We start from the raw sequence: 41,828 nt of genomic DNA on the forward strand, positions 1-41,828 counted from the left end.
ATATGCAAACCGTCCTCTTCAAGACGGAACGCATATTGCCGGTCTGCTCAACAGCAACAAGGTGCGGGAGACACGCCGCTTACCCTTGGTCTGGGTGTTGCCCATCGGATCACGCGCGAAGCGATCATAGAGCTTCAAGCCGTCGCGACGCAGCTCGCGATAAACAGACTGCGTCAGGTCCTCCAGGTTGATCGCTTCGCCTTCCTTCCTCAGCACGCGGAATATCGCGGCCCGTAGAGCCTGGTCACGAGATGTCCGCTCGAAAAACGGAGCGAAGAACGCTGCATCTTGCCTGCTGTCGGAAAAGACAAGCAGGTTTCGTCCGCCCATAGGCGCGTCCTGTGCGCGGTCGTGCGGCTTGGGTAAACTCTCGAGAAGTTCCTGGGCCGCGACAGCAGCCAACGCATCGTCCCCCGGGTGAACAGAGCTGATAGGTTCGGGGTATCGGCCGGCGGGGCTTCGGCAAGATGAGCAGCGTTTGACGTACGTCCGACCCTCGTCTTCGTCATCCTGCATTTCAGCTCTTAGAAGACCGATTATTCCGGGACCACGCCCGTCGGCAAGCGCGCCAGTGCTGGGATCGAAATACTCGACATCGCCCTGCTCATCCTCAGAGGTCTCCTCATCGTCATACTCGGACGCTTGGTCTTCGGAGATCCCATTCAAGCGCAACACGAGACGCTTCGCATTGGCTTCGGGTTTGGCATTTAGCCGAACTCCGTTATCCCAAGCTTCGACATATGGCTCACCACAGTTCCTACAGACTAGAAGCGGATACCACGGGACACCGTCCTCGGATTTCACCGATTTCCCGAATGCCATACCGGTCCAGTGCTCCGGGTCATTGGCATCGAGACGCAGGCACACGCCCTCTACTCCGGATGCGGCGAGGTGGTACCGCGCAGGAAGTAGAGGGAATGCGCCGGGCGTTGATGGCTTTGCTAGGACGCCGACCGATATAAGGGACGCACAGGCCGCATGTTGATCGGCAATACTTTGTTCAGGGAACAGCAACCTTGAGAGCTCTTCGAAAGGAACTGAGCCCTTATCTTCGAGAAGTCTCGCGGCAGCCCGCACCTGCTGATTTCTCCCGAGCAGCGTGACAAGACCATCGCCCAAATCCCCAGCCGCTGGCAAAGCGAGCCGCGATAGTCCTAACTCCGCGACGAGGAGGTTCCAGGCTTCCACGAGCCGATCGCCCTCGGTCTCATCCTTCACCCGGAGTTCTGAAACTATGCGCCCCAGGTCAATCCATTCGGATGCGGTCAGGCTCCCCGGGACTACGTCAGAACCTAAGGCTGGGTGGGGTTGTCGGTTCGATACGATGACCGCCCGCTCGCCATCAGGAAAGCGGATAGATCAGGATTGCGCGAACGCCCGGCTTAGAAAGATCATCCTCATTCAAGAGGTCGTTAATGAGCGGGAAGAGGAACGCCTCTGTCTTACCTGACCCAGTTCCGGTCGCCACGAGATAGTTCTCACCGGACCGCCCCAAAGCCTCCGACTGATGCTTATGAAGCTGCCTTCGGAATATCTTATCGCTTTCCGGCGTCTCGGAAAGGATCGCCCATCTGCGATTCAGTTTTCCAGACTGTACCAAGTCGTAGAGTGAGGCCCCCTTTTCAAAGTCTGGCAGACTCTCGACGAAGGGGCCTTTGACGAGCGATACGCTGGGAGAATTCAGTGCTTCGCTCATTTGACGCGCGAGCCGCGGTGCACGGATCTGGGAAACGGGTGCCGCTGTCGAAATGAACCGCGCGAGTGTGGCGCGAAGCTGATCGCGAAAGACGACCGGGTTCAGTTCCTTCATTTCGACAACCTTTCGGACGAGAGCTCCCATAGGATCAAATAGAACGCCAGCAGTTCAGGAGCGAGCCGTATCAGGAAAGAGGCGTCGCTAACGACCGAGCGGTATGGTCGCTCAAGCCTGGTCGCCAACCGGTTCAGATACTCCAGTACGGAGTCATGCCTAGAGGCGTGAGCGAATCCGGATATGAATGATGGTGCAAACTCAAAGATGCCATGCGTCAATTCGATTCCGAGCGGCGGCGGCAACGTGTTCTCCTGAATTCTCGAAGCCGCATGGGCAAGTGAATTCGCCGTGCGGATACGCACCTCGTTCGACCCTTCTTCTTCGAGGCCAGCATCGTAAAAGCGATCGATCAGCCTTCCGAGCGCTGCCCCGTAATGGGCCGGTCCCAACAGCTCGCTCCCGGGCTGCCAAAACCACCGGGCCCCCGCGTTGGTGTCGAATGTCTGAAATAGTTGCCGATAGCGATCGAAACTGAACCTCCGTAGAGGTGTATTTCTTCTATGCGCGTCATCGAAGTTGGCGAAGGCCATAAGAAACGCAGGAGAAAGCCCAATCGCCTGATGTATCTCAGGAATTGATTTTCCAGCTGTTTCTGCAAGCAATGCCAGTAGCTCGGCCCCCTCTGCCACATTTTCTTCGGCCAAGGAGCGGAAACTCGTTGCTGGAGATGCGTACAGGGAAGGAAGAATTTGCAATGGATGGGTAAGGGGAACCCAACTCTTTGCAACTCCGACCTGCCGCGGCAAATGAGCGGATGCCAGGAGTAGGCCGCGACCGTCGGCCGTTTCCGCCACGAACTTTCCAAGAGCCGTCCATCGCTGCAACAGGAACTGGCCGGCTTGGTCCCAGCTCTCCTGAGAGAAGCACAGGGCCATCCAAGAATTAAGCGTAACAAAACGTTGCGGTGCCTCCTCAACGACGCAGCCCCGTAATGCCGATGCGAGCGCAACTACGTCGAGCGCACGAAAATCTACTGGCTCCGACCCGCCTCGGGGCGCCAGAATGAGCGCGTAACTGTCGCCTCGCGCATTTCGGAGCGGGCGAAAAGAAGCGGTGCCTGTTGGACGCACCCCTAGATGTGCCAAAGAAACATCGCCGCTGAACTCGTTGCGATTGATTGTGACGAAGGTCCGCCTCGTATTTTCAAAATCGAGTGTTGCATGCAGCCAGCTCGGAGCTGGACAAGGAACGGGCCGATGTCCGAGCGCGAAATCGTATTCGCTGCGACCACCTGTTTCGCTTTCAAGGGATAAGCGAATCGCGTTGATATCGATCGGCAGCTCAAGGCGCAGCGATAGGCTATCGCGCTTTCGTTCAATCACGAATGCGGTCGGGGCTGCGGCAGGCACAATCCGGGCAAGGACAATTGGAACTGATCCGACCGAGGGTTTCTCAACCGTGATATCGTCTCTGGCGGAGGGACTGCTGAGATCGGCCATAGAGAGGATACGCGTGGCCGAGCGCTTGAATGCGCTGGGTTCCAATCGGCCCCTTACATTGAGCTTTGCGTTGCGGTCGGGGCAACGTATCGCGAGCGCCCCCCTTTATCCTCATCCTGGATGACAAGAGATTCTCCAATTCTGATTGGAAGCGAACGCCCCTCCCCGTCGGTGAAAGTGAGCGTCAGACCGGGCCGGGGAACTTCGAACTCGACCCGCTCGTGACCGACGAGGAAGGCCAAGGTCGCCGAATCATAGGCCGCATCAGCATCGAGACAGAGGCGACCAGCGTCGTCGGCAAGGATGTGGCGGCTGTTTTCTGCCGAATAGTTTGTCGGCCGGCCATTGCTGTCAAAGATCAACCCGTCTTTCAGCTCTCGCAAGCCAGGCCACAGCCACGCCTTGTACCGAACCAGGGCGCGGCTACTGCCTCGCAGCCTCAATTCGGCCTTCACCGCTAAGAGGCCGCTGCCGGGAACTGAAAGGGAAGACAGTTCATGAATCGCTGAGCGGCTCTCGGGCGAAGCCGTCAGTTGCGAGACCTGTTCGCTCCCGTCGATGTCCAGCGCAAGGTCGAATGCCCCATCCTCCAGCTCCCCGAATTCAATGCCGAGCGACGCGTCTCGGGCGAGAAGAAAGCCTTTGGGTCCTTTTGCGACCGCGCCGTTCTGAATCCAGATTCTCGGTTTCGGTTTTGCAGTGACTCGGACTGCTCGCGACGCGATTGCGATCGCTGCGCCTCTCGGCCCAAGTTGGCAGTGACTTGCGTAGCCGTGCAGGCCGACCTCGAATGCCGGCTCGCCGTCGACCGAGAACGGAGACTTGGCAACGAGCACCACCTCGCGGGCATCAGCAACGAACGCCGTCTCCCGACCGGCGTCGACCTGGCCGGCGAGTCGGCCAAGCTCACTATCGAAAGCCAGGATGTGCCGCTCGCTCGTAAATACCGGCAGCCGTTCCACGTGATCGCCGAAGCTCCAGTCGATGTAACTGGGCCAGGGCGTCGGCAAGGACCAGTTTTGCCCCCCACGTAGCTTGCGTGTGTCGCCACCAGTCGAGATCGAGAGCCGACCCTCGACCTTGGGCAGCGCGAGAGCCAAGCCGTCTCGGCTCCAAATCAGCGATGGCCTGGGAACAGCGTAAGAATGTTGTCGCCCGCCAGAGATCGCACTTTGTGCGCTTTCGATTTCCTTGAAGAACCGAGCTTCGAACTCGTTCCGGGGCGCTTCGTTCTGGCGATACCTCGTGAACAGGAAGGCATAGTGCGCGCTTTGATCGACCTCGAGCACCATGCGGGGAATATTCACTCCGACGGGGAGAAAATGTGCCGCGTCATCCTCCCAGCTGTTGAGCGCAGCAGTGTTGTCATAAGGCGGCGAGCCGAAGGCTCGCTCGGCGAACATGAACGCCTTTGCAACATGATGAAGTTGCGAGTTAGCGATGCCCGCTTGCGCGAGGTAGTCCCGCACCAACCCAGAACCGTCGAAACACAGCCCATGTTTACGGCAGACAGATCGAAACGCTTGGTTTATCCGGTTCCGCACATTGCCAGAGAGACTAACGCTGAACGTCTTTTCGAGAACCGCATAGACTGCGTGGCCATCCTCTCCATAGCCGTGCGATAGAACCGAAGCGAGGTTCCAAGCGGAGGTCAGCGACCATCTGCGAAACGCTTCGGGTATTCTCTCGGCCTCTCCACGCACAAACGCCGCAAAGCAGGAGGCAAATCGTGCGCGATCTGTTTCACTGAGTTCGACGTGAGCAAGGAACGGCGTCGCGTCGGCCAAAGCCAATTTTCGACGAATTACTAGCTCTGCTACGTCTAGCCCGCGGACGTAGTCAGGTACTTTTGTAACTGCTTCCACCACTGAGCCTCCCCCCGGGACTCTTTCAGACTCTTGGCACGGTACTGGTCCCGCTTGGCAATGGGTTGATGTTCGGATCGTCGACGCGCTGCCTCGGTGCAAAGGGTTTTGCGGCGCACATTCTCGCCAGCGCCCCGAACCGATCGTTGTCGGGACGACCACTGGGGCGCAGCCATCGATTTTCAGAAGCCAATAGATGCCCCATGCTTTCTGCCCCGGCCTTTCCGGCACAAAGCCGTTCCTCGCAACTTCCCAGCGCTGGCCAGCTTCGATTCAAGCTCTTGCAATCTTTCTACAAGCAATAGGGCGGCAATCACAACCAAGACGTTTGCTGATATCTTTATACCTTGGTACCCTGCCCCTCCCACGCCTGGCAGCGGGTTTGCGGCGGCCGTGAATCTATTACGGATCAAAGCTCGAAATCCAGTTGCGGCTTCGCACCATTCCCGACCTGCAAGGAAGACAGTGACACCCCCGATGCCGAGCAATTTCGGCCTGAATGCCACTGCTCGTCAGCGATCGCAGCCGGGCTATTTCTCGCTTTTCCGCCACGAAGGCCCGATTGGCAATCTCTGGCAACTTGCACTCTCGCTGGCAATCCTTTTCTGCCTTTCTGCGCCTGCTTGGCGCTGTCGTTCATGGCGCAACTATTGCGCGAAAGCAGCGTTCCGCGGGCGCCGCGCTTTAACGCAGGTTGCTGCCAATTCTGTGTGGCGGATTGATCCCCGCCTGCCTGTCAGCCGGGCTATACCTCGCCGCTCACGAAGCAGCGATCGGCGCGCCACCCGCAGAGACCCTGGAGAAGATGCCGGAGTTGCGTGTACTCGTGCAGGAGCTCGGTGCGTCGAGAGCCTCTGATCGCAGCCGGAGTGATTTGCACCCTGGTCGCTGCAAGCCTCTGGGTGCCGCATCGCGCACATGGTCTGGCTGGGTCCTTCCTTGTCTTCTTTCCCGCATTTCGATACCCGGCAGTCAGTTGGTCGGAACAATCGTGATTTTCCCGCTCGCCGTCATGGGAGTCGGCTTCTCCACCCCTAAAGAAATGCATTCTGCTTCGAATGTTCGCATCTCGAACAAACAGCATGCTCGCGCGTCGAATGGCGCGCGCCTACGGTAATCCGTCACATACCGCCGCCTAGAGACCTGCGAGCAAAAGTTCGTAAGATGCTACTCGTTAGGGCGTCCCGGAGAATGCCCGGCAGCGCCATCGACCATAACAGTTTTGTTGCGCAACGTTTGACCCGCAGCAGAACTCAACTCCGCCGACACATTGGGATCCCTGAGGACAACTTCCGCTGCTTCGATTTGGCAAGATTGGTCGCTGAGGAAATTTAGAGCCAGGAAGGACGTTGAATGAGATGTATTGGCTCCCACGTCGAATGAACACGTATTCCGTGCCCTCACTATCGATTGTCTCGTAGACATCTTCCCTTCTCATTCGAATCTGGATGGTCTCATCTTCCTTCGGTACAACGTCGACCTCTTGTCCTTGACTTAGGTCGACTTTGACTTTCCCGGAGAAGATCAACCAGTCTTCGTCTCGCGTTCCTTTCGGGAAACTTACATCCACCATGAGCTGGGTCCCTTCTCGAAAAATGGAAACAACACAACAACAAGCCTGACAAGAATAGGCAGGAGCGAAAGAACGAAGGCTGCAAGGAGTCCTCCGACAAGCACAAGCCGCAAAACGGGTCGCGTGTTTTCGAATAGGACATCAGTCAGCTCTTTCAGCTGCGTATACGCGGGCGGCATTTTCTCGACTAGAGATGCAGCTGTTTCCATTGTGCCAGGATCCTTCACCGCCATTTGCTTTCGCATCTCCGTCAACTTGTCGTCGACGAATGACCAATCGTATTCTTTCCATTCGACGGTTTTGGCAGTCTCCAGCCTAAAATCTTCGAGTGTCAGGTAGAGGTCTCGCCAGGGGATCGTGTCCCCTGCTTTACGGATCGTTGCAGCAAGCGCCGCCCGCGCATCAGGGTAGTTGGCCACAAAAGACTTGGGCGCACACGCCCTTGCGACCACAAGGACCAGGAGTGCTGTAATGAATCCTACAAGCTCGAGACGAAAGATATCCACGGCCTCGAGCCTGACGCCCAAAAATTGGAATGTGAAGACCTTATCGTTCACGAAACGGGCGATCTCGCCAATTCGGTCCGGTCGGTCCTTCAGTTTCAGGAGGGTGACAGCTGCATAGAGGCTAATTGCGATTCCAGGGACTGCCCCGGTTACGGGTTTACTCCCGCGGATCCACGTGAGCAGAGCCGACCAATGAAACACATTGACGACACGCGACCGATTCTGAATTGCGAAGACTCCCCAAGCTTCCCAAACGGCGGCTGTTGCGAATGCTATGCCAGCGACCACAAGCGCGCGTCGCCGTGAGTACGATAATCCTTCAGCGGGATCGAATTGCGAAAGGCTCCAGACGAATTCTGCGCTCACACCCAAACTAGTGCCGACTGCGGCCCAGAAGAGGATCCGCTCCCGCACCTTCGACACGAATTTGCTGAACGACGACATCTCACTCCTGTACGGACTGCGCAGGTATTGCTGTCGGGCGTTCTGTCGCCTAAGCGGCCGGCCTTCGAAAGAGCAACAAGTGCGTCGAACGAGAAAGTTAACCTCGACAAGCGACTATCGTCGGCAGACCTTTTTAAAGAACGTAATGCGGTCCATTGTTTTGCCACTTGAACAGGCGGCTATGCATAGTCAGTCTAGATCTTCGTATGAAATCCTAGGGTAGGATAGCAGGAAAAAGAAGCCAATCCCTCACAAGGAGCTTCCCATTGAGCCGCTACAGCTCAAGGGAGCCGTCCGGCTTCCAGGCCGGCATCGCTAATCCATCGCGTGCGAACATTGCCTCCATAGCGCCTTTCACGGGTTCATCGGACTTGGCGCTCGAAGTGGCTCCTTCGGCTACCATTCGCTGAAGCTCGGCGGCATCGCCATCCGTATCGCCCATAGGCCACAGTGCGGACTCAGCCATCTTCCGCTTCCGCTGCATGAGGCTGTGCAGCAGGCAATCGAAAGAATGTTCACGGTACGCCGGGTGCACAGCCATAGGAATGTGCACCGTGACCGGTTTAGTTTGGCCTATGCGGTGAACCCGGTCGTTACATTGCTCTTCAACGGCTGGATTCCACCAGCGGGACAGGTGGAGAACATGGGTAGCCGCGGTCAACGTTAGCCCGGTCCCGGCTGCCTTGGGCCCAAGAACAAGCAGATCGAATCCCCGGGTGTTTTGCTGCTGTTGGAACCGATTGACGATCTCCTGTCGTTTATTGATCGGCGTATCGCCATTGATCAGCTCGATCCGCGCGAGGCCAAACTCCGCCTTCGCCAGCTCGATGAAGCGATATTGCATCCTGCGGTGCTCGATGAATACAAGCGCGCGTTCTCCTTTGTTTGCGATCGTCCTTAGCACCTCGAAAGCAGCCTGGAGCCGAGCGGACGCGGAGATGAAATCGGCGTCCGGCAGCACCTCTTCGATCAGCGGATGTACCGAGACGGTGCGGATGTGATGAAGCATCTTTAAAGCTGCGCCGGCACCGCGTTGCGCCAGCTTTAGCTTTGCATCCTCATACGCCAGTGACTGGTGCTGCGGCATCCGTCTGGGATGTATGCGCCGAGATTTTTCGGGGAGGTCGCTCACGACTACCGATTTGAGTCTGCGGATGGCAAGTGCGGGAACAGAACCGCGTGGCTTAAAGACCATCCGGTGCAAGTCCGCCATATTCTCCGTGGTCGGCGTGCCATAGCAACGTTTGAACGCCTCTAGCGAATCCAGACTGCCCGGCGCGATCTGATCCATGATGGCCCACAGATCCGTGGCGCTGTTCTCGATCGGCGTTCCTGTCAAACCAATACGAAAATCCGCCCTTACGCTCCTGGCCGCCTCCGCGCGCATGCTGAAGGGGTTTTTGAGAGCTTGAACTTCATCGAACACTGCGGCCGCAAACGGCACCCTGGCGAGGGAGTGCTGGTAGTTCACGAGTGTGGTGTAGGTCGTCAGGACCCAGAAGCGGTGCGCGCGCTTCTCCCGAACGGCTTCATGCAGGAACTCAAGATCAAGTTTTGCCTCGCCGCCATCAATGTCGCGCCCTTGTCTGCCGGACAGCTTCCTGGTGCTCGTCGCGGCCCCATACAACCTGATCAAATGACCTAGCCCGGGCTCTTTCAGATGTCGGGCGACCTCTTCTTCCCAATTCACCAGCAGTGAGGTTGGTGCAACGACAAGCAGAGGACCACTTTCATCACTCCTCCGGCCCATTTGTGCCTGCAGCCACACGAGGAAAGCTATCGTCTGCAGGGTCTTGCCTAGTCCTTGCTCGTCCGCATTGAGGACTCCCGGCAATCCAGCCATCCAAGCCGCAATCTGCCAGTCTTGACTCTCTGTTTGATGATGCTTGAGCATAGTCCGGATGGTGTCGGGACGCTCGGTTGATGCAGCTCCATCTCGCGGCTTCAAACTCGCTATCCAACGGAGCTCTGCTTCATTGGTCACGGTTTCAAGGACGATGGGGCGCGTGAGCTCATCCGGCTTATGGCCGTCTTCCGGAACCGCTTCATCGGCAGCGATCCTGAGATCGATGGTTTTGAGAGTTTCGGACCGAGCGGGAATTTCCAAGTCCTCGACCACGATGGAGGGTTCCCCGGATTCAATAGCGGCCGACACCCGATCTCGGAGGGACTGTAGCTCTTGAGGTGATTGGCCCAACAACAGCTCGGCAAAGCGTCGGCCAAAATCCTCCGGCAGCCAGGTTGTTGAACTGTCGCTTGCGGGACCCACCTCCTGCTTCTGATAAGTTCTCACGCCAATTACACGATCCGAAAACTCTTGTGTCTCAACCAACATGGGGCCGGCGATCCTCTCAACCGCATCCTCCACGCCGACCTGATCCAATCCAGCCAATTGGCCTCGATGGCGTAGCGCGTCTTCAACGGCCTGGCTGATCTTCGGTCGCGGGTTCCGGATGAACGCGGCACGTTCCTCGGTTGGAGCATGCTGCATGGAAGCCATGACCTCTAAGGCTGGCAGCGCTGCGCGGTCCACCACCACGTAGTTGCCCGGGCCGATGCGGTAGGCAGACAAGGCACCCCGCTCCCGCACACGTTGTTGAAAGACCTTCAGACCTGCGCCTTCCAGCTCCCCGTGACTCTCTCGGACGATACCATCCTCCGCCGTCAGCCCTTGGCTGGAAAGCCGCTCGGCAGAAAATGGCACCACCTCGAAGTCTGTCCCCTGCGTGTTGGGAGAGAGCGAAAACCTGTCTGCCAGACGAACCTCAAGGCCGGAGAGGAAATCAGTCATTGAGATGCGCGCGGCCGCATTCCTCAAATGCATATGCACGCCGGGCTCAAGCGCCCGCCTGAACTTGGCAAGAGCTTCCCATTGCTCCGCGTCATCTGATTCCGGCCTCAGCCGTTCCGCAATCTCGACAGCATCCAATAAGAATTCCGGCAAACGACGTGGACCGTCCGCAGTTTCAAGAATCGCACCAGTGCGACGGGGGTATTGCCGTTGCCCATTCTTGACCCACTCATGCCGAAGCTTGAATGATTTGGAGCCCAAGACCCCTTCCGCGTCCGTGCGGAACGTCAAGTCGACAACTGGCGGCAATCCAAGGACGCGCGCCGTTTCGCTGTCCAATCGCGCGGCAAGCCGATGCGACAGCCGTATCTCATCAGCCAAGATGGTCAGGGCCTCCGGGACGTCTTCACTCGCGCCTCTTAGGTCTCCGATCGCACAGAGTAGTTCCGAGTCTGCTAGGGAGAGCTTAGTGAGGTCCTTTGCTTGGTTCGACATCAAGCGACCCAAGAACCCGCTTTTGCTGCGCGGCACCTTCAGGCTGATCAGAGCGTCTGTATAGGAATAATGGAAATCCATAGGGGTCTAGATCCTCTCGAGCACCCATCCCTCCCAATAGCCGAGATGCATCTTGGCCTGGGCGCCGGATATCCTGCGAATCGCGTCGCAGTCGTAGGAATTTTGATAGAGTTTGGGAGCTCGAGAGTTTCTCTCGTCGAAGATATGGATCTTGTAGTTGCTCGATCCCTCGACGACGATCTTTGCCCCGATCTTGAGGATGAGAAGGCACGTGCCTGAGCGACTGCCGCCCGCAATTTGGCGGCCAAATGGTATCGCTCGGGTGCCAGCCCTTCTTCGCGCCAGGGCGGCGCCGGCGTCGCTGAACGCCACCCACGCAGCATCGATCCGCCTCTGGTTGTACAAGCTAAGCCAGAATTTCTCGCGGGGAGCCCACATGTGACTGTCCTCGACCGCCGACACAATCTCGAGGAAGAACCTGATATTCGCGCCGGTCAGCCAACGAAGGAGGATGGCAAGGAGTTCTTCGGATACTGAGGACCAAACGCCTGCACGCCCCCTCACGCGGGGATCACCATAATAGCCAACAATCCTTGTGATGAGATCGTGCTGCATTTGCGAAGACGGGTCTCGATCCCGCCACGGCATAAGGAGCGCCTCGATCGCCTCGCCTGCGCCTGAAGCCCGCGGTTCGCGTCCATCGGGCTTCAACCAGCGCAGCAATCTCTCAATCTCGGTCGGTTGGTTGAGCTTAGGAGCGACACGGTCGACGAAGGCACGGTGCGCGAAATCCATGATTCCAGGTGCATGCGGGCTGAGAAGGTGCAGGTCTCGCAGGCCTTGCCACGGATCATCCATCTGGACCATTAGAGAGCCGAGGGCTTCTGCTCCCTTTTTCGGATCAAGAACCTCGGGGACTTCATCGACCAACAACCGCGATCGCGCATCCAACCGCTGCCGAACCTTGGCGAGCGACCGTGCCAAAGCGACCGTATGTGTCGCGCCCGGTTCGTAGCTTCCGAGATAGACTGACATCATTGCTGCAAGAAATGACCGACTGTCGCTTGCCTCCAGCTCCGAATAGTAAAAGCGTCGCAATGGCTCGAGAGCGGGACGAGATCGCCGCTCTGCATCGAACAGAGCGCGTGCGGCCGAAGTCACAAACGACATGCGAACGCCTTTCCAATCTCCAGCCTGGAGTCTGCGGGACATCTCAGTGACCAGGCGATCGCGATCACGCTCCGGAGGATCGGCAACTACATCGGGCCAATGCGACAAGATGCGGCGCGCTGCGGCCGCCAGCCTGGTCGGAGCAGGAAGGCTGGCCGGCTGATAAAGGATGGACTGGTTCAGCTTTGCGAAAAGACTCATCGCGCTTCGATGATCAGGCCAGAGCGCAAAGCCTTCCGGATATTATCGATCTCTTCCGAACGACTGGGCGTATACATGATGATACGCAAATCGATGCGACGGTTCGTGGCCCGTCCCCCAGACGTATCGTTGCCGGCAACCGGCCGCATCTTTCCGTAACCTGCTACCGAGAGAACGGGCTGCCCCCTGAAGTTCAAGTGCGCGACCAGCCCCGGCTCCCGCGCCGTCATAGCAACGAAGGTGGAGTTGGCCCTGTCCGTCGAAAGACGAAGGTTGCTGATGTCATCACCCGTCGCGTCCGTATGCCCTTCGATCTGCACCGCCTCGATAATTGCGGCCCCATTATTGCAACCATTCGCCCACCTCGACTTGCTACCGAGCGTGTAGCAGGGCAGGATCGCCTCTAACCTGTCGGCAATAGACCCAACAATCGCTCTTCGCTCCGGGCGCAGAATACTCTGCGAGCTCTGGAATAATCCGTCGCCTTGGAAGCGAAGAGCATCATTCTCTTCGCTGATAACAACCTGGAGATCGGGAAAGTCGATCTTGAGCTGATCACGCAATCGCTGCAAGATTTGGCGGCGCTCGTTGGCCGTTTTTGTTAGGTATTCTTCGAGAGGGTTCTTCTCCTGAAGCTTCGCGAGCAGGCGCTTTATCTCCGCCTCGAGTGAGGCGATTTTTGTATTTGACGCCGTTAGTGCAGCAGACAATTGGTCTCGTTCCCGGACAACATGATCATACTGCGATTTGGGTACGCTTTCCTTCGGATTGAAGCGGCTTGCGAAAAAAGCCAACAGGATCATGACGACAAATAGAAAGCTCACCGTCATGTCGGTCATCGACACGAAGGCGGATTCCTCTTCCTCCTCCCGCTGGTGCCGCCGGAATGCCCCGCGCATCTAGCTACCTCACGGACTGCGGAGCAAATTGCTCGGCCTGATCGACGATGGTCTGCAGCGTATCCAACGCTGGAGCTAGGCTCTCCTGCAACTCCTGGACGTGATGCCGCATGCCGTCCACCGCACCCGCGACCTGCCTTGTATATGCATCGAACGCCTTGCCGAGCTTCACATCAATGTCGTCGATGCGATCGCCTTGCCCTTTAAGGCGATCGAGCAAGGCAGAGACGCCGTCCAGGGTCGCCTCGATTGCCTTTGCCTTGCTCGCTAGCACAGCCTGGGCTGCCGCAAGCGCGTCGGCGGCGCTCCTGGCCGTTGCTTCTGCGGATTTTGTTATGGTGCCTGCCACATCCCGCGTTATATCCGCCAACTGGCGTAGGGAGCCCTCCATCCGCTCCGCTGTGCCCCGCACAGGTGATGAAGCGTCGACCAAATCTCGGGATGCTGACCGAAATGCTCCGGCTGCCTCGACCGTCGCGTCGGCGCCGGATCGAACCCCATCTGACAATACCCGGAGATCGGCGCTCGCTCCGGCAACTTGGCTAGCGACCTCTTGCATCTGAGTCGCAATCTCACCAAGCGGAGACATCAGCTCCTGACTGGCCTTTGAGGTCAGTTCGTCTGTCAATCTGGCGATCCGGATCCCAGTTGCTTCGATGCTCGCGCGGGCCACATCGCCGCTATCCCGGGCGGCCTCATCCATTTGCTGGCGGAATGCTTCTCCCGCCTGCTTGAGGTCTGCTGCGGCCGAGCTCAGCGCCGCTGCCCCGGCCGACGTGTTGGCCTGAATGCTTTCGAGTGTGCGGTTCATTACGCTCAACAGCTTCTCGGCCCCGTCGCTGAACACGCTACCCGTACCTTCCGCCGCTTGGATCAAGGTATTCTGGACGGCTTCCATCGACGCCGCAATTCGCGACACCGCGCCATCAAGCTCGTGCCCTACGCGGGCCGAGCTGCTGTCCATCCGCTCTGAAAGTTGGGCGATGCGGGCGCCGGCCTCCGAGAGGCGGTCACTCGCCGCGCTGAGAGCCTGGCTAACGTCACTTGTGAAGCGGGAAGAAAGATCTTGTACTAGCGCTCCGACCCCATCGGTCCCTGCCTTGCCCACCTGTGCAAGCAGTGGCGCCATGGCAGCTTCGATGCCGCTCGAAATGGCGCGAGGAATGTCCTCACGGAGCGGGCGACCGAGCTCGGCAACCAGCTCCATACCAATCCGGCGGAAATGCTCACGCTGCTCGCGCACGGCCGACAACTGCTCGATTGCCAGATATTCCAAGCTGATAAACGAGAGACGGCCTTCGATTTCGTTTGCAAGGTGGTGCGATGCCGCCTCAACCCGAGCGGTCCCGAAGCGCAGCACCAGCGTGAACAGGATCGAACAAAGTAGTCCCGTCAGGGACATGATGAACTTCGCCGATGCAACGGAAAGCAGGGTGCTGAGCTGGTCGCTACCGATGACCTCGCCCTTGGGGGGAACGATTGATTCGAGGGCGGAGACGAGGCCCAAGAAGGTCAGCAGCAGTCCTACGGATACGAACAGACTTGGAACGTAACGCCAGAAGCCTGCTGAAAACCCCAAGTCTTCGATGTTGAAGAAAGCAGAAGGTCGCACGGAGTTGCGTAAGATCACCTGGCCGGCCTCTTCGTGCGGAACCAGAGTTTCCCGAAATTCGCGCCAAGCTGCAGCGACCCGCCCCTTAGCTCCAGACGTGCCAAAGCGCGCAATATTCCTGTCTACTTCTGTTATGTGGGCGCTCAGCTCTGCAGCGTCCCTGTGGCGTGTGACCTCTTTGGCGACGCGGCTCAGCGCAATCACGCGGTTTTGCATGCTGAAGGCAAACCGCAAAATACAGAGAATGAGGAGAATCAGCAGGGCGAGGCTGACAAGTCCCGGCACAAACTCCTGACGCAGTAGGCTTGCGACGGCCAGCACAGCGTCCCGGACCGAAGTTCCGGTACTAACAAACAAGTCCAAATTCGCCCCCGTAGATACATGTAGCGCTTCATCGCATCCAAATTGATCACACAACAGGGAATGCGCGGCGGCTATCAATCCCGTAGTAACACCGATCCATCACCACTCGCCGAGGCGTCGTAAACCAAGGAGCGGTGAGCGACTATTGTCCGAACGACGAACCCCAATCTACTTTGTTGAATCCTCGGCCGGATCTGCTGCTCAACCGCAATCTGCCGGCTAGCGCGCCCGTCAGTATTTGCATCCTTGCGTCGACTGTAGTTGCAGAAGCAAAAGATCGCCCACCCCTCAAACATTCAAATAAATCAAAATGTTACCCCGGATCAAAACGAATTAGTGCGCCTCAATATTGCGCTGCGAAGCCCAGCCACATCTGCCTCCACTGAACGACACCGCCAGTGCGCAAACTTTGGAGTTCGACTCTTCGCAGGTTGGGCTCCGCGCCCTCTGACAGGCCTCCGCCCGGTCAAACTGGAGACCCAAAACATCGATGCGCGGCGGTACTCAGCTCGTCCGTCTGCCCACCCTTCCCATTTATCATTCATGTAACTGGCCACCGGCCATAGCCCGGAGTTGGCTATCCCAAACTGTACCGCATGAATACAATCTCCGCTAGAAGACGGAGCTGGCGGAATGGAAGTTCTATTCTTTGTCGGTGGGGTTTGGCTGCTGTTCTGGCTGGGTCCGAAAATCTACGGATTCTTAATCCGCCGGCGCGACGCCATGACTGGCCGCCGTCGCCCTCGACCGACCCAGTGTCGCCGATACCCGCTCCGACGAAATATCGGCCGCGCCCTTCCAGCAAAAATCCTAAAATCCAGTTCGGCGCCGCGTCTCCCAGTCCCGCCCGCGACCTCGAGGACCTTCATGACGCTTTTACCGGCGCACCACTCAATCCGGCCCTCGGCCTCTATCAATGCACTTATTGCCAAGTCTACCATCATTCAGAAAGCTTCGTCGTGCTGCGGGAGGAGAACGCGGGACGCCCAGATGCCGGCGAAGCAGAACAGCGGCCGATTATCATCGAGGGCGAGCTAGGCGACGTCCTTTTTTCTTCGTTCTGCGCTTTGCGCAGAGAACCATCAATGCAGGAGATGAGCATGGATCATCGCAACAGCCCAGAAATGAACTTTGCGCTCGAACGGCTCCGCACCGAACGCATCCGCCACAAGCAAACCTCCGAATACCAGATCAAGGTTGGCCCTTACAATTTCTATCCAGGCAAAGGGACGATCTTCATGGATGGCGATCGAGAGGCTCGGCCCGAACGCGGCATCGACGGCTTCGTTGCCCTGTTGCGCAAGCTGAAGGATCGCAATCCTCCCCTCACGGAACGAAAGGCAAGTCCTGAACCGATTTTACAGAAACGGAGCAACGAGTTTGATGTCCGGGAAGCATTCAGTGATCCGGAAGAGGCCGCCCGCTTCGTTCGCGGCCTCTCGAAAAGCGAGCAATGAGTCGCGGCCAAGTTTCCTTCCGGCGACGAAGGGTTCGTCAAGGTAAGCGTTAGAAGATGGCCCGAAGAATTTTCAGAGTCTTTGATAGTAGCGCGAAGCGGCTAGTCCTCTTCGACTACTTCAAGGTGGTCTTGAACGATCTCCCCGAGCACGACCACTCGGGCTCAACCGTCGAGCGTATCAATGCCCGAATACGCGGCGAGGCGCCCCGAATATCAAGATCCCGAATAAGCGAAGCGAGATGAACCTTATCTTCAATCGCCTCAAGCTCCTCGATGGTCGGAGGCAGCAGCAAGCAAGGGTATGTGATCGGGTCAATCCCATACCGCCAGGTCGGATATCGGCGGGCAAAAAGGTCGGCCGCATGCCCCTCGCGACACAATTTCTCGATAGCTTCGTCCGGAATCAGGTGACCAAAAGGTTCGTCAGCGAGAGCCGCCCGCACCGAAGCGGGGTCACTCATATCCACGTTCGGCACGTACGGCCCGATCACCAACCCCGGGGCTCGACGGGCGGCCGCGGCCTCCTCCTCCGACCAGCGGCCGGCGAATGGCCGCTCTACAAAGGGTAGGCTGACCTCACGGCTCCCTCTCCGCTTTCCGCGCGTTGCCGAACTCATCTCAGCACTCCCATGGACAGGTCTATTCCGCCTCTTGGCTGACCCGGCCAGCCGGTCACCCAATTCGGTCCCGCCCCCGCAATAGCCAACAATTGATCGCTCCAACAGAAATCGAGGTGCTAAATCAACATTTCCAAATCAACAAACGCGAGAGTGGCTAAATTGGAGCGGTTCCGGTCGCCATCTCCACGTCATTAGTCGACCTAGTTCCGGTTAGGTCTTCATAGCCCCTGAGGAAACTGGCCCTCCACGGCACGCCGACCTTCACGGAAGCCCAAAAGCCGAGCGCCCGTTCGATCGCTTCAACGAGCTCGAGACCCCGAGCTTGGCACCACCCTGTCCAATCCCGCAAAATGCGCTCCCAGCTTTCGGCCGATAGAAGACCCAACGCCGGGCTCACTCGTGGCCGCCGGCAGACCGCCCGTCCTTTGGCGAATGCGGCATTCTACGAGAAATGCCTGCATTGCCCTCACCCGCATCGGACCATGCGTCCCAATACTCTCAAACAGTGACATTGCTTCGTCCGGGCGACCACTCAGCAGGGCATGCCAACACGCCAGCACCATCGGGCGCTGCCTGCGGGCTGAAGCGCCATGTCACGTCCAGAGGATCTTCCTGAAATACACCAAACGATCGTTCTGCGAACTTCTGTAGGGTGAAATCTTTTCGTCTGCGAAAAGAGACCTCCTGAACTTCGACCTTTTCAATATTGGCTAGGGCAAATAGTCGGTAGTCGCTAATCGAACTCGTGTTCAGATCGTCTGAAGAGTTGGCGACCGCTACATTCTGGGCGGCAGGAACTCTTGGCTCCGAAACCCGACGTTCGATTACCGTTCCGCTTCCGACCTGCATGAGCGGCCAACCGCTCGCGCATTCCGTACGAGCAACGCTTGCTTGGCTTACTCCGGTCCTTCCCGGACGACAGTCGTATCGATCGGTCAAGCTTTCGCTTTTGGCCCCTGACGAGCTTGGCGGTTTTCGCGTTCTGCCTGCGAAGGCACAACCAGATGCTAATCAGGCCAGCAAAGGAACCGTTTTTTCCAGACGTTGGGACGGCGATAAAGCACCGGCCCTGACCGCGACCTCTTCAATTGAGTTCGTCGTTCAGCGAGAGCCCGACCGCGGAGCCGACGTCGACGAATTGGTCCCGTTTGGGCTAGCGGTGACCGTCGCGATGCCGGGCATTTCCGAAGTCTACAATCAAGCCAGAGCACGCATTGCCCCGGCCGTACCCCTTCGCGCCCGTTAACTTATGCGCTATCTGCCCAGTCCCTTCCTTTTGACGGTACTCGTTGCGCTAGCGTCGATCCCACGCAGCTGGGCCGGCGAGCGATCAGCCGAGACGCCCGAATGCAAGGAAATAACGGCCCGGATCATCGAGCGGACGAATACGCATTTCGATCACTTCTCGCCATCTGGCGGCAGCGTCTTCTTTAAAAGGCCGGACATGGTCCTGATCTGTGGCCCCAAGTTCGTGACCTATGTTTCCTTGAACTGGGATGCGAGCGGCTTCCCGCCAGCCGACTGGTTCGTCCTCGCAGCAACGGCCGGAAACGCAGTCACAGGAGCCGACCTTGAGAAATTAGAAGCGGCGGCGCATCGATGCCATCGGGCCGCGCTCAGGGACACAGGTGAACAAGCTGCCGTCGCTCTTCCCAACGCGACGGTCGGATGTCAGGCGTTCACTAGAGACGGTGGAGGCGTGATTGTAGATGTCGCGATACCTCTGCGAAAGAATTGAGATGGGCGTGACACCGAGCCGCAATTGCCGGCTAACCTCGGTCTTATGGCTACTGGCCTTTTCGTCGTTTTAGCCACACTAGCCGCCGCCTGCCCAACGGCTGCGCATGATATCGTCGGGCGTGCGAGCGTCATCGATGGCGATACGATCGAAATCCACGGCACGCGCATTCGCTTGTGGGGCATCGACGCGCCGGAGCACGATCAGCTTTGCCGCGGCGACGACAGTGAACTCTATCGATGCGGCCAAAAGGCAGCGGCAGCCTTGGCTGGCCTATTTTATGCGATCCCGCGCCCCGTTATCTGTAGGCCCAAAGACCGCGACCAATACGGCCGGACCGTCGCCGTTTGCAAGATCGGAGAGCCGGACCCGGATATCGCGCATTGGATGGTCTCGAACGGGCATGCGCTCGATTGGCCTAAGTACTCCAACAGCCAATACGTCGAAGCGCAACGGCGCGCCGAGCGCGCCAGCGCCGGCATTGTGGGCCGGAAGCTTTGTCGAACCATGGCGATATCGCTCTTGCATTAGGGCGGGTCAACGGCCGTCGAATTCTCAGACGAAACACCGGCCCGATGATGGCCAGCGGCCTGGCCGCCAAGGATGAATGCGGTGGTGAGTGTTCGCACCGCAGCAACGATGATCGTTGCTTGAAATCAGTCTTCCGATAATCTTCTCGCATTAGCGCCCATTCATTTCAGCCCCCTGAGGAGATTGCCTTGACAAACGACACAGCCGTGTACGACGCCCTTCGCGTCGATCCGATCAACGGCGGCAAGGAGTGGGCCGGCCGCATGGGCACGCGCCGCGCCATCGCGAGAGACGGGTTTACGATCGATCCTGCATCGCTTGCCTATTGTCCGCACGAATGGCTGAACGAAAACGGCTATGTCGATCTTGAACGGGTGCAGTCATCGCCCCGCCTCTTCACACTCTGATACCCAACGACGGTCGAAGCCTGCCGACAAAATTGCGGTCACGGATGCTAAAACGGGCCGCTGGGCGTCGCCGGCCCGCGCCGCCGTCGACACCATTCGCAAAGCATACCGACCCGAACCGCGAGTTTGCGCGCAGCGCGGAGCTTGGTTGTTCGTGTTCCCGCCGATCTTCATGCTACTCTACGCGATCGTCGAGAAGATGCATGTGAGATGAAAGCTAGACAGAAAATTGAGGTGAGCGGCTGCTTTCGCGGCCCGCAGCCGCCCGCGGCTGTAGGATCAAGTGTTCTGCAATCGCCTACAGGTCAATCCGTAAATTCAACGCCGATACGGCTGCCCGAACGCCAGATTAGGCGACAATTTCTTTCGACGCGACCCTTCGCAATCATGAGCTTGAACCGGTCTCTCATACTATGCCCGGCTGATAAGGGCAGCTCGATTGCTGCTCCGTGCTCGGTGATGTCGACGACGCGGCAACAGGTGCTCGATCCGTCGCCGAAGATGTAGGCGACCTCGTTTATTTCGATGCGCTGTTGTCTGCGACGTTCCAGCACTGTTTCTTTCCAGAAGAAACGCGGGCTATCACTCTGCCGAGCGGCAAGGACTTCGCGCTGCGAGCCTAACGAAAAACCCGCCAGCCGCGTAGGGCTGACGGGTTTCCGATTGCCCATGCGTCCCCGCGGTACTCGTCACCAATCCGCGAGAGCAGATCGTATAGCGATAACGGTTGAAGTTGGGTTACCGCTCACGACCTTAAAGTCGTCGTCGTGGCCTAGGAAAAGCAGGACGGTAAGAAACCGATGCGACAGCAGACAAGTTGAAAGTATGCGCCTTTCGCCCCTCAAACACCCCACCAAGCGGCGGCCCAAGACCGCCGCGATCTTGCCCGCGAAATATCCAGAGCCCGCCCGAATTGGTTAGCGAGTTGTTAATCGGCGCCCGGCACGCTTGCGGTCAGCGCTGCTGATCACCCCCCAAGCCCAAAGGTAGCACAAGCGATGGCCGGCGGCAGTGATGCCCGCCGGCCATTGTCCACACCTACGAGCGGCAGTGGTTCGCCAGCCTCTCAACACGCAAGCGATTGATAATTTGCAGGCCTCATCAGTTACCGCTTTGATGGCGGCGTGCCTCCGCTCACCCGCCGCCGCGGCAAAGATGATCCCAATCGCGAAACGTGGCTGATCTACCTCGGCGACGTGCGGGTCGGTGTGATCAGCCGGCGCTCGGGCGTTCCCAATTCCGCACCGCAATGGGGCTGGTCCTGCGGCTTCTATCCCGGCGTTGACCCGGGCGAGCATCGCAGCGGGATTGCTGAGACCTTCGACCAGGCGCGGGACGGCTTCCAAGCGGCTTGGGACGGGCTCGCAGCGACGCTCACGGAAACATGGCGAGAAGCCCGCGACTGGATGGCTTGGAGAGACCGAATGCACTCGCTCGCGCTCCCGCAGCGCGCGGAAGGCATTCCTCGCTGTTACTGTGGTGACGCGGTCAGCATCCGAACCCTCGATGCACATGGACGTACTGCGCACGCAGCGGCCCGGTAAATTGGTACGGCATAATTATATTCGATAACGATGTTCGCCTCGACCTAATTCGGCGAATATCTTTCGCGACCCTTTTAGTAACGAGTTTCGGGGCGACGCCACATGATCGGTTTTCAAGCCAAACTGGAACGTTTTGAAAGTCTCGCAGCTGAATGCGAGTTGATCGCCAAACGATCGGATGGAAGTAATCGCGAGATGTATCTGCGTGCGAGCGAACACTATCGCGAGTTGGCCAACGACGTACGTGCCCTGATCGCATCGTTCCACGTCGCCGCGTAAATGCCGGCCCATTTTGAAAGCTTCGGATGCTCGCGGCGAAGCAAGCTTCTATCGGTGATGAGAACGCCGGCTGCGCTCCCGCCCCACCCAGCAAGGAAGGAGCGCGCCATGCAGGAACGGCGTCGTTTCGAACAAATCGATCCCCTCGACAAGCGCCTTTCGGAAGAGGCTGTGCGTCTCCGGAAAGAAGCCCCTAGCCACCCCGCCTAGTATCGAACGTGAGCGGCTTATCAGAAGAGCGCGGCAAGCCGAGGTAGCCGCGCACATGCTGGAGTCGGCTTCCTCGCGAGGTCTCCAAGCCCCGAAAAATTCGTCGCTGCGGCGCACTAGTTCGCCTCGCCGCGACGCAGTGCCAAAGGCAGAAGCTGCGAGGTCGGTCCGAAACGAGTTAACCGAAAATTGCGGCTTCTCGTCAATGCTGAGATGGTTGTAATCGCCGCACCGCGGCTCCCTTGGAAGTACCTGTTCCATTTCGATTTTACACTCGGTTGGCAGTCTCCTCGCTGGAGAAGTCCGCTATGTGCAAGGGAATTCTGATTGCGCTCTTGGCGCTCTCTTCTTAACGACGTACGATCACTATTTGTCAGATGGTCGCTATACCGCAGCCGCGATCGCGATGACGAAACAGATTGGTCGCGCCTACGGCGTCTGAGCCCCCGGCTCGGATTGGCGGTCGCCGAATTTTGAAAGCGAGCCCGTGTACGATGAGCGAATTTCTGCCTTGCCTGCCACTGAGACCATGACCTTCCGAAAATCGATCTACGAACCATTGCATCAACGGCTGTTGAGCGAGCGCAGACAAATCGTTCGGCTAACCTTCTCCGAAATGGAAGAGATACTTAGGAGAAAGCTTCCAGCATCGGCTCACAAATTCACGGCGTGGTGGAGCAACGAAAGCTCCATGAAGGTTGGACATACCCAAGCAAGGGCTTGGATGAACGCGGGCTTTCGCGCGCATGCTTCGATTAAAGATCGCGTCGTCGAATTCCGCCGGGTTGATCAAGCTATACGGCTTAGCGCTTGTCGAAGGCCTTCGCACGCTGGAACAGCACGGTTTGAAGTCCGGTAATGATCAGCTTGTTCAACGTCTCACAATCGTTTGGCGACAGGTGGGGAAGCTGGCGCGAAGTCTTCCATTGCTCAATGGCGGCGTCACAGCGGCGCGCAATTCACTATCAGTCGGGCTGGTCATCGGTTGCCCTCAATGCGACCGCCTATAGCATGGGCCTTTTTGCAGTGAAGGCAATTGAACCTTCGATGTACCGGCTGAGAGTTAGTCAGCGGATTAACGGGCGATGCGGTCAGATCGCGGCCCCATGTCCGCAGCAGATGTGATCTTGCGACCTTAAAGATTGATCGCCGTTCTAGATCACTCCGGCAACTGAGCGAATAACCTCCCACTCGTCCTACTCGCTCGTCCCCGCTGTTTTTGAAAGCGCTGCAAGCGAGCGTAAACCGCTTGTCGGGTGCGGCCTAGCCGCTCGCCGACCTCTTCAGCTGTGGCACCTGCGCTAAAGAGCGAGAGCAATTCCGCCTCTTCGTCTGGCGACCACGGACGCGTTGATGTGCGACTGTTCGTCATTCGCAGTGCCTAAATGCGCGGCGGCGCTGGCCGTCTCGGTGGATCAGGAAAGCGAGCTGGCCGCTCTGAGCGCGGCGGCGCCGGCAAGCGGCTGGGCTCAGGCGCGCGATTACCGCGCGTCATCCACGCTGCTAGACGAGCGTAGCTTCGCCTGAGAGCCGGAACGAACCAAGCCGCCGATGCGCCCTCGTGATCCATGTTCGAAGCATAATTTCGAGCCATTTAGAAAAGATTGCCGACTTCACCCGGTTGGTAACTGATCCTCAAGAATGCAAATGCAAAATTAGTTGCAATGCAAACAGAGCGCTCGCTTGAGACGAAATTGACCAAAAGGCATTTCTCAACTTTCTGCGGGATGTCGATTGGATCGCCTCCACGAAGTTGCCCGACACCCCCGGAACCAAGCTTGCGCTTCTGCGAAATGGCTGGATCGAACGACGCTCAACGAAAACGGGTATCGAATGCCGCATGACAGAAGCTGGTCTGAGGGTGCTTTACCAACCGCGATGACTGCAAGGCGCGGATTAGGAAACGACGAACGTGTCAAAGGCCATGGAACTGATCGTCGCTGGCTACGTGAAGGTGCGGGACCGTCGCGCGCTGACGGACTTACTCGCGCATCGCCGCAAGGTTCTCGCTGAGCTGCAAGCCGTGTCGGGCATCAACCCACAAAGTGCTGTCAAAGCAATACAAGACGAACTCGCGGTGATCGAGGCCGGCCTAGAAGAACTCAAACCCCCGCCGGGATCATTGCCCGAGAACGAGCGGAGCTAGCACAACAAACGTCCTATCACCGCGGCCCTCGTTCGCTTGACTGCGAATAGTAACCGGGCGGAAACCAATCCGAACTACGCTAGTTGAGCGCTTAACGGACAGGGCGCGATACGCATGGGCAGGAGAAGCCCGCTCCCCGAAAGTGGAGCGGGTTTCTTTTTCGATTGAGCAAGAATGCGCGTTAATAAGATCACGTGGGACAAAGTCGGCCGGGTAACCGAGCCGGGTCGCTACAAGTGCTTTTTCGGATATCTAACCGTCACTTCAGAGGACATTGAGGTGTGGACGCGCTATCCCGACGCGACCTTCACTTTGATCGCGCGGCCGACGACTGAGCAATCGGTGGGGGAAGATTACCGTCTAGGCGCGTTCGACATCGGCGATCGTCAACAGTAGGCCTGAGGAAAGGGAACATCGAACAACGACGTTTCGACATTCGTTGGAGGCTTTCATTACTGCCAACGCCACGAAGCGGTTTTACCTTCAATTGACGCTTCCGCTCCGCGGCGGGGCTAAAGATCGAAGCATCGCAGCCCCCATAGGAACTTAGCCGCGCAGGTTCGGTTGGCTACGGTGTGCCGCTCGGCGTCCCTTTGCCAACATCAGGAGATGTAGGTGGCAAAAGCTTTAATTTCGAAGGCTGACCTCGAACGCATTGCGCTTCAGGACATTCGTAGTTTCCCCGGCTCCGAACATGTCGTCTCAGTAGAAGTCGAATACGCGGCCTATCAACCACAGGGCATCAACTGGCAATTGTGTGTCATAGCGAACGACGGAGGCGATCTCGACCGCATTCAATATGCTGCCAAGGTCACAAGCGATCGGTTGAAGCGCCGATACGATCTTCGGCTGGCCTCCTAGGCAGCACGATCAGCCCGTGGTGTCGAGCTGATGCGCAATGAGGATCTATATCAATCGCCTCGCCGGGACGTCGCTGGACAAGGGCGTCGAACTGAACGCGCGGGCATGCTGCCAGGGACAGCAGCCTTGTTCCAGATTTAACGTTCCGCGGCGACATCAAGCTTAATCCGCGTCTTCGATTGCACCGGGGCTAAGGAGAGTTAGCCTCTCTTGCACCGGACATAGTCCCATTCGGGTTCACCATGGCGCAGCCGTCGCGCCAATATACTCGGCGCGGCGGCTTCGTTTGATTTGATTTGGACATCTCGCGCGAGTTGCATTTGAAAAGGCGGTCAGACAGCGCCCCCCTCGATCTTATTGAGATGCGTCGGCAACTCACGGCCATGCGCTCGCAACACTCGGACAACCTCGCCATAGCATCGCTACTGAACCGCTTCCTCGTGAAGGTTGCGTTTTTGTCAGAGCCAAAGGATGCGGCGCACGCGCAGCATCTACGGTCTGAGTTCGCACGGACGTTGCGAAGTGTTGAAGGCATCGCCTCGCGGAGCGTCGTTAAGCAGCCCAAGTAACACTAACGCACGGACGTTCTTGCGCTCGCCGGGGCCGGCGACGATGCTAGATGCAGTCGCGAAGTCGTCCTCGTCTCGCGTACCGGCGACTTCCCGGCTAGGGGTCGCCGTCCCATTGGTCGGCGACCCCGCCCTGTGATGCTGCTAACCTTGAGGGGACTGAAAGTGTCTCTCGAATGGACGGGTGTTGAGCGGCGACGCGTCACACGCAAGACGGTGGACCAGATGGTTATGCTCTCGCTGCCAGGCGACGTGATCATCACGCCCTGCAAGATGTTAAACCTTTCCGTTCTTGGCGCCGGCGTACTGCTAAAAGATATTCCAATCCGGTCGACTGGCTTCGACCTATCCTTCGACGAATTTCGGACGAGCTTCCCGTGCCGCCTCGTATGGCGTCGCGGTGTTTTCGCCGGGGTGGAGTTTGTCCATTAGCTTCCCACTCCCCCGGCCTGGTTCCAGCGTGCCGCTCCCGCGGGCGATATGACCTGGGTTAGCGGCGTTCGCGGCTTCGACCATGCTTGCCATCCTTGCCGACGCGCTTCGCAACTGGGTCTTGTGTCCCAGTTGAATGGCGAGCGCGATTTACGCTCCGATTGCTGCCCCCGATTTCCTCGGCAATAGCGCGGTCGGACTTCCGCGGGTTCTCGGCAATGGCCGCTTCAGCACGCTTGCCGGCGATCAGGCCGCGACGTGTGCCATGTTCGCCAGCCTTCAACAATGTTGATAGCAGCGTTGGTAGGATCAGAAGTGGGATAAAATATTTCTGCATAAAATCAATTGCTTGAAGGTTTATTGGGGTGCCGGCCAGGGCGATTGTGGAGACCGGAACGGCATGGGGTGTGCCTGCTGCCGGGGAGCCTGCTATTTTTTTTGCCAGCTAATACCGCGCGTCGGTTTGTTGGTATTTCTGTTGGTATCGGCCGCCATTGACGACGAAACCTAATTCAAATTCAAATAGTTATGGCATTAGGCGGTTATCGGCCAGGGGCACCAGCCTTCGCTGCTTCGCAGCTACGGCTGGGCGAGCCAAACTCCGCACCATCGAGGCGAAGCTGCGAAGGCTGTCCCGCCGAAGCCTTGGCGAAGGCGGACTGGTTCAACGAGCCTCAACATTCCCCTCCCTAGCAATCGCCATATCCCTGCTTTATAAACCGGTAGCTTCTTCCGTCATTCGAAGAGGCTCACATGAACGACCTGCACACGTGGCTTTCGCAACAGCACCACGGTTTGCGCACCTTCCGGACATTTCAGCAGAAGCTCGAGACGCTCGGCCGGGACGATCCCGCCCAGCGCGGCCTGTGCCGCCTGTTGAGCGGTCTCGTCGGCGGCTATGTCGAGGCCTTTGACGAGGCCCCGCTGCCGGTCGAGGTCGCCGACGGCGCCTATCACCGTCTGCTGACACTGGTTGCTAGCATCGACCTGAACGCCGACGCCGACCGGCGGCTCGCCGACATCAACCGGGTGGCGGAGAGCCGGCTCTGGCGCTGACGAGAAAGTGCCGCGTGCAACCAGCGCCGGCCTCCCCGACGCTCTGTGCCGGCAGAAGGCCGCGTGCGTGCCGGTACGAACGAGCGTCGAGACGTTCGACTTCGCCAAGTCAATACCTATATCCTGCAGCAGCATATGGTGTTGCAGCGAGCAGCTTTGATGGCCAGGAGACGCACGACGGACGCCGACGCCGACGACCTCCCCCGCTACTTCGTCTGGGTCCGGGGCCTCGAAGGCCCTGAGCCGCAGAAATGGACGGCGATGGATTTCGGCATCGGTGACTGGAAGCGGTCGCTCGTGCTGGCCTATCTGGAGTTGCCGGAAGGCGAGCGGCACCTGCCGTTGTCGGCGCTGGCGCGGCGCTACCCGCCGCCGCGGGTGGAGACATTGTAGGTTTGTAAAGTGGATTAGGCGAAGCCGTAACTCACCACTTCCCGATCCGCTGAAACAGACGAGGTGGGTTACGCTGACGCCAACCCACCCCACAACGATCGACACCGCTCCACTAGCCGTCCGGAACGCAGGCCAGCAAAACCAAATGCTTTTCGCGACCGTCATTCCGCGGCGTCCGACCGCAGCGAGAGTGCACGTTCCTGCTTGCTACCTCAGCGGGATTGTGTGCAGAATACATCTTATTTTCTGACGCAATCATTGATTGAATCCGGGGAGTGCTGCCCGGCTCGGGCCTGAAGCGCTTCCTCGTGAAATTGCCGGAGAAGCCCATGCCACATCATGATGGCGAGCGGAACGCTGATATTGCCGGACCGGAACACCCACAGAGCGATATGAATGCCGGCGGGACGGCCGGCTCCGCCTCCTCCAAACGCAAGCTGGTGCTGTTCGCCGATGGCACGGGCAACGCGTTCACCACCCAGGAATCCAGCGTCTGGCGTCTCTACGAGGCGCTCGATCACACCCAGCCGGATCAGATCTCGCACTACATCAAGGGTGTCGGCACCGCCGGCTGGGCGCCGCTCGCCGCGCTCGACGGCGCCACCGGCATCGGCGTGCCCGGCAACGTCCGCAAGCTCTATCGCTTCCTGTGCTGGAACTGGCGCGCCGGCGACGAGATCTACATCTTCGGCTTCAGCCGCGGCGCCTTCACCGCGCGTACGCTGGCGTCCATGGTCGCGAGCCAGGGCCTCGTGCCGGCGGAGATCGAAGGCACGCCGGTGTCGCATGAGGAGATGGAGCGCAACGCCATGGCCGCGTGGCGGGAATACCGCCGTGACACCGTGCCATTGAACAAGAGCCTGCCGACGATCTGGATCGCGCGCTTCATCCGCGATTTCCTGCTCTATCTCTATCATACGATCTGCGGGCACCGTTCCTACGCCGATGTCCGGGCGGCGATGAACGGTCGCAAGGACGTCGACATCGAATTCATGGGACTGTTCGACACGGTCGAGGCCTTCGGCGTCCCGATCGAGGAGCTGCGCGTCGCGATCGACTGGGCGATCTGGCCGATCTCGTTCCGCAATCACCGGCCTTCGCGCAAGGTGAAGCACATCTGTCACGCGCTGGCGCTGGACGACGAGCGCACCACCTTCCATCCGCTGCGGATCGACCAGAGCCACCTGGCGGCCGACCAGACGGTCAAGGAGGTGTGGTTCACGGGCGTGCATTCGGACATCGGCGGCGGCTATCCGGATTCCACGCTGTCCTTCGTGCCGCTGGTCTGGATGACCGATCAGCTCGACGGCAGGCTCCGTTTCCAGGACGGCGAGATCGAGCACTTCAGGGAATACCAATCGGCGATCGGACCGAAGCACGATTCGCGCAGCGGCGCTGCCGTGCTCTACCGTTACGGGCCACGCCAGGTCCTCGCCGGTGAAGTCAATGGCGGGCTGCCGGTGGTGCACTTCGCCGTCATCGAACGCATGCTGTTCGGCTGCGACGACTACGCGCCGATCATGCTGCCGGCGGACGCGCTGGTGCTGATGCCGGACGGCAGCAAGCTGAACCTCGTCGAGGACAGTACCCGCGAGGCGATGAAGCAGGCCTATCTCGCGAAAGCCAAGGGCCCGCGGCGCGAGAAGGAGGCCGAGGACTTCACCCGCATGAACACGCCCAGCGCCGAAATGGCCAGACTCACGCGCGACACCGTGTGGTGGCGGCGCGTCGCCTATTTCTCGCTGCTGGTCATGGTCGGCGTGATCGCGATCTGGCCGTGGATCGCCCGCAGCCTGATCGGGGTGTCGAAGGACAATGGCTTGCAAGGCACGGTGGTGCTGCACGTCATCGCCACCATCGATTGGCTCGTTGGCGCTGTGCTGGGTCCGCTCGCCAATCTCGTCAGGAATGTCCTGCCATCCTATGCGGCGCCGTGGCTCGACATCACGCTGTATTACCCGTTCGCCACCTCGATCGTCCTGGCCATCACGTACCTGATCTGGCGCAGGAGCACGGTGCTGCGCGACACCATCCAGGAACGCGCGCGGCTGGCCTGGAGCAGGCCACGTCGCATGGCAAGTCAGCGGCATGTCGACGAGCCCGGCATGCTGCTCCGCTTCGCCCGATGGATGCGGCTGAATGCGGGGCCGGCCCGCTGGATTTTCGCCAGGTTCGTGCTGCCCGGCGCCTTCCTGCTCATCATCTTCTATTCCGCACTGCTGATTGGAGCGACCAGCATCTTCACGGCGCGCGTTGCGACCGGCAATATCTGCACGACGCCCGGGCCGGAGGCCGGAACGCCGGTGCCCGACGAGCCGGTCGATGCGCGCGGCCGTTTCGCGACGAAGGAGTTTTGCTGGTGGAGCGGCCTCGCGGTCGAGAAGGGCCGCAAATACCGCGTCTGGGTCGAGATCGAGGATCCCTGGTTCGACCGCACCATCATGAGCGGCACAAACGGCTTCACGACCTATTTCACGCCTCACTACCTCGCCCTGCCGACACTCCGTCAGTTCCGCGCCGCCTGGTTCCAGCCCGTGGTACGCGTCGGCACGAAGGGAATGAGCGACATTCCGCTACAGGCCGTCAACGTCATGCCGGCCGACGAATTGCCGCGCCGGATGAATCCGACCATTCCGTTCGAGGACGATGCGGACAAGCGCAAGGGCAGGTATCCGACCCAGCTCGACAAGACGAAGGAGTTCGAGGCACTTCCCGACAACAATCCGCTCAAGCTAGCCATCCGCAAGCTCGGACCTTTCGAGCCGGTGCCGAAGGATCCCACGGCGCGCACGATCTGGGAGAACCAGAAACTGTCGGGGCGGCTGGTGGCGGAATTCGTCGCGCCCGACGCCGGCGATCTGTTCTTCTACGTCAACGACGCCGTGCAGATTTACCCAACACTGCTGCCGGCACCGTTGCGGCCGGCGAAACTCGACGCGGTCCAGGGGCCCTATGAGCAATTCTACAAGAACAATGCCGGCACCGCGCGTATCGTCGTGCAGCGACTGCCGAGCCCGCCCATGCCGACGGATAAACCGGCCGGGGCGAAGCAGTAGGCACCCGCGTCCCGGACGCCGCCTCATCGCCGCCCCCATGATTATGGGTGTCGCGACGTCCGCGCCGCGGTTAAGCTGACCTCGCGCCGCGGGGGACACGCGGTGCGGGACGATGGACATGAGCGAACAGGGCGAGACGGGTGAAGCCATCACCATCCTCCTCGTCGAGGATGACGCGCCGACCTGCTGGCGGCTCCAGGATGCGCTGGTCAAGGCCGGCTACGAGGTGCGCAGCGCCGGCACGCTGGGAGAGGCCCGCTCGGCGCTGGGCGAGGCGGCACCGCGCGTGCTGCTCACCGATCTCAGGCTTCCCGACGGCCACGGCGTCGAACTGATCCGCGAGGTCCGGCGGCGCTTTCCCGATACCGAGATCATGGTGATCTCGGCGCTCGGCGACGAGGAGAGCGTGATCTCCGCGATCACGGTCGGCGCCACCGGCTACCTCCTCAAGGACGCCTTCCCCACCGATATCGCCACCACCGTGCGCGATCTGGTCGCCGGCCATTCGCCGATCTCGGCCTCGATCGCGCGCTTCATCGTGCGAAGAACACAAGGTATCGCGCAGAACCCGGCCGAGCCGACGCCCGGGCTCGTGCTCAACACCGCAAGGCTCACCCCGCGCGAGATCGACATCCTCTGGGGCATAGCCAAAGGCTTCAGCTACGCCGAAATCGCGAGCCATCTCGGCCTGTCCAGGCAGACCGTGCCCGGGCACATCAAGAACATCTACCGCAAGCTCGAGGTGCACACGCGCAGCGAGGCGGTGTTCGAGGCGGTGCAGCAGGGCCTGATCAAGCTGTGAGCGAAATCGCTGCGAAGGCACCCACGCGCGCACGGCGCCAGCGGCTTCTGTCGCGCCTCGTGCCTTATCTCCTGCTCCAGGCGCTGATCGTGATCGCCACCATCCTCGGGCTGCGGCTGCTCCAGCCCAGCGATCCCGACGATTTTGCCGTGAGCGAATTTGCGCTGCGGGAGGACGGCACGACGCGGCCGGTGACGCTGCCGCATTACACCTCGTCGCGCTACGCGCTCCAGGACCCGCCGCTCTATTCGGGCACCTTCGTCTTCAAGCCCGATGCGGAAAACACGGCCTGGTCGGTCTTTCTGCCACGCTTCAGCAATGGCGTGGAGGTCGCGGTCAACGGCGTCGCGATCCTGGACTCCCGGCGCGATCCCACCGCCAACCGGCCCGACCGCAACACGCCGGAGATCACAGTGATCCCGTCATCGCTGCTGCGCGACGGCAGCAACGACATCACCGTGCGGCTGTTGGTGTGGGGTCCGCTGCGAGGCTTCCTCGACACCGTCTATGTCGGACCGGACGAAAGCCTGCGGGGAGCTTACGAGACGCGCACGCTGCTGTTCGTGACGCTGCCCGTGGTGTTCTCGGCCTGGCAATCGTTGCTGGCGGTGATCCTCGCCATCATGTGGCTGATGCGACGCCGCGAGCCGGTCTATGGCGTGCTGGCGGCGGGAATGCTGGTCGGCGCGATGCAGGCCTTCGCGCCGGCGCCGCTGCCGCCCGCGCCCTATCCACGGCTGGCCGCCATCCTGCTGGCGTCCGCGCCGATCGAGAGCGCGCTGGTCGTGACGTTCGCAGTGCTGTTCTTCGGCTGGCGCTGGCCGCGCTACGGGCTGCTGTTGTTCGTGCCGGGGCTCGTCATCCTGCTGGTCGGGCTCTTTGCGAGCCAGCCGATCCCGCGCATCACCTTCCTGTTCCTCGGCGTGCCGACCGTGGGCGTGTGCCTGATGCTGCTGGTCGTCATCCTGACGTGGGCGGTGATCAGGCGGCAGGACGCGGCGAGCTTTACCTTCGGCTGCGCCGTGACCATCGTGCTGACCTGCTGGTTTCACGACATGCTCTCGGCGTTCGAGTTCGTGCCGGACGATCGCACCTTCGTCACGCGGCTGTCCTATTCGGCGATGCTGGTCGCGATCGGCGCCGGGCTAACCTGGCGCTTCGCCCGCGCGCTGAACCAGGTCGACAGCTTCGCCGGCCAGCTCGTGACGCGCGTGCGCGAGGCCGAGGAGCGGCTGAAGGCAAGCTTTGCCCGCGAGGAGGCGCGTGCCCGTGCCGCCGCGCTCGCCAACGAGCGCACGCGGCTGATGCGGGACCTGCATGACGGCCTCGGCGGCCAGCTCATCAGCATCGTCGCGCTGTCCGAGCGCGGCCATGAGGGCGCGACGATCACGGACGCCGCCCGCGCGGCGCTGAAGGATCTCCGTCTCGTCATCGACTCCATGGACGACATCGGCGGCGACCTCATGCTCGCGCTCGGCTCCTGGCGCGAGCGCGCGGCGATGCAATTGCGGCCGCACGACATCGCGCTCGACTGGCGCGTGGCGACGCCGCAGGGCCTGCCGCTGCATCCCGAGCTGCGACCATGGCACGTCATCCAGATCGTGCGCATCCTCGACGAGGCCGTGACCAATGCGGTCAAGCACGCGCACGCCGGCAATATCGCGGTCACCATCGAGACGCTTGACGCGGACCAGGGGCCGTACGGCGTGATCAGCGTGACCGACGACGGCCGTGGTTTTGCGCTGGCGGGCGATTGCGCGGCCGCAGGCGCGAGCCAGACCGCACGGGGCTTGCGCAACATGAGAAGCCGCGCTGCGCGCTGCGGCGCGGTGCTCGATCTGAGCTCGGATGCCTCGGGCACGCGGGTGCGGCTGCAATTGCCGCAGATCTTTCCCGACAGCGACGCCGCTGCGGGTTGAAAAGCCCCCTCCCCGAACGTGTGGGACGCACGGAGAGAGGGAACGGGCCGGATGTTTTTCATGCGGAGGACGGGGGGTTCGTCCGCAAGTCATCCCTTCGCCCGAAGCGATGCAATCAACTCAATCAAACGAGATCGTCAGCGGACGCCGACGCGATTGACCGGACCGCCGCGATTCATCGGCGTGCCGGCACGTACGCCAACACCGGGCGCACCGACGCCGGGCGTCGCGACCGCAGCCGCCGCGACCGGGGCTCCCGGCGCGACCACCACCGCCGCCGTCGGCCGCACCACGCAGCCCTTGGGCACGCCGACCGTCTTGCAATAGACCACCGCCTGCGCCGGGCTCGTGCCCAGCGACACCATCGCCGCACCCGCCAGCGCCATGATCGTCAGCCCGGCGCTCAGCGCTCCAGCTCTTTTCGACATCTTGCTCTCCTGCTTCCCGTTCGGCGTCCCGGTGCAATCACCGGGTTTCGCAGCCGACGTGCAGTCTGAATGGCAAAAGACGGCGCACGGATACATGCCATGAAGATGGGGGTACGGAGGCCAGAAGCGCGGGCCGATGCCATGAACATGGCATGGACCGGCACCAGGCCTTCGCGAGATGGTCCGCCCGCTCGATCCCAAATGGGACCACCGACAATCCCAAAGAGGTGCTTTATGAAGATTTCGGTTCTTGCCGCGCTGCTGCTCGCCGCCACCGCCCTGCCCGCCGCGGCACAATCCGGTCCGACGCTGCAGGAGCAGATGGCCTGCCGCGGCGACGCCAGCAAATTCTGCGCCGAACATGTCGGCAAGCCACCGCAGATGAACGCCTGCCTGCGCGAGAACAAGTCGAAGCTTTCGGACGGCTGCCGCAAGGTGGTGGAGTCGCGCGGGGGGTGAACCAGTCGTCATTCCGGGGCGCTCCAACGGAGCGAACCCGGAATCCATCTCGCCACGTTCTCTGCGGATAGATGGATTCCGGGCCTGCGTGCTGTGCACGCATCCCGGAATGACGAGGTCGCACCCAAAGCACAAATCTTGCAAGCGCTCCGCGTCACGACGCTGTGACCTTCGGAGTGCCCTTCAATGTACGACACGATCATCGTAGGCGCCGGCTCGGCCGGCTGCGTGCTGGCCAACCGGCTGTCGGCCGATCCACATCGCAAGGTATTGGTGCTGGAGGCAGGCCGGGCGGCGCCGCTCGCTTCCGACATTCCGTCGGACTGGCCGACGATGTTCAACACGGCGGTCGACTGGGGCTACTATACCGAACCGCAGGCGGGCTGCCGCGGCCGGCGCATTTTCTGGCCGCGCGGCAAGATGGTCGGCGGCTCCGGCGCAATCAATGCGATGATCTATATCCGCGGCCTGCCCTCCGATTACGACGGCTGGGAGAAGGCGGGATGCGCAGGCTGGGCGTGGCGCGACGTGCTGCCGAAATTCATCGCCTTCGAGAACAATGCGCACTTCACCGACGATCCCTTGCACGGCACAAGCGGGCCGCTATACGTCGCCGACGTTCCCCATGTCGACCCGAACGAATTGAAATGGCTGGAGGCGGCGCAGGCCGCAGGGCTTCCACACAACCCCGATTTCAACGGCGCCACCCAGGAAGGCGCGGGCTTCTTCCAGTTCGTCATCAGGGACGGTGAGCGTTTCGGCACCGGCAAGGCCTATTTGCGCCCGGCGCTGACGCGCGCCAATCTCACGCTGAAGACAGGCGTGCGTGTGACCCGCATCATCATCGAGCGCTCCCGCGCGATCGGCGTCGAATATCTCGAGAACGGGCAGCCGAAGAGCGCCTTCGCGACCAGCGAGGTGGTGCTCGCCTCCGGCGCCATCGGCTCGGCGCAACAACTCCTGCTGTCGGGCGTAGGTCCTGCCGACGAATTGAGGGCGGCCGGCGTGGACGTCGTGCACGAGCTGGCAGGCGTCGGCAGGGATCTCCAGGACCACATCAACATTCCCATCACCTTCTATACGAAGGAGAAGATCGGCGTCGGCGCCTGGACGGAGGAAAGTCTGGCCGCGAGCCTTGCCGAGTGGGAAACCAGCCGCAGCGGTCCGCGCACCTCGCCCTGGGTCGCCGCCGGCGCGCATGTGCGTAGCCGCCCCGATGTCGAGCCCGACCTCCAGCTCTACGGCGCGATCAGCCCGCACCGCGACTATGTCCGCTTTCTATCGTCCAGGCCGGGCATCACCCTGCATGCGACGTTGCAGCGGCCGAACAGCCGCGGCCGGATCACGCTCCGCTCGGCCGATCCGATCGAGCATCCCGCGATCGACCCCTGCTATTTCGCGTCGGATGCGAGCGGCAGCGATATCGCGACCATGATCGAAGGCGTGCGCATCAACCGCCGCATCGCCGCGCAATCGCCGCTGAAGGAAATGATCGAGGGCGAGGTAACGCCGAGCGCGGAAGCCGCGAGCGATGCCGAGATCGCCGACTATATCCGCGGCCATTGCACCACGCTCTATCACGCCGCCTCGACCTGCCGGATGGGCACGGACGATCTCGCCGTCGTCGATCCGCAGCGGTTGCAGGTGCGCGGCATTGACGGCTTGCATATCGCCGACGCCTCGGTGATCCCGATCATGGTCTCCGGCAACATCCAGACGCCGACGATCCTGATTGCCGAGAGAGCGGCGGCCGCGATCCTGGGTTAGGCGCTAGTCGTCGTCGGGGCCGAACAGCCTGATCTGCGGGAAGCCGCTGCGCGGCCGGCCCGCGTAATCGCGTGCAGATGAGTCTTCGCGAATATTGCGGGCCACGTCGTCCCAATCGGTCCGGTCGCGCATGCCGCGTGGATCGCGGGAGTCATGGCGGTGACGCTCCGACCAACGCTCGCGGCGATCCATCCGGCGCCGTTCGGACGCGGCGCGTTTCACGTCAGAATCCCTCGCCTTGGCATAAGCGTTGTCAGGTGACGGGGGCGGCTCTGTCGAAGCCTGTTGCTCGACGGGCTTTGCGGCTTGCGATGGCGGTGCCGGCTTCGGCGGCTCGACTGCGGCCGCTTGCGATGGCTGCGGCGCAGGCGGCTCGGCGTTCGCCTGAGCGGCCTGCGTGTCGTCGGGCTTTGTCTCAGGCTTTGAATCGTCCCGCGCCTGCGCGGGCGCGTCGATCATGGTGCCGAAGGCTTGCGAGCCGGTGAGATATTGCACGCGCTCCGACGGCGCATTGCTCTGGGCCGGCGCGGTCGCGGCTTCGGCGCGCTGCGCCATCTTGCTGTTATCCGGCCCCTGCTTGGGCGAGACCGGATTCATGATGTTGCCGGCGACGATGCCGCCCCCGAGACCAATGGCGATGGCCGCGACGATGGTTCCGGCACCGACGAAATAGGCTGTCGAGGCGCGCATTGGTCCACTCCCTGTTTTGGAGCGGGCAACGCCTGGAGATTGCCGGATGTTCCTGATATCGGCGGTTCCCCAAAGCGCGATGGCTCGCCATCGCGCCTTAGCTCATTGTTTGAGCAATGATCCTTTCGGAAGACCGCTACGCGCTTTTCCAGATGATGCTCCGGGGAAACCGCGCGTCAGATCTGCTGCGCGACCTTCTCCAGCCCAATGATGCGGGCGAGCTTGCGCACTTCCTCTTTCTGGTCGTCACGCAGCTGGAACAGGAGCGGCATCGCGGCCGACTTCAACTGCTGGACCTCGTCGCAATTCGGATCGATCTGCGCGCCGGGAGGCGCGTTCGGATTCGACAGCTTGTTCGCCTGGATCCTGCGGACGACGTTGCGCAGCGCAGTCTCGACCGAAGGCCAGTAATATTCCTGCGACGACGACAGCTTCAGACGATCCTTGATGCCCGAAATCTGAACGTCGGAAAGCAGCGAATAGGACTTCTGCGGCTGCGGCTTGGCGACGACTTTCGGCTTGGCCGGGACTTCGACAGCGGGAACTTCCGCCGTGGGCGCCTCGTTCACGTTCGCCGATGAACCCGTCTTGGACATCGGAAAATCGGACGGAGTGGCGGCGGCAAAGGCCTGGCGCAGCGGCTCGGTCAAAACCGGCGCCTGCGCAAGCCTGTCGGCGGGCACCTGGACCGGTTCGATCGCGGCCGAGGCCAGCGCCAGGGTCGGAACCAGACGGTCGGCCTTGGCGGCGCGGTTGGTCGCGAGCGGTTTCGGCGGGGCCTGGGTGATCATCTCGGCGCTGACGCTGGGCACGCTGTCGCGTCCGAGAATGGCGGTGGTGGCGGCGCCGAGGACGAGGAAACAGGTCAGAACAACGATGGTGATGGCTTTGGACAAACGTCTCTCCGAGAGGGGAGGGCCGGTTCACGATGTTGTCAACGGTGCCCGGGAAAAAGGAACGAATTAAGGCTTGAGTGTGCCTTTGCGGCGACAATCACCATGCATGTGGCGACACAACTAAAAAGCCGAGTAAAATCAGGCAGCTGCCGCCAGATCGTAGGCGTCCTGGATGTCCGCGACGATCTCGGAGGCCTCCCAGACCGCGCGCGGCTCGACCGATTGCAGCGTCACCGTCCAGTTGCCGCCCCGGCGGGTGCGGGGGACGCTGACGATATCGAAGCGCACATTGCGGCACAGCGGGTGGCGGGCCAGCGCATGGGCCACGCGGACGCGGATTTCGTCCAGCGAAGCCGCCGTCTTGGAGTTGAGAAAATCGAAGTCCATCGCCTGTTCCTCTCGGTCCTGCCTGGCGGCCTTGAGGGGGATTCTTGGCGGGCGATGGTTAATCTGTCGTTAAGTGAGGGGCTGCGGAGCTATGCGGGATTAACTGCGACGGGGGCTGGAAGTCTCCGCATCGTCATGGCCGGGCTTGACCCGGCCATCCACGTCTCACCTGCGGCACAAAGAACGTGGGTGCCCCGGGCATGACGGAGCCCGGCTACCGCCCACCCGCCTCGCGGTATTCGGCAAGAGTCCGCGCAACGAGATCGCCGACGGCGAGCACATCGGTCACGCCGGACGTCGAGTGCCCGCCGCTCCAGATATCGCGCCAGCGTTTTGGCCGGTTCTCCCGCGCGGTAACGTCGATGTCCTTGGCGATGTCGATCGCCCCGCGCGCCGGCAGGTCGTCGGGATCAAGCCCAGCGGCCACGATCGACGGCTTCAGCATGCTGGTCTGAAGTCCCGTGAACGCGGTGGTCAGCAGGATGTCGTCGGCGCTGCTCTCGACCAGCATCCGTTTGTAACGATCATCCGCCATGCTCTCGCGCGTCGCGATGAACTTCGTGCCCATATAGCCGAGATCGCAGCCGAGCACTTCCGCGGCATGCAGCGCGCGGCCATCGCTGATGCCGCCCGCGAGCACGATGATGCCGTCGTAGAATGCGCGCACCGCGCGGACGAAGGCGAACGGATTGAGCCAGCCGGTCTGCCCGCCCGCGCCGGCGGTGAGCAGCACGAGCCCATCGGCACCTGCTTCCGCCGCACGTTCGGCGTGGCGGATCGAGGCGACATCCGCCAGCACCAGCGCACCGGCGTCATGCAGCGGCTTCAACACCGGCGCGGGCGAGCCGACCGAGGTGATGACGATCTCCGGCCTGTGCCGCAGCAGCACGACGAGATCCTGCTCCAGCCGCGCATTGGAGCGGTGCACGATCAGGTTTGGACAGAGCGGCGCGGCCTTGCGGCCCGCTTGATCTTCATGCCGCCGCAGCTGCGCGTCGATGTCGGTGAGCCATTCGTCGAATTGTTCCGTACTACGGCAATTCGCGCTCGGAAAACTGCCGATCACGCCGTTGCCGCAGGCCGCGACCATGAGCTCGACGCCCGACACCAGAAACATCGGCGCGGCGATCAGCGGCAGAGCGAGGCGATCGCGGAAACGTTGCAGTCGATCTGACGTCACGCATGCCTCCCTCGCGCGGGCTTTGCCGTTCCATCCCGCATTCCCTGTGCTAGCGTTACGGCAAACATTGGCACGCCAGAAGCCGATGACAAAGCAACGAGGAAACATATGCCCGATCCGCTCCACGCATCGCCCCCGACTTGCGCGCAGACGCTGCAGGCGCTGGCGCGCTATCCGAGCCGCACCGCTTTCGCCTGGCCCGGCGGATCGCTGAGCTATCAGGGCACCATCGACCTGATCGGGCGCATCCAGGGCGTGTTCATGCGGCTTGGATTGCAGCCCGGCGCACGCATCGCCTTCCTCACCGCGAACCGTGCCGACACCTGGTGCGCGGGTGTCGCGGCGCAATTATCGAGGTTTTGCATCACTTGGCTGCATCCACTGGGATCACGCGGAGACCAGCTGTTCCAGCTCGAGGATTCCGAGGCCGAGGTGCTGGTGGTCGATACGGCCGCATTCCGCGATCGCGGCGGCGAGCTTGCCGCGCAGGCGGGTCGCCTCAAGGCGGTCTTCACCATGGGACCGGCCGACTATGGCGTCGATCTGTTGCAGGCAATCGAGATCGAAGGCCATGCCAGCGCGCATTGCTTCGCCGGCCCTGACGATCTCTCCACGCTGAACTATACCGGCGGCACGACCGGCAAATCCAAGGGCGCGCTGCGTTACCATCGCGAAAATGCCGGGGCCGCCGCCGCACCGTGCACATGCTGAGGGGTTTCGATCCCGAGGCCGTGCTGGCGACGATCGCGCGCGAGCGCATCAACTTCACGCTGTTCGTTCCGACCATGATCTACGTGCTGCTCGACCATCCCGCGCTGAGCAGGACCGACCTCTCCTCGCTCGAACTCGTGCTCTACGGCGCCTCCGCGATGTCGCCGAGCCGGCTGATCGAGGGCATCGAGCGGATCGGGCCGGTGTTCTCGCAGCTCTACGGCCAGACCGAATGCTATCCGATCTCGGTGCTGCGCAAGAAGGACCATGATCCCAGGACGCCGGAGTTGTTCCTGTCCTGCGGCTTCCCGATCGCTGCCTGCGAGGTCAGGATCCTCGACGACAACGACCAGGAGGTGAAGACGGGCGAGGCCGGCGAGATCTGCGTGCGCGCCCCGCATGTCATGGCGGAATACTGGAAGCGGCCTGACGTCACGGCCGAGACGCTGAAGAACGGCTGGGTCCACACCGGCGACATCGCGCGCAAGGACGAGCGCGGCTACATGTTCATCCTCGACCGCAAGAAGGACATGATCGTCTCCGGCGGCTTCAACATCTTTCCGCGCGAGGTCGAGGACGTGCTGTCTCAGCACGCAGACGTCGCGATGGTCGCGGTCGTCGGCATCCCTGACGAGAAATGGGGCGAAGCCGTCACCGCCATCGTCGTGCCGCGCGAAGGCGCAAAGCCCGATCCGGACGAGCTGATCAATTTCGTGAAGACGCGAAAGGGTTCGGCGCATGCGCCAAAGCAGATCCAGTTCGTCAAGCAATTGCCGATGACCGGCGTCGGCAAGGTCGACAAGAAGGTGCTGCGCGCGGGATTTTGGAGCGGGCGGGACCGGATGGTGGGGTAGTCATCTCGATCTGCAACTTGTGGCAGACAGCATCGTACAGGCTCCCGTGCCCGACCCCGGGATTTTACGGTGTCGCTGTGACCGGCGAACAACAGCGCGGAAGGGACTTTGCGGGCACGCCGTCCGCGCGATTGCGGGCGAATCAACGAATCAACTAGACCGCTGACGGGGCTGGGAAGCGGAGTATCAAATGAGAGTCGCTTCCTTGGAAAGTGCGTTGGCCGCGATCACGTTGATCACAGCCATTGTTGTCCTGCTGTGGGAGATCAAGATCGTCTACAGCAGTTGAACTGGCAGGACGCTGGCGTCGAACAGAGACCTCCGGACAAGAAGAGGCTCGCGACCAGGGCATCCCTTCCGCGGCGGCGGAAGTCTGCCGTTCAATCGGCTCAAGGAGCGATCACGGCGCTTGCCGTCACGCTCACCGCTTCTCGATCACCAGGCTCTGCACCGCGCGGCCGAAATAGCCCTGCCGGTCCGCCAGCCGTGACATCGCGAGCCCGGCGCCATCAGGACCGATCCAGGAGTCGCCGTCCAGCAAGATCCACTCGCCGACCGGCTGGCGCGCAAAGCTCACGGTGAGATCGGCATTGATGTAGGTCCAGGCGCGGAAGTCGAGCGTCGAAGCGGTGCCGTTGGAAAAGTCGGCGGCGACCACGGCGCGCATGGCCTGCGAGATCGCTTCGCCCTCGATCAGGGGATGGTCGACGCGAAACCAGATCGCGCCGGCGCCGGCCTGGCCGAAGCGGCCGCGCGCGGCGCGCATCGAGACCGAGCGCACGAACGGACTGGTCGCGGCATGACCGTCCTCGCCAGTGAATCCTCCGGCGGCGGCAAGATGACCGGCACCTCCTCGACGTCATCCGGCAGCGCCTGCGACTGCGTCTTGATCTTGAGCACTGTGGCGCCCACGACCTGCACGCCGTCGGCGAGCAGCTTGATTTCGCAGAGCTGGATCTTGCGGCCCTCGCGCAAAATCTCGGTCTCGATCATGAGCGGCGCCACCGGCACCGGGCGCATCAGATCGATGGTGACGCGCGCAATCGCCATCGGCACCGGCGTCGGGATGCGTTCGGCCGCCCACGTCACTAGCGACGCCGGCGCCGAGCCATGCTGCATGCGCCGGTCCCACGGGCCCGCGGCGTCAGGGCTGGTGACGACGCTGTTGCCGTCGACGCGGTAGATCGGGGGCATGGTGCAGATCTCTGTTACCTGAAGCGTTCCAATGTCGTCCTGGCGAAA

The 41,828-nt window shown here is 60.9% G+C and carries 37 protein-coding genes and 2 pseudogenes; 19 read left to right on the forward strand and 20 right to left on the reverse strand.

Going from position 1 to position 41,828, the window contains the following annotated elements:
* Positions 1–18: 18 nt before the first annotated feature.
* The 9 genes from XI09_RS15650 to XI09_RS15690 form a co-directional block, all read right to left on the reverse strand.
* Positions 19–1,218, reverse strand: coding sequence for a hypothetical protein (locus tag XI09_RS15650; RefSeq protein ID WP_271567618.1), 1,200 nt, complete (start codon positions 1,216–1,218; stop codon positions 19–21).
* Positions 1,219–1,342: 124 nt separating this feature from the next.
* Complete coding sequence (locus tag XI09_RS15655; RefSeq protein WP_271567619.1) at positions 1,343–1,810, reverse strand: DEAD/DEAH box helicase; 468 nt, start codon at positions 1,808–1,810, stop codon at positions 1,343–1,345.
* On the reverse strand, positions 1,807–3,252 hold the full coding sequence (locus XI09_RS15660) for a hypothetical protein (protein ID WP_271567620.1): 1,446 nt from the start codon (positions 3,250–3,252) through the stop codon (positions 1,807–1,809). Before XI09_RS15660 ends, XI09_RS15655 begins: the two co-directional genes overlap by 4 nt.
* Positions 3,253–3,305: 53 nt before the next feature.
* Positions 3,306–5,039 (reverse strand): hypothetical protein, encoded by a 1,734-nt coding sequence (locus XI09_RS15665; RefSeq protein WP_271567621.1) that lies wholly within the window; start codon positions 5,037–5,039, stop codon positions 3,306–3,308.
* 1,638 nt (positions 5,040–6,677) lie between these two features.
* Positions 6,678–7,640: a hypothetical protein gene (locus XI09_RS15670; RefSeq protein WP_271567622.1), complete on the reverse strand. Its 963-nt coding sequence runs from the start codon at positions 7,638–7,640 to the stop codon at positions 6,678–6,680.
* Positions 7,641–7,914: 274 nt separating this feature from the next.
* On the reverse strand, positions 7,915–11,007 hold the full coding sequence (locus tag XI09_RS15675; RefSeq protein WP_271567623.1) for a DEAD/DEAH box helicase: 3,093 nt from the start codon (positions 11,005–11,007) through the stop codon (positions 7,915–7,917).
* A gap of 6 nt (positions 11,008–11,013) precedes the next feature.
* Positions 11,014–12,318 carry an EH signature domain-containing protein gene (locus XI09_RS15680; RefSeq protein ID WP_271567624.1) on the reverse strand — a complete coding sequence of 435 codons (1,305 nt, stop codon included), beginning with the start codon at positions 12,316–12,318 and terminating at the stop codon, positions 11,014–11,016.
* Positions 12,315–13,217 carry an OmpA/MotB family protein gene (locus XI09_RS15685; RefSeq protein WP_271567625.1) on the reverse strand — a complete coding sequence of 301 codons (903 nt, stop codon included), beginning with the start codon at positions 13,215–13,217 and terminating at the stop codon, positions 12,315–12,317. The genes XI09_RS15680 and XI09_RS15685 overlap by 4 nt, the downstream gene beginning before the upstream one ends.
* Positions 13,218–13,221: 4 nt before the next feature.
* Positions 13,222–15,150: a hypothetical protein gene (locus tag XI09_RS15690; protein ID WP_271567626.1), complete on the reverse strand. Its 1,929-nt coding sequence runs from the start codon at positions 15,148–15,150 to the stop codon at positions 13,222–13,224.
* Positions 15,151–15,947: 797 nt separating this feature from the next.
* On the opposite strand from XI09_RS15690, the gene XI09_RS15695 reads away from it, so the two are divergent.
* On the forward strand, positions 15,948–16,649 hold the full coding sequence (locus XI09_RS15695; RefSeq protein ID WP_271567627.1) for a hypothetical protein: 702 nt from the start codon (positions 15,948–15,950) through the stop codon (positions 16,647–16,649).
* Between the two features lie 115 nt (positions 16,650–16,764).
* On the opposite strand, the gene XI09_RS15700 is transcribed toward XI09_RS15695, so the two are convergent.
* Positions 16,765–17,268: a hypothetical protein gene (locus tag XI09_RS15700; protein WP_271567628.1), complete on the reverse strand. Its 504-nt coding sequence runs from the start codon at positions 17,266–17,268 to the stop codon at positions 16,765–16,767.
* Between the two features lie 501 nt (positions 17,269–17,769).
* Positions 17,770–18,120: a WYL domain-containing protein gene (locus XI09_RS15705; protein WP_271567629.1), complete on the reverse strand. Its 351-nt coding sequence runs from the start codon at positions 18,118–18,120 to the stop codon at positions 17,770–17,772.
* 400 nt (positions 18,121–18,520) lie between these two features.
* Between XI09_RS15705 and XI09_RS15710 the strand changes: the two genes are divergently transcribed.
* The 3 genes from XI09_RS15710 (at position 18,521) to XI09_RS15720 (ending at position 19,947) form a co-directional block, all read left to right on the forward strand.
* Entirely contained in the window at positions 18,521–19,009 is a 489-nt protein-coding gene (locus tag XI09_RS15710; RefSeq protein WP_271567630.1) for a hypothetical protein, read from the forward strand.
* Positions 19,010–19,033: 24 nt separating this feature from the next.
* Positions 19,034–19,540 (forward strand): thermonuclease family protein, encoded by a 507-nt coding sequence (locus tag XI09_RS15715; RefSeq protein ID WP_333939097.1) that lies wholly within the window; start codon positions 19,034–19,036, stop codon positions 19,538–19,540.
* A gap of 188 nt (positions 19,541–19,728) precedes the next feature.
* Positions 19,729–19,947 (forward strand): hypothetical protein, encoded by a 219-nt coding sequence (locus XI09_RS15720; protein ID WP_271567631.1) that lies wholly within the window; start codon positions 19,729–19,731, stop codon positions 19,945–19,947.
* 305 nt (positions 19,948–20,252) lie between these two features.
* Here the strand turns inward: XI09_RS15720 and XI09_RS15725 are convergent, their stop codons facing one another.
* Positions 20,253–20,618, reverse strand: coding sequence for a PilZ domain-containing protein (locus XI09_RS15725; RefSeq protein WP_271567632.1), 366 nt, complete (start codon positions 20,616–20,618; stop codon positions 20,253–20,255).
* 453 nt (positions 20,619–21,071) lie between these two features.
* Here XI09_RS15725 and XI09_RS15730 point away from each other — a divergent pair, with 453 nt between their 5' ends.
* From XI09_RS15730 to XI09_RS46200, 3 genes are all read left to right on the forward strand, one after another.
* Positions 21,072–21,491, forward strand: a complete 420-nt coding sequence (locus XI09_RS15730; protein ID WP_143279318.1) for a hypothetical protein — start codon at positions 21,072–21,074, stop codon at positions 21,489–21,491.
* A 102-nt stretch (positions 21,492–21,593) separates the two neighbouring features.
* Positions 21,594–21,770: a hypothetical protein gene (locus XI09_RS15735; RefSeq protein ID WP_179879972.1), complete on the forward strand. Its 177-nt coding sequence runs from the start codon at positions 21,594–21,596 to the stop codon at positions 21,768–21,770.
* Between the two features lie 739 nt (positions 21,771–22,509).
* Positions 22,510–22,839, forward strand: coding sequence for a DUF7662 domain-containing protein (locus XI09_RS46200; RefSeq protein WP_442869598.1), 330 nt, complete (start codon positions 22,510–22,512; stop codon positions 22,837–22,839).
* A gap of 300 nt (positions 22,840–23,139) precedes the next feature.
* Here the strand turns inward: XI09_RS46200 and XI09_RS46205 are convergent, their stop codons facing one another.
* Positions 23,140–23,352 (reverse strand): helix-turn-helix domain-containing protein, encoded by a 213-nt coding sequence (locus XI09_RS46205; protein ID WP_371740485.1) that lies wholly within the window; start codon positions 23,350–23,352, stop codon positions 23,140–23,142.
* Positions 23,353–23,904: 552 nt separating this feature from the next.
* On the opposite strand from XI09_RS46205, the gene XI09_RS15740 reads away from it, so the two are divergent.
* From XI09_RS15740 to XI09_RS15755, 4 genes are all read left to right on the forward strand, one after another.
* On the forward strand, positions 23,905–24,126 hold the full coding sequence (locus XI09_RS15740) for a hypothetical protein (protein ID WP_097668981.1): 222 nt from the start codon (positions 23,905–23,907) through the stop codon (positions 24,124–24,126).
* Between the two features lie 174 nt (positions 24,127–24,300).
* Entirely contained in the window at positions 24,301–24,522 is a 222-nt protein-coding gene (locus tag XI09_RS15745; protein WP_271567633.1) for a hypothetical protein, read from the forward strand.
* A gap of 219 nt (positions 24,523–24,741) precedes the next feature.
* Entirely contained in the window at positions 24,742–24,987 is a 246-nt protein-coding gene (locus XI09_RS15750) for a hypothetical protein (protein ID WP_097668979.1), read from the forward strand.
* A 734-nt stretch (positions 24,988–25,721) separates the two neighbouring features.
* Positions 25,722–25,988, forward strand: coding sequence for a hypothetical protein (locus XI09_RS15755; protein WP_143279316.1), 267 nt, complete (start codon positions 25,722–25,724; stop codon positions 25,986–25,988).
* A gap of 58 nt (positions 25,989–26,046) precedes the next feature.
* Here XI09_RS15755 and XI09_RS15760 read toward each other — a convergent pair whose 3' ends face one another.
* Positions 26,047–26,325, reverse strand: coding sequence for a hypothetical protein (locus XI09_RS15760; RefSeq protein ID WP_271567634.1), 279 nt, complete (start codon positions 26,323–26,325; stop codon positions 26,047–26,049).
* Positions 26,326–26,741: 416 nt separating this feature from the next.
* Here XI09_RS15760 and XI09_RS15765 point away from each other — a divergent pair, with 416 nt between their 5' ends.
* The 5 genes from XI09_RS15765 (at position 26,742) to XI09_RS15785 (ending at position 33,214) form a co-directional block, all read left to right on the forward strand.
* Positions 26,742–27,044, forward strand: a complete 303-nt coding sequence (locus XI09_RS15765; protein WP_271567635.1) for a hypothetical protein — start codon at positions 26,742–26,744, stop codon at positions 27,042–27,044.
* Positions 27,045–27,203: 159 nt separating this feature from the next.
* A complete protein-coding gene (locus XI09_RS15770) occupies positions 27,204–27,437 on the forward strand; it encodes a hypothetical protein (protein WP_271567646.1) in 234 nt (77 codons plus the stop codon).
* Positions 27,438–27,766: 329 nt separating this feature from the next.
* Positions 27,767–30,493 carry a DUF2235 domain-containing protein gene (locus tag XI09_RS15775; RefSeq protein ID WP_271567636.1) on the forward strand — a complete coding sequence of 909 codons (2,727 nt, stop codon included), beginning with the start codon at positions 27,767–27,769 and terminating at the stop codon, positions 30,491–30,493.
* A gap of 118 nt (positions 30,494–30,611) precedes the next feature.
* Positions 30,612–31,295, forward strand: coding sequence for a response regulator (locus XI09_RS15780; protein WP_271567637.1), 684 nt, complete (start codon positions 30,612–30,614; stop codon positions 31,293–31,295).
* Positions 31,292–33,214 carry a sensor histidine kinase gene (locus XI09_RS15785; protein ID WP_271567638.1) on the forward strand — a complete coding sequence of 641 codons (1,923 nt, stop codon included), beginning with the start codon at positions 31,292–31,294 and terminating at the stop codon, positions 33,212–33,214. Before XI09_RS15780 ends, XI09_RS15785 begins: the two co-directional genes overlap by 4 nt.
* A gap of 137 nt (positions 33,215–33,351) precedes the next feature.
* Here XI09_RS15785 and XI09_RS15790 read toward each other — a convergent pair whose 3' ends face one another.
* Positions 33,352–33,642 (reverse strand): hypothetical protein, encoded by a 291-nt coding sequence (locus XI09_RS15790; protein WP_271567639.1) that lies wholly within the window; start codon positions 33,640–33,642, stop codon positions 33,352–33,354.
* A 234-nt stretch (positions 33,643–33,876) separates the two neighbouring features.
* On the opposite strand from XI09_RS15790, the gene XI09_RS15795 reads away from it, so the two are divergent.
* Positions 33,877–34,101: a cysteine rich repeat-containing protein gene (locus XI09_RS15795; RefSeq protein WP_271567640.1), complete on the forward strand. Its 225-nt coding sequence runs from the start codon at positions 33,877–33,879 to the stop codon at positions 34,099–34,101.
* 186 nt (positions 34,102–34,287) lie between these two features.
* Positions 34,288–35,868: a GMC family oxidoreductase gene (locus XI09_RS15800; protein ID WP_271567641.1), complete on the forward strand. Its 1,581-nt coding sequence runs from the start codon at positions 34,288–34,290 to the stop codon at positions 35,866–35,868.
* 3 nt (positions 35,869–35,871) lie between these two features.
* Here the strand turns inward: XI09_RS15800 and XI09_RS15805 are convergent, their stop codons facing one another.
* The 4 genes from XI09_RS15805 to XI09_RS15820 form a co-directional block, all read right to left on the reverse strand.
* Complete coding sequence (locus XI09_RS15805; RefSeq protein WP_271567642.1) at positions 35,872–36,558, reverse strand: hypothetical protein; 687 nt, start codon at positions 36,556–36,558, stop codon at positions 35,872–35,874.
* 176 nt (positions 36,559–36,734) lie between these two features.
* Positions 36,735–37,454, reverse strand: a complete 720-nt coding sequence (locus XI09_RS15810; RefSeq protein WP_271567643.1) for a hypothetical protein — start codon at positions 37,452–37,454, stop codon at positions 36,735–36,737.
* 138 nt (positions 37,455–37,592) lie between these two features.
* Positions 37,593–37,841 (reverse strand): hypothetical protein, encoded by a 249-nt coding sequence (locus XI09_RS15815; protein WP_271567644.1) that lies wholly within the window; start codon positions 37,839–37,841, stop codon positions 37,593–37,595.
* 214 nt (positions 37,842–38,055) lie between these two features.
* Positions 38,056–39,021: an NAD(P)H-dependent flavin oxidoreductase gene (locus tag XI09_RS15820; RefSeq protein WP_271567645.1), complete on the reverse strand. Its 966-nt coding sequence runs from the start codon at positions 39,019–39,021 to the stop codon at positions 38,056–38,058.
* A gap of 108 nt (positions 39,022–39,129) precedes the next feature.
* Between XI09_RS15820 and XI09_RS15825 the strand changes: the two are divergent.
* Positions 39,130–40,586 (forward strand): annotated as a pseudogene (locus tag XI09_RS15825) (AMP-binding protein).
* Between the two features lie 421 nt (positions 40,587–41,007).
* On the opposite strand, the pseudogene XI09_RS15830 reads toward XI09_RS15825, so the two are convergent.
* Positions 41,008–41,780 (reverse strand): annotated as a pseudogene (locus tag XI09_RS15830) (thioesterase family protein).
* Between the last annotated feature and the right edge of the window lie 48 nt (positions 41,781–41,828).

This window comes from Bradyrhizobium sp. CCBAU 11386 (assembly GCF_028128955.1).
Classification (GTDB): domain Bacteria; phylum Pseudomonadota; class Alphaproteobacteria; order Rhizobiales; family Xanthobacteraceae; genus Bradyrhizobium.

Coding starts and splice junctions, on each gene's coding strand:
- XI09_RS15790 (WP_271567639.1), bottom strand. CDS start 33,642: ATGTCGAAAAGAGCTGGAGCGCTGAGCGCCGGGCTGACGATCATGGCG.
- XI09_RS15685 (WP_271567625.1), bottom strand. CDS start 13,217: ATGCGCGGGGCATTCCGGCGGCACCAGCGGGAGGAGGAAGAGGAATCC.
- XI09_RS15710 (WP_271567630.1), top strand. CDS start 18,521: ATGCGCTATCTGCCCAGTCCCTTCCTTTTGACGGTACTCGTTGCGCTA.
- XI09_RS15795 (WP_271567640.1), top strand. CDS start 33,877: ATGAAGATTTCGGTTCTTGCCGCGCTGCTGCTCGCCGCCACCGCCCTG.
- XI09_RS15675 (WP_271567623.1), bottom strand. CDS start 11,007: ATGGATTTCCATTATTCCTATACAGACGCTCTGATCAGCCTGAAGGTG.
- XI09_RS15770 (WP_271567646.1), top strand. CDS start 27,204: ATGGCCAGGAGACGCACGACGGACGCCGACGCCGACGACCTCCCCCGC.
- XI09_RS15735 (WP_179879972.1), top strand. CDS start 21,594: ATGATCGGTTTTCAAGCCAAACTGGAACGTTTTGAAAGTCTCGCAGCT.
- XI09_RS15815 (WP_271567644.1), bottom strand. CDS start 37,841: ATGGACTTCGATTTTCTCAACTCCAAGACGGCGGCTTCGCTGGACGAA.
- XI09_RS15740 (WP_097668981.1), top strand. CDS start 23,905: ATGGAACTGATCGTCGCTGGCTACGTGAAGGTGCGGGACCGTCGCGCG.
- XI09_RS15805 (WP_271567642.1), bottom strand. CDS start 36,558: ATGCGCGCCTCGACAGCCTATTTCGTCGGTGCCGGAACCATCGTCGCG.
- XI09_RS15655 (WP_271567619.1), bottom strand. CDS start 1,810: ATGAAGGAACTGAACCCGGTCGTCTTTCGCGATCAGCTTCGCGCCACA.
- XI09_RS15680 (WP_271567624.1), bottom strand. CDS start 12,318: ATGAGTCTTTTCGCAAAGCTGAACCAGTCCATCCTTTATCAGCCGGCC.
- XI09_RS15765 (WP_271567635.1), top strand. CDS start 26,742: ATGAACGACCTGCACACGTGGCTTTCGCAACAGCACCACGGTTTGCGC.
- XI09_RS15760 (WP_271567634.1), bottom strand. CDS start 26,325: ATGCAGAAATATTTTATCCCACTTCTGATCCTACCAACGCTGCTATCA.
- XI09_RS15660 (WP_271567620.1), bottom strand. CDS start 3,252: ATGGCCGATCTCAGCAGTCCCTCCGCCAGAGACGATATCACGGTTGAG.
- XI09_RS15780 (WP_271567637.1), top strand. CDS start 30,612: ATGAGCGAACAGGGCGAGACGGGTGAAGCCATCACCATCCTCCTCGTC.
- XI09_RS15670 (WP_271567622.1), bottom strand. CDS start 7,640: ATGTCGTCGTTCAGCAAATTCGTGTCGAAGGTGCGGGAGCGGATCCTC.
- XI09_RS46205 (WP_371740485.1), bottom strand. CDS start 23,352: ATGACGAACAGTCGCACATCAACGCGTCCGTGGTCGCCAGACGAAGAG.
- XI09_RS15800 (WP_271567641.1), top strand. CDS start 34,288: ATGTACGACACGATCATCGTAGGCGCCGGCTCGGCCGGCTGCGTGCTG.
- XI09_RS15775 (WP_271567636.1), top strand. CDS start 27,767: ATGCCACATCATGATGGCGAGCGGAACGCTGATATTGCCGGACCGGAA.
- XI09_RS15700 (WP_271567628.1), bottom strand. CDS start 17,268: ATGAGTTCGGCAACGCGCGGAAAGCGGAGAGGGAGCCGTGAGGTCAGC.
- XI09_RS15745 (WP_271567633.1), top strand. CDS start 24,301: ATGCGCGTTAATAAGATCACGTGGGACAAAGTCGGCCGGGTAACCGAG.
- XI09_RS46200 (WP_442869598.1), top strand. CDS start 22,510: ATGACCTTCCGAAAATCGATCTACGAACCATTGCATCAACGGCTGTTG.
- XI09_RS15725 (WP_271567632.1), bottom strand. CDS start 20,618: ATGGGCAATCGGAAACCCGTCAGCCCTACGCGGCTGGCGGGTTTTTCG.
- XI09_RS15705 (WP_271567629.1), bottom strand. CDS start 18,120: ATGCAGGTCGGAAGCGGAACGGTAATCGAACGTCGGGTTTCGGAGCCA.